The sequence below is a fragment of the Beijerinckia sp. 28-YEA-48 genome, from assembly GCF_900104955.1.
Taxonomy (GTDB): Bacteria; Pseudomonadota; Alphaproteobacteria; order Rhizobiales; family Beijerinckiaceae; genus Terripilifer.
On the sequence record NZ_FNSI01000001.1, the window covers coordinates 5811650 to 5868793 of the forward strand.

The 57144-nt window shown below is 62.1% G+C and carries 51 protein-coding genes (2 of these 51 only partly in view); 24 read left to right on the forward strand and 27 right to left on the reverse strand.

Going from position 1 to position 57144, the window contains the following annotated elements:
• Positions 1-722 carry the 3' portion of a TerC family protein gene (locus tag BLW50_RS27280; RefSeq protein WP_090708233.1) on the forward strand. 1 nt of this gene lie to the left of the window's left edge, so 722 of the gene's 723 nt are visible here — the last part of the coding sequence; its start codon straddles the left edge of the window (only 2 of its three bases are visible, at positions 1-2); its stop codon occupies positions 720-722.
• Between the two features lie 28 nt (positions 723-750).
• Positions 751-1524, forward strand: coding sequence for a glutathione S-transferase family protein (locus BLW50_RS27285; RefSeq protein ID WP_170850373.1), 774 nt, complete (start codon positions 751-753; stop codon positions 1522-1524).
• Between the two features lie 5 nt (positions 1525-1529).
• Here the strand turns inward: BLW50_RS27285 and BLW50_RS27290 are convergent, their stop codons facing one another.
• The 9 genes from BLW50_RS27290 to BLW50_RS27330 all read right to left on the reverse strand — a co-directional run bounded on the left by BLW50_RS27290 (position 1530) and on the right by BLW50_RS27330 (position 12168).
• Positions 1530-2579 (reverse strand): Bug family tripartite tricarboxylate transporter substrate binding protein, encoded by a 1050-nt coding sequence (locus BLW50_RS27290; protein WP_139267766.1) that lies wholly within the window; start codon positions 2577-2579, stop codon positions 1530-1532.
• A gap of 111 nt (positions 2580-2690) precedes the next feature.
• Positions 2691-3743: an aminopeptidase P family N-terminal domain-containing protein gene (locus tag BLW50_RS27295; RefSeq protein ID WP_139267767.1), complete on the reverse strand. Its 1053-nt coding sequence runs from the start codon at positions 3741-3743 to the stop codon at positions 2691-2693.
• A gap of 7 nt (positions 3744-3750) precedes the next feature.
• Positions 3751-4854, reverse strand: coding sequence for a M24 family metallopeptidase (locus BLW50_RS27300; protein WP_090708249.1), 1104 nt, complete (start codon positions 4852-4854; stop codon positions 3751-3753).
• 5 nt (positions 4855-4859) lie between these two features.
• Complete coding sequence (locus BLW50_RS27305) at positions 4860-6563, reverse strand: hydantoinase B/oxoprolinase family protein (RefSeq protein WP_139267768.1); 1704 nt, start codon at positions 6561-6563, stop codon at positions 4860-4862.
• A gap of 5 nt (positions 6564-6568) precedes the next feature.
• Positions 6569-8629, reverse strand: a complete 2061-nt coding sequence (locus BLW50_RS27310) for a hydantoinase/oxoprolinase family protein (protein WP_090708252.1) — start codon at positions 8627-8629, stop codon at positions 6569-6571.
• A complete protein-coding gene (locus BLW50_RS27315) occupies positions 8626-9474 on the reverse strand; it encodes an ABC transporter permease (protein WP_090708253.1) in 849 nt (282 codons plus the stop codon). Before BLW50_RS27315 ends, BLW50_RS27310 begins: the two co-directional genes overlap by 4 nt.
• A gap of 6 nt (positions 9475-9480) precedes the next feature.
• Positions 9481-10233, reverse strand: coding sequence for an ABC transporter permease (locus tag BLW50_RS27320; RefSeq protein WP_170850374.1), 753 nt, complete (start codon positions 10231-10233; stop codon positions 9481-9483).
• A 1-nt stretch (position 10234) separates the two neighbouring features.
• Positions 10235-11068, reverse strand: coding sequence for an ABC transporter ATP-binding protein (locus tag BLW50_RS27325; RefSeq protein WP_090708255.1), 834 nt, complete (start codon positions 11066-11068; stop codon positions 10235-10237).
• Positions 11069-11160: 92 nt separating this feature from the next.
• Positions 11161-12168, reverse strand: a complete 1008-nt coding sequence (locus BLW50_RS27330) for an ABC transporter substrate-binding protein (RefSeq protein WP_170850375.1) — start codon at positions 12166-12168, stop codon at positions 11161-11163.
• 152 nt (positions 12169-12320) lie between these two features.
• Between BLW50_RS27330 and BLW50_RS27335 the strand changes: the two genes are divergently transcribed.
• Genes BLW50_RS27335 through BLW50_RS27345 form a run of 3 tightly spaced genes read left to right on the forward strand, consistent with a single transcriptional unit; the run spans position 12321 to position 15651 of the window.
• Positions 12321-13223, forward strand: coding sequence for a LysR family transcriptional regulator (locus BLW50_RS27335; protein ID WP_090708263.1), 903 nt, complete (start codon positions 12321-12323; stop codon positions 13221-13223).
• A gap of 57 nt (positions 13224-13280) precedes the next feature.
• The gene (locus BLW50_RS27340; RefSeq protein ID WP_090708265.1) at positions 13281-14261 is read left to right on the forward strand and encodes a Bug family tripartite tricarboxylate transporter substrate binding protein; all 981 of its coding nucleotides are present in this window, start codon (positions 13281-13283) and stop codon (positions 14259-14261) included.
• Between the two features lie 40 nt (positions 14262-14301).
• Positions 14302-15651 carry a class-II fumarase/aspartase family protein gene (locus BLW50_RS27345; RefSeq protein ID WP_090708267.1) on the forward strand — a complete coding sequence of 450 codons (1350 nt, stop codon included), beginning with the start codon at positions 14302-14304 and terminating at the stop codon, positions 15649-15651.
• A gap of 13 nt (positions 15652-15664) precedes the next feature.
• Here BLW50_RS27345 and BLW50_RS27350 read toward each other — a convergent pair whose 3' ends face one another.
• The 3 genes from BLW50_RS27350 to BLW50_RS27360 all read right to left on the reverse strand — a co-directional run bounded on the left by BLW50_RS27350 (position 15665) and on the right by BLW50_RS27360 (position 18150).
• Positions 15665-16477, reverse strand: a complete 813-nt coding sequence (locus BLW50_RS27350) for a class II aldolase/adducin family protein (RefSeq protein WP_090708269.1) — start codon at positions 16475-16477, stop codon at positions 15665-15667.
• Positions 16478-16617: 140 nt separating this feature from the next.
• Positions 16618-16947, reverse strand: coding sequence for an HU family DNA-binding protein (locus BLW50_RS27355; RefSeq protein WP_090708270.1), 330 nt, complete (start codon positions 16945-16947; stop codon positions 16618-16620).
• Positions 16948-17187: 240 nt separating this feature from the next.
• Complete coding sequence (locus tag BLW50_RS27360; protein ID WP_090708271.1) at positions 17188-18150, reverse strand: D-2-hydroxyacid dehydrogenase family protein; 963 nt, start codon at positions 18148-18150, stop codon at positions 17188-17190.
• Positions 18151-18272: 122 nt separating this feature from the next.
• Between BLW50_RS27360 and BLW50_RS27365 the strand changes: the two genes are divergently transcribed.
• Positions 18273-18986 carry a class II aldolase/adducin family protein gene (locus BLW50_RS27365; protein ID WP_090708272.1) on the forward strand — a complete coding sequence of 238 codons (714 nt, stop codon included), beginning with the start codon at positions 18273-18275 and terminating at the stop codon, positions 18984-18986.
• Here BLW50_RS27365 and BLW50_RS27370 read toward each other — a convergent pair.
• Entirely contained in the window at positions 18983-19825 is an 843-nt protein-coding gene (locus BLW50_RS27370) for a shikimate dehydrogenase (protein WP_090709821.1), read from the reverse strand. The two genes, BLW50_RS27365 and BLW50_RS27370, sit on opposite strands and share 4 nt — an antisense overlap.
• A 165-nt stretch (positions 19826-19990) precedes the next feature.
• Here BLW50_RS27370 and BLW50_RS27375 point away from each other — a divergent pair, with 165 nt between their 5' ends.
• The 10 genes from BLW50_RS27375 to BLW50_RS27420 all read left to right on the forward strand — a co-directional run bounded on the left by BLW50_RS27375 (position 19991) and on the right by BLW50_RS27420 (position 31717).
• The gene (locus BLW50_RS27375; RefSeq protein WP_244544417.1) at positions 19991-21301 is read left to right on the forward strand and encodes an aromatic ring-hydroxylating dioxygenase subunit alpha; all 1311 of its coding nucleotides are present in this window, start codon (positions 19991-19993) and stop codon (positions 21299-21301) included.
• 1 nt (position 21302) lies between these two features.
• Positions 21303-22415, forward strand: a complete 1113-nt coding sequence (locus tag BLW50_RS27380; protein ID WP_090708277.1) for a zinc-dependent alcohol dehydrogenase — start codon at positions 21303-21305, stop codon at positions 22413-22415.
• A 167-nt stretch (positions 22416-22582) separates the two neighbouring features.
• Positions 22583-23032, forward strand: coding sequence for a tripartite tricarboxylate transporter TctB family protein (locus BLW50_RS27385; protein WP_090708280.1), 450 nt, complete (start codon positions 22583-22585; stop codon positions 23030-23032).
• Between the two features lie 6 nt (positions 23033-23038).
• A complete protein-coding gene (locus BLW50_RS27390; protein ID WP_090708282.1) occupies positions 23039-24547 on the forward strand; it encodes a tripartite tricarboxylate transporter permease in 1509 nt (502 codons plus the stop codon).
• 118 nt (positions 24548-24665) lie between these two features.
• Complete coding sequence (locus tag BLW50_RS27395) at positions 24666-25643, forward strand: Bug family tripartite tricarboxylate transporter substrate binding protein (protein WP_170850376.1); 978 nt, start codon at positions 24666-24668, stop codon at positions 25641-25643.
• Between the two features lie 93 nt (positions 25644-25736).
• A complete protein-coding gene (locus BLW50_RS27400) occupies positions 25737-26723 on the forward strand; it encodes a Bug family tripartite tricarboxylate transporter substrate binding protein (RefSeq protein ID WP_090708285.1) in 987 nt (328 codons plus the stop codon).
• A 46-nt stretch (positions 26724-26769) separates the two neighbouring features.
• A complete protein-coding gene (locus BLW50_RS27405) occupies positions 26770-27759 on the forward strand; it encodes a Bug family tripartite tricarboxylate transporter substrate binding protein (protein ID WP_090708287.1) in 990 nt (329 codons plus the stop codon).
• Between the two features lie 3 nt (positions 27760-27762).
• Entirely contained in the window at positions 27763-28728 is a 966-nt protein-coding gene (locus tag BLW50_RS27410; protein WP_348272873.1) for an alpha/beta hydrolase, read from the forward strand.
• Positions 28729-28842: 114 nt separating this feature from the next.
• The gene (locus BLW50_RS27415; RefSeq protein WP_090708289.1) at positions 28843-29931 is read left to right on the forward strand and encodes an LLM class flavin-dependent oxidoreductase; all 1089 of its coding nucleotides are present in this window, start codon (positions 28843-28845) and stop codon (positions 29929-29931) included.
• 232 nt (positions 29932-30163) lie between these two features.
• A complete protein-coding gene (locus tag BLW50_RS27420) occupies positions 30164-31717 on the forward strand; it encodes a UbiD family decarboxylase (protein WP_090709828.1) in 1554 nt (517 codons plus the stop codon).
• A 53-nt stretch (positions 31718-31770) separates the two neighbouring features.
• Here BLW50_RS27420 and BLW50_RS27425 read toward each other — a convergent pair whose 3' ends face one another.
• The 6 genes from BLW50_RS27425 to BLW50_RS27450 form a co-directional block, all read right to left on the reverse strand.
• Positions 31771-34008, reverse strand: coding sequence for a xanthine dehydrogenase family protein molybdopterin-binding subunit (locus tag BLW50_RS27425; protein ID WP_210186138.1), 2238 nt, complete (start codon positions 34006-34008; stop codon positions 31771-31773).
• The gene (locus BLW50_RS27430) at positions 33989-34432 is read right to left on the reverse strand and encodes a (2Fe-2S)-binding protein (protein WP_090708291.1); all 444 of its coding nucleotides are present in this window, start codon (positions 34430-34432) and stop codon (positions 33989-33991) included. Before BLW50_RS27430 ends, BLW50_RS27425 begins: the two co-directional genes overlap by 20 nt.
• A 131-nt stretch (positions 34433-34563) precedes the next feature.
• Entirely contained in the window at positions 34564-35478 is a 915-nt protein-coding gene (locus BLW50_RS27435; protein ID WP_090708292.1) for a LysR family transcriptional regulator, read from the reverse strand.
• Positions 35479-35605: 127 nt separating this feature from the next.
• Positions 35606-36373, reverse strand: a complete 768-nt coding sequence (locus BLW50_RS27440; RefSeq protein WP_090708293.1) for a class II aldolase/adducin family protein — start codon at positions 36371-36373, stop codon at positions 35606-35608.
• A 117-nt stretch (positions 36374-36490) separates the two neighbouring features.
• On the reverse strand, positions 36491-37090 hold the full coding sequence (pth, locus tag BLW50_RS27445; protein ID WP_090708295.1) for an aminoacyl-tRNA hydrolase: 600 nt from the start codon (positions 37088-37090) through the stop codon (positions 36491-36493).
• Between the two features lie 177 nt (positions 37091-37267).
• Positions 37268-37936 carry a 50S ribosomal protein L25/general stress protein Ctc gene (locus tag BLW50_RS27450; RefSeq protein ID WP_090708296.1) on the reverse strand — a complete coding sequence of 223 codons (669 nt, stop codon included), beginning with the start codon at positions 37934-37936 and terminating at the stop codon, positions 37268-37270.
• A gap of 349 nt (positions 37937-38285) precedes the next feature.
• Here BLW50_RS27450 and BLW50_RS27455 point away from each other — a divergent pair, with 349 nt between their 5' ends.
• The 3 genes from BLW50_RS27455 to BLW50_RS27465 all read left to right on the forward strand — a co-directional run bounded on the left by BLW50_RS27455 (position 38286) and on the right by BLW50_RS27465 (position 41455).
• Complete coding sequence (locus tag BLW50_RS27455) at positions 38286-39266, forward strand: Bug family tripartite tricarboxylate transporter substrate binding protein (RefSeq protein ID WP_170850377.1); 981 nt, start codon at positions 38286-38288, stop codon at positions 39264-39266.
• A 460-nt stretch (positions 39267-39726) separates the two neighbouring features.
• A complete protein-coding gene (locus tag BLW50_RS27460; protein WP_090708298.1) occupies positions 39727-40764 on the forward strand; it encodes a TIM44-like domain-containing protein in 1038 nt (345 codons plus the stop codon).
• 136 nt (positions 40765-40900) lie between these two features.
• Complete coding sequence (locus BLW50_RS27465) at positions 40901-41455, forward strand: NADPH-dependent FMN reductase (protein WP_090708300.1); 555 nt, start codon at positions 40901-40903, stop codon at positions 41453-41455.
• 60 nt (positions 41456-41515) lie between these two features.
• Here BLW50_RS27465 and BLW50_RS27470 read toward each other — a convergent pair whose 3' ends face one another.
• Positions 41516-42496, reverse strand: a complete 981-nt coding sequence (locus BLW50_RS27470) for a Bug family tripartite tricarboxylate transporter substrate binding protein (protein ID WP_170850378.1) — start codon at positions 42494-42496, stop codon at positions 41516-41518.
• 81 nt (positions 42497-42577) lie between these two features.
• Positions 42578-46231, reverse strand: a complete 3654-nt coding sequence (locus BLW50_RS27475) for a hydantoinase B/oxoprolinase family protein (RefSeq protein WP_090708305.1) — start codon at positions 46229-46231, stop codon at positions 42578-42580.
• Between the two features lie 91 nt (positions 46232-46322).
• Here BLW50_RS27475 and BLW50_RS27480 point away from each other — a divergent pair, with 91 nt between their 5' ends.
• A complete protein-coding gene (locus BLW50_RS27480) occupies positions 46323-47027 on the forward strand; it encodes a hypothetical protein (RefSeq protein WP_090708308.1) in 705 nt (234 codons plus the stop codon).
• Here BLW50_RS27480 and BLW50_RS27485 read toward each other — a convergent pair.
• Positions 47024-47908, reverse strand: coding sequence for a metallophosphoesterase family protein (locus BLW50_RS27485; RefSeq protein WP_090708311.1), 885 nt, complete (start codon positions 47906-47908; stop codon positions 47024-47026). The two genes, BLW50_RS27480 and BLW50_RS27485, sit on opposite strands and share 4 nt — an antisense overlap.
• A gap of 138 nt (positions 47909-48046) precedes the next feature.
• Here BLW50_RS27485 and BLW50_RS27490 point away from each other — a divergent pair, with 138 nt between their 5' ends.
• Positions 48047-49726, forward strand: coding sequence for a glutamine--tRNA ligase/YqeY domain fusion protein (locus BLW50_RS27490; RefSeq protein ID WP_090708313.1), 1680 nt, complete (start codon positions 48047-48049; stop codon positions 49724-49726).
• Positions 49727-49839: 113 nt separating this feature from the next.
• Here the strand turns inward: BLW50_RS27490 and BLW50_RS27495 are convergent, their stop codons facing one another.
• The 3 genes from BLW50_RS27495 to petA all read right to left on the reverse strand — a co-directional run bounded on the left by BLW50_RS27495 (position 49840) and on the right by petA (position 52519).
• The gene (locus BLW50_RS27495) at positions 49840-50649 is read right to left on the reverse strand and encodes a cytochrome c1 (RefSeq protein WP_090709830.1); all 810 of its coding nucleotides are present in this window, start codon (positions 50647-50649) and stop codon (positions 49840-49842) included.
• Positions 50650-50671: 22 nt separating this feature from the next.
• Positions 50672-51925 carry a cytochrome b gene (locus BLW50_RS27500; protein WP_090708316.1) on the reverse strand — a complete coding sequence of 418 codons (1254 nt, stop codon included), beginning with the start codon at positions 51923-51925 and terminating at the stop codon, positions 50672-50674.
• 66 nt (positions 51926-51991) lie between these two features.
• Positions 51992-52519: a ubiquinol-cytochrome c reductase iron-sulfur subunit gene (gene petA, locus BLW50_RS27505; protein WP_090708319.1), complete on the reverse strand. Its 528-nt coding sequence runs from the start codon at positions 52517-52519 to the stop codon at positions 51992-51994.
• Between the two features lie 300 nt (positions 52520-52819).
• Between petA and BLW50_RS27510 the strand changes: the two genes are divergently transcribed.
• Both BLW50_RS27510 and hemF read left to right on the forward strand, forming a co-directional pair.
• Positions 52820-53290: a tRNA (cytidine(34)-2'-O)-methyltransferase gene (locus BLW50_RS27510; protein ID WP_170850379.1), complete on the forward strand. Its 471-nt coding sequence runs from the start codon at positions 52820-52822 to the stop codon at positions 53288-53290.
• A 102-nt stretch (positions 53291-53392) separates the two neighbouring features.
• On the forward strand, positions 53393-54307 hold the full coding sequence (hemF, locus tag BLW50_RS27515) for an oxygen-dependent coproporphyrinogen oxidase (RefSeq protein WP_090708321.1): 915 nt from the start codon (positions 53393-53395) through the stop codon (positions 54305-54307).
• 1 nt (position 54308) lies between these two features.
• Here hemF and BLW50_RS27520 read toward each other — a convergent pair whose 3' ends face one another.
• Both BLW50_RS27520 and BLW50_RS27525 read right to left on the reverse strand, forming a co-directional pair.
• Positions 54309-54695, reverse strand: coding sequence for a GtrA family protein (locus BLW50_RS27520; RefSeq protein WP_090709834.1), 387 nt, complete (start codon positions 54693-54695; stop codon positions 54309-54311).
• A gap of 48 nt (positions 54696-54743) precedes the next feature.
• Positions 54744-56855 (reverse strand): TonB-dependent receptor, encoded by a 2112-nt coding sequence (locus BLW50_RS27525; protein ID WP_090708324.1) that lies wholly within the window; start codon positions 56853-56855, stop codon positions 54744-54746.
• 157 nt (positions 56856-57012) lie between these two features.
• On the opposite strand from BLW50_RS27525, the gene BLW50_RS27530 reads away from it, so the two are divergent.
• On the forward strand, positions 57013-57144 hold the 5' portion of the coding sequence (locus BLW50_RS27530) for a LemA family protein (protein ID WP_090708327.1). The gene runs 468 nt beyond the window's last position; only the first 132 of its 600 coding nucleotides appear in the window; the start codon lies at positions 57013-57015; its stop codon lies beyond the right edge, outside the window.

Genomic DNA, 57144 nt, shown 5'->3' on the forward strand with positions numbered 1-57144 from the left:
TGGCCGTGCTCTCCGACCCCGCCATGTGGGCGGCGCTCCTGACGCTGACCGCTCTGGAGATCGTGCTCGGCATCGATAATTTGATTTTTCTGTCGATCACGGCCGATCGGTTGCCGGTGCATCAACAGGCTTTCGCCCGACGTCTTGGCCTGTCGCTCGCTCTGATCATGCGGCTCGGGTTGCTCGCGTCCATCGCCTGGATCGCCGGACTGGTGGCGCCGGTGTTTGAAGTGTTCGGCAAAGCGTTTTCCTGGCGCGACCTGATCTTGATCGGCGGCGGTCTGTTCCTGCTCTACAAGGGCACGATCGAAATCCACGAGCAGATCGAGGGGAAACATGAGGATGCGTCCGCTGCGGCAGTGGTGCGCACGACTTTCACCAGCGCGATCCTGTCCATCGTCGTGCTCGACATCGTTTTCTCGCTCGACAGCGTCATCACCGCCGTTGGCATGGTCGATAATTTCTGGGTGATGGCAACAGCGATCGTCATCGCGGTCTTGGTGATGCTGGTGGCCAACGGGCCGGTCTCGGCCTTCATCAACAAACATCCGACCGTCAAAATGCTGGCCTTATCGTTCCTGATCCTGATCGGCATGGTGCTGGTGGCGGATGGGTTCGGCATGCATGTGCCGAAGGGCTTCGTCTATGCGGCGATCGGCTTCTCCATCCTGGTGGAGGCGCTCAATATGGCGGCGAGGCGGAAACCCAAAGGCAAAAGCTAGATATCGCCAGGCAGCAGGGAGGCCGCCTATGATCGAGCTATATCACTTTTGGAGTTCCGTCTGCTCGGTGCGGTGCCGGATGGCGCTTGAGGAGAAGGGCGTGGCGTGGACAAGTCGCTATGTCGACCTGTTCAACTTCGATCAGATGAAGCCGGAATATCTCGCCATCAATCCCGATGGCGTGGTGCCGACCTTGGTGCATGCCGGCCAGCCGGTGCACGAATCGACGATCATCAACGAATATATCGACGCGGCTTTTGATGGGCCGCAACTGGTGCCGAGCGATCCGCTTCTTGCGGCGCGCATGCGTGAATTCGTTCGCAAATGCGAGGACGGCTTTGGCGCCATCGTCAAACTGACGGCGGTCAAATATCTGTTGCCGAAGTTGCGCAATCGCTGGAGCGATGAAGAACTTGCCAGGCAGGTAGAGCGCCGACCCGTGAAGTTTTACCGGGATGTGCACGGCCGGGCGTTGCGTGGCGAGATCGACGAAGCGGAGCTGGCCGAAGAGCGGAAGACGATCGAGGGTATTCTCGATGCCTTGGAGGCGCGGCTAGATCCCGGTCCCTGGGTCATCGGCGATCACTTCACGCTCGCGGATATCACCGTGGCGCCTTACATGTATCGCCTGTGGGCGATGGGGGCCGATCAATTCTGGTCGGCTTCGCGCCGGCCCCGCATTCATGGCTGGTACAAGCGGATCGAAGAGCGGCCGGCGTTCAAGATCGCGGTGTCTTGGCCCGACGAGACCGGCGGCGGCTATGAGGAAGTCGGCCTCGGCGACAAGCTGGCGCGCAGCTAATCTGTTTATTTGCGACCGCCGAGATCGCGATAGCGGGTGATGAGGTCGGGCGTGATGCTCGCGGCCAGCGCCTTCATATCGGCTTCGAGAATTTCGCCCGATAGCGCTTCGCCTGGGGAGAGATCGGCGCGGGCCATGTCGCCGAGGAATTCCCGGTCGTCGGACATGGCCATGAAGGCTTCGCGTAGATTCGTGACTTGCTCTGTGGGGATGCCAGGCGGGCCCACCAGCATCAGGCCGAAACTGTCGAGCGCGATCGTCAACGCCAGCAGATCCTGGTGTGATTGCGGAACCACGTCCTGCAGCAGCGGCAGGCCGGCGATGATCGGACGGGTTTGCAGCAGGGGAATGATGACGCCCTTGCGCTGTAGATCGGCGCGGCGCGTCACCGAATCTTCAGTGAGGAAAAATCCAGCAGCCTCGCCTGATTCCACCGCGATCAACATGCGCGCCGTCGAGCCATAGCCCAAGACGGGTTCCACCGGCACGCCGATCTGTGCCAGAAGCCGTGGCACCATGGCGGTGGAGGTGCCGGCGGCGATGGCGGCCAGCGGCAGCGGCTTGGGACTGCGCTTCAGATCTTCAAAGGTCTTGATGCCGCTGTCGGTGCGCACGAACAGGAAGGCCGGGGCGACGCCGCTCGAACCGATGAAGGTGAGGCGGGCAGGGTCGAATGTGACGCCCGGGCTTTTGACGATGCCCTCGACGAACCAGCTTCGTCCCGGCAAAGCCAGGGTCAGTCCGTCCGGCGGCACCCGCTTGTCGAGGTAATTGGCGGCGATGATGCCACCGGCCCCTTCCATGCTCTGGATGATAATTTCCGGCCAGCCTGGGACGAATCGCCAGAGATGGCGCTGGATGATGCGTGCTGTGGCATCGACGCCGCCGCCGGCTCCAAAGCCGGAAATGAGCGTGATGGTCTTGCCCTTGTAGAACGGGTCGGTGTGCGCAACCGACGTCGTTCCCAGCATTATCAGGGACATAAGAATATAGGGCCATGCCCGTCGTGGCGCGCGCCAGGATGGCGAAAGAATGCCTGGCCAAAACCTCCGCATGCGTTTCTCTCGTGACGCCGTCGGCCTATCCGGCCGGTCTTATGGCACCATGATAACGCCAAGCCAACGTTTGAGGCCAGAGGCAGCGCCATAAGGTTGTGCGCGAGCGTTTTAACCGACGAGACGGGCGCCGAGCCAGCGGTGGCCAGCAAGCGACAGTTCGACATTGAGGACGAACGGGGCCTGCCGCTGCCAGCCCTCTTGCCGGCTCTCTTGGGCGCCAAACGAGCTAGCGACGCCGGTTAGCGGGCTGCTACCGGCGGTCTGTTCGGCGAGCCAGCTTTCCACGTGCAGGTCCGGCCCGGCGAAATGGCTGGCGATGGCCTGGGAAAGCGGGCCTTCCGCCGGGGCGCGGAATGTCGCCAGCAGATCGTCGGCGGCGGCGAAGCGCGGCGCGAGCCCGGCATCTTGGGTGAAGGAGCGGGCGCGGCGCACCCAGGTGGCTTTGTAGGCGAGCGAGGAGCGCACGGCGAAGCTCTGTCCCAAGGGGCCCACCGTATCGGTGCGCTGGAAGCGGCCCGATACCCGCAGGTCGGGCGCGATGGTGGCGAAACATTCTTCGGCGCCGCCGAGGCGCGCGTGTTCGTCGCAAGGCGCGAGCGCCTGCTGCGCTGTCGTGGCTTTCGCGTCGATCGCCGCCAGCCCGGCCTTGGCGAGGTGATCGGCATGGGCAAGGAGACCGCGCTCAGCGGCATCGACATGGGCGCGGGCCGAGGCGAAGGCGCCTGTGCCGTCGACGAGCTCGACGCCCTTGATCGTCTCGAGGAACGTCTTGGCGTGGCCGGCGGGAAAATCGTCGAGCTCGAGAATGGCGATGCGCTTGCCACCGCTTACAGCAATGCGCTGCGCGATCAGCAGCGCCGGCTTCGGCGTCGTCTGCACTTCGCCGATGGGCATGACCGAGCTGATCCATTCGGCGACGCGCTTCGACAGTGCAGTGGCGAACAGTGGCGTGCCGCTGGCTGGCACATAGAACAGGCCTTCGTTCCAATAGGGCTGAAAGCCGCTGAGCCAGGCGACGGCGGCGCCCTTGGCGATATTGGTATAGGCGACGAAGCCGTCGCAGCTGATCGCCTGCACGGCCTGCCGTAGCAGCGCCACGCGTGTTTCGAGCGCCGCGCGCGGCAGCTCCTGTTCATCCCATGCCATTAGGCCGCGACGCATATTGTCCTCAATGTACGGAGAAAAGCTGGCGCGGCGTGCCGCACAGGAGTTCGTGGCCCTGGTCGCGCACGATCAGGGAATCGCCGAGGACGAAATAGCCGACCGCGGGATGATAGGTGTTGGGGTGGACGATGATCGTCATGCCCGTTTCCAGCGGAATCTGCACGTCTTCGAGAATATGCGGCTTCTGGTCGGGAAACAGGCCCATGCCGTGGCCGCGCACGCGCGTATATTCGCTGGTGACATAATCGCCGAGGCCGTATTTGCGGAAGACATCGTTCTCGGCCTTGGCGACTTGCGCGGCGGTGATGCCAGCGGCAACAGTGGCTATGCCAGCTTCCATCGCTTCGAGATAAACGGCGAAGGCCTGCTTCTGCGCTTCATTGGCTTCACCAACGACGAGCGTGCGGCAGATCTGCGCGTAATAGCCGTCGACGCAGGGGGTGAGTTCTGTCGTCACCATGTCGCCCTGCTTCAACACCTTGCCGCCGGGGGGCGCCATGCCGCGTACTTCCTGGCCACCGACGCCGATGATCATGAAATTCTCCGGCACGCCCTTGGCGCGGAAAAAGGTCTCGATCTCGGCGATGAGTTCGTAATCCTTGCGGCCGGGGCGGGCAGCGTCGCGGAAGATGGCATAGCCCTCGTCGGCGAGTTTGGCGGCGCGACGCACCGCGTCCATCTCTACTTCGAGCTTGGTCATCAGCAGGCGTTCGATGACCTTGGTGCCATCAGCGACGCGCAAATCCTTTTCGCCGTGTAGCAGGCCGTAGGGCAGAAGGTGGAAGGGCGCGGCACCGATACGCCGGTTGCCTTCGCGCGCCAGCAGCTGGCGCGCCTCCTTCACCAGCGAGGGCGCATAGACGATCTCGCTGATCGCGGCTTCCGCGCGGGCGCGCTCGGCCTCGGCCGGATCATCGAGGATAAGCGTCGTGGTGCCGTCGGCACGCACCAAGGCAATGCCCTGGCCCTCCTGGATGCCGAAGTCGGTAGCATAGCGCAGGTGATCGGCATGCCAATTATTGCCAAAGAGCACGAGGACATCGGTGCCCTCGGCCGCCATGGAGGCGGAGAGCGCTTTCAGGCGGGCGGGATGGGTGGTGGTCGCCATGAGGATCAGGCGCTCCGCACTTTTGGTGCGACCGTCTTGGTCCAGCCGTAGAACTCACCCGCCTTCTCAACGCTGACGAAGCCTTCCGCTACGTCATGGCTGATCGCTTCGCGGGCGCGGTCGTGCGGATTGCCATAGCCGCCGCCACCGGCGGTGAGGAAGGTGACGCGATCGCCAGCCGCGAGCGGGATTTCCGTGCCTTTGAAGACGATCCGTTCCGGATCATCTTCTGACCTGATGATAGCGGCGTTGTGCGCGCCATTGCCACCACCGGCGAGGCCCCAGGGCGGCATGCGGGTGCGCTCGCAATTGATCGTCACTTTGCAGGGCACCAGCGTGCGATAGGTGATGCGCACACCGAGGCCGCCGCGGAATTTTCCGGGGCCGCCCGAATCATCGCGTAGCGCATGTTCATCCACCATGATGGGATAGCGAATCTCCTGCAGTTCGACGGGCGAGTTACGCACGTCGCCTTGGCAAACGGAGACGCTGGCGTCCTCGCCATCCTCGGAGGGACGGCCACCCCAGCCGCCGCCAAAAATATTGAGCAGCAGGAAGCGCGTGCCATCCGGCTTGAAGCCATAGAAAGAACAGCCACCCATGTCGCCCTTGTGAGCGGCGGGGATCATGTGCGGCAGGGCTGGCGCCAGCGCCTTCAAGATCGTATCGATCGTCGTCGGCAGCGCGATGCTCCACAGGCCGATGGCGGTGCCGGGCCTGGCGCTGACGATGGTGCCTTCGGGGATATTCACATCAAGGGCGCGGAAGCAGCCCTCGTTGACATCGAGATCGGGCGAGGTGATCGCCTTGAAGGCGACGCGCGCAGCGGCGATACCACCCGATTTGCCGGAGTTCAGCGGCGAATGGGTCTGCGGGTTCATCTCGCTGAAATCGACGCTCATCACCGAGCCCTTGATCTCCACCGTCACCTTGATGCGGATCGGTTGATCGAGGCTGCGGCCGTCGTTGTCGAGGGTGCTTTCGGCTTGATAGACGCCATCGGGAATTTTCTCGATGACATTGCGCACGGCGCGATCGGCCTGGTCCCAGATACGTTCGATACAGGCTTCCACCGTGGCACGGCCGTAGCGCTTGATCAGTTCGCCATAGCGTCGCGCACCGAGCTGGCACGAGGCCACCTGGGCTCTGAGGTCGCCGAGGCTGGCGTCGGGAAAGCGGACGTTGTCGTGGATGATCTGCCAAAGCGTCTCGTTACGCTTGCCCTCTTCGTAGATCTTGAGCGAGCGCAGTTGCAGGCCCTCGGCATAGATCTCGGTCGTCAGTGACGAGCCGAAGCCGATGCGCATGCCGCCGATATCGACCCAATGGGCACGGTTGGCGGCAAAGCCGACGAGTTCGCCATCGACGAAACAGGGGGCGTAGATGACGACGTTGTTGAGATGCTGGCCACAGACTTCATGATTCATGATCATGATGTCGCCCGGCTTGAAGCCATCAAGGCCCCAGCGCTTGATGCCGTCCTCGACGGCAACGCCGAGGTCGGCCAGGAAGATCGGCAGGCCGCCTCGGTTCTGCGAGATCATGCGGCCTTTGGTGTCGATGAGGCCACAGCAGAAGTCGCGGACCTCATAGATCATCATATTATAAGCGGCTTTGCACAGCGCATTGCCCATCTCGTCAGCGTAAGCGACGATGGAGTTGCGAACGACTTCGACCGTGATCGGGTGGGCATCGACGTTCTTGGTCATGATGCTCAAGCCTCCTTGCCGGCGAGATCGACGATGAGATGGCCAGCGTCCGTCACGGTCACTTTGTCTCCCGGATGAATGAGAATGGTGGAATTGGGCTCCTCGATGACCGCCGGGCCTGTGAAGGTGAATCCGGCAGGCAGTGAAGGGCGCCACAGGATGCGCGTTTGCAGTGGTTTTTCCGGGTCATCGAAGATGACGTCGCGGGATGTCTCCGCGACCGAGTCCGTCGGCGTCCAAGCCTGGGTCAACCAGGCTTCAGCTATGGTGTCGCTGCGCGCGGCGGTCAGCACCAGGCGCAGGTTGACGACTTCGAGATGTTCTTCCAGCGCCGACTGGCCGTAGCGCAGATCGTGTTCGACATTGAACAGTCCGCGCACCGTGCTCATATCGCCGGTGAGCATGGCTGGAGACGTAATCGGAATCGGCAGAGCGTGTTCCTGGCCGACATAGCGCAGATCGGCGAAGAAACGGAAGTCGGTGATATCGTCGGCAATGCCGTCGCGCTGCATCTGCGCCTTGCCGCTGTCCGCCAATTCCTTGAACACGCGCTCGACCAGCGCCGTGTCGAGCGCGCCGAGACGGCCGACAAGGGTGCGGACGAAATCCTGACGCCAGGAGGCCATCAGCATGCCAAGCGCCGAGAAGGTGCCCGGCAGTTTCGGGATGACGACGCGCGGAATGAAGATTTCACGGGCAATGGCGATGGCGTGCAGCGGGCCTGCGCCACCGAAAGCGATCATCGCGGTGTCGCGCGGGTCTACACCCTTGTTGACGGAGACGGCACGCACGGAGAGCGACATGTTATTGTCGGCGATGGTGGCGATGCCGAGCGCCGCTTCCTTGGTGCCAAGACCCAGCGGCTTGCCGACCGTCTCATCGACGGCCCGTTCGGCCGCCGCCATATCGAGCGACATGTTGCCGCCCAGAAATCGGTCGCCATTGATGCGGCCAAGAACTAGATCGGCATCGGTGACGACCGGATCCATCGAGCCCTTGCCGTAGCAGGCAGGTCCCGGATCGGCACCAGCGCTGCGGGGACCAACATGCAGGCCGCCGGTGCCATCGACCCAAGCGATCGAGCCACCGCCATTGCCGACCTCGACGATGTCGACAACCGGCAATTGCATCGGTTGGCCCGAGGCGTGATCGCCGATGACATAGCCTTCTTCGATGGCGGGGCGGCCGTTGGTGATCAGCGAGGATTTGGCGGTGGTGCCGCCCATGTCGAAGCCGATGCATTTCTCAAGGCCGAGATGCAGGGCGAGCCGGCCGGCGCCGATCATACCGGCGACAGGGCCGGATTCCATCATGGAGACCGGCTGGGCCTTGGCTTGATCGAGCGACATGACGCCGCCATTTGAGCGCATCAGATGCAGCTTGCCGGCAAAGTTCTCACCGCGCAGATAGCTGTCGAGCGTGCCGAGATAATTGCTGACGCGCGGCCCGACGAAGGCATTGAGCACGGTGGTGGACGTGCGCTCATATTCGCGGAATTCGCGCAGGATTTCATGGCTCAGCGTCACGAACAGGCCGGGGTTGAGCCGGCGCAGCACGTCGCCGATGGCGCGTTCATGATCGGGATTGGCATAGGAGTGCAGCAGACAGACGGCGACGGCCTCGATCTTCTGATCCTTGATCTCCTTCGCGATGGCCTCGACCTCTTCGAGGGCGAGCGGAATCATCGCGTCACCGGCGGCATTGACGCGTTCGGTGACTTCGAACGTCAGGCGACGTTCGACCAAGGGCTTGGGCCGATGGAACCACAGGTTGAAAGCCTCGATGCGATTGCCGCGGCCGATGGCATAGACATCGCGAAAACCACGAGTGGTGATCAAAGCCGTATGGGCGCCTTTACGTTCTAACACCGTGTTGATGGCGATGGTGGAGCCGTGCAGCACCTCGTTCAACTGCGGCAGATCGCACTGCGCTTCACGCAGGGTGTCGGCGACGCCACGGGTCGGATCGGCCGGAGTGGTGGAGCATTTGGCCGTGACGATCTGGCCGTCGATACAACCGACGAGGTCGGTAAACGTGCCGCCAATATCTACGCCTACAATATTCATTTTTGCACCGATTTGGACTGAACTCGCGGCGCGCGGCGTTTGCCGGGCGTCAGATAATTTTCCGCGATGCGGACGATCTCGTTGAAGCAGATGGCGATCACCGCCAGGGAGGTGATCAGCGCGAAGAGCGGCGCTGGATTGTAGTTCTCGGCGAAGACGCGGGTGTAATAGCCAACACCGCCGGTCGAAACATAGAGCTCGGCCAGGATGACGCCGAGCAGGGTCAAGGTCATGCCGAGGCGTAGGCCCGTGAACAGGCTTGGCACCATATTCGGCAGAACGACGTGGCGGATGATGTCGGTGCGAGACGCGCCCATGGAGCGCGCGCCGCGCAGATGCAGCTCTTTCACATCGCGCATGCCGGCGACGACATTGACGATGATCGGGAAGATGCCGTGGGTGAAGCCGAAAGCGATTTTCGCCGCTGGTCCCAGTCCGAAGATCAAGATGACCAGCGGCATGAAGGAGACCTGTGGAATGGCAAACAGCAGCAGGATGATGGGAAACAGCGCGGCGCGGCTGAATTTGGTGGCACCGACGATAAGGCCGATGGCGATGCCGAAGACCACCGACATGCCATAGGCAATGGCGATCTCGGTGACGCACAGCCACAGGGCGGCGACGATCTTTGGTTCGGAGATGACCGAGGAGAAGAAGGCTTCGACCACGGCGCTGGGTGGCCGCATGAAAGCGGGATCAGCGTGGAAGCGACCGTAATATTCGAGCAGGATCAGGATGGTCGCGATTAGCGCCATCCGCAGCCAGAACGGGCTGCGGGCGAGCCGGCTCCAGAGCGGCGGCGCGGCGGGCAGGGGCGAAGGCGGGGCCGAGGTGAGCGATGCCATGGGTGCTTACCTCGACCTGATGCGGTTTTCGAAACTGAAGGCCAGCAGGTTCAACACCACCGACATGCAGACGACGAAGCTGATCCAGGCGAACATGCGGCCAGGCTCCATCAGTTCGGCGGTCAGCGCGATGTTGCGGCCGACGCCGGCGACCGAGGAGATGGTTTCACCACCGAGGACAGAGGCGAGGCAGATGAAAAAGCCGATGCGCAGGCCGGTGAACAGAACCGGCAGGGCGCCGGGCATCAGCACATAACGGAAGATCTGCCAGCGGTTGCCGCCCATGGATTGCGCGGCGAGCAGATAACGCTGCTCCATCTTGGCGAAGGCGGCGATGGTGTTGAGTGCAATCGGGAAGAAGGCATAGGTCGCGCCATAGGCGACCTTCGATCCCGTACCGACGCCGAAGAACAGGATGAACATCGGAAAGAACAGGGTGATGGGAATGGTGAACAGGCCGGAGATCACCGGCTCGATGGTGGCGACCGCCAGTTTCGAGCGGCTGACCAGATAGCCGGCGAGAATGCCAGCGATCAAGGCGAGGATATAGGCTTTGGCGACGGTCGTAGCGGTGACGAGAACTGCCGACCAGAAGGCGCTGGTCTGCACGAGGGCGACGAGCGCGGTCCCGACTTCGCGCGGTGGCGGCAGGAACAAGCGGCTGACGCTGCCGGTTTCCGTTGCCACATACCAGGCGGCGGCGGCGAGTGCCAGAAAGGCCCATTGGACGGAGCGGGAGGAGAGCGAAGCGCGGTCCATATCAGGCTCCGACAGCCTGTGGATCGCGCTGCAAAGCCATGGTGGCGCGGATTTCGTCGCGCAGCAGCGCATAGCATTCGTTGCGCAATTCGCTGAACTTCGGCTCCAACATAAAGTCGGGCGAGCGCGGATGCGGCGTGTCGACGTTGATGATCGTCTTGATCTTGCCCGGGCGGGCGGTGAACACGGCGATGCGATCGGACAGGAAGACGGCTTCGGCCAGCGAATGGGTGACGAAGACGATCGTCTTGCCGGTTTCGGCGAGAAGCTGCGACAGATCTTCACCCAGCACCATGCGGGTCTGTTCGTCTAGCGCGGCGAAAGGCTCGTCCATCAGCAAGATATCTGTCTTCACGCAGATGCCGCGCGCCATGTTGACGCGTTGGCGCATGCCGACGGAGAGCTGATCGGGATAGTGGCGGGCGAAGGAGGCCATGCCGACAGCGCGCAGCGCCGCCATGGCGCGGTCGTCCCATTCCGCTTTGGGAATGCCCTGGAATTTAAGGGCGATGTGGAAGTTTTCGATCACCGTGTACCAGGGAAACAGAGTGCTTTCCTGAAACACGAAGGCGATCTTGTCGGGATGAGGTTTGCCGTCGACCAGGCGGCCATCCACCGTGGTCGTGCCACTTGTCGGCTTGAATAGGCCGCCGATGACATTCAGCAACGTGCTCTTGCCGCAGCCCGAGGGGCCGAGCAGGCAGACGAATTCGCCCTTCTTGATGTCGAGCGAAACATTGTCGAGGGCAAGCACGCTGTCGGCATCGCCGGCATCGCCGAAGCGTTGCGTCACGTTCTTGATCGAGATCGCGATATTATCCTGATTATTTTGCATGCTCGCGACGCGCTCCCGGCTTCAGCCGATCGGTTCGATGACGAAGGGCCGGGCGATGGCGCCCGGCGTTCTTGTGCGTGGGTATCGGTTGGTTACAGTTTCACCGGCGCGAAGCCCGGCATGAACAGCTCCTTCGCCTCGGGGATGCGATCGAGCACGCCCAGATCCTTCAGCGAATAGCGGATGGTTTCGATGGCCTTTGGATTGAAGGCGCCGTCCATCGACAGCATTTTCAATTCGTAGTCGTAGCTCTCGTCGATGACCTTCTCGCTGATCTTCATGGTCGAGGCGATGAACTTCACCGTGTCGGCGCGGTTGTCGCGCATGTAATGCGCGGTCTTGAACCAACCGCGCAGGAAGCGGCGGACGAGTTCGGGATTCTTCTCGATCAGATTGCGATGGGCGAAAATGACATGGGTGTGGAAGTCGGGAACGGCTTCCGCGAAGGTTGCGAGCAGCCGGCCCTGGCCCTGTTCGACCAGGTTCCAGGTTTCCTGAATCGAATTGACGCTGCCGACCAGTTCGCCGGATTTCATCGCGGCGAGGCGCGTGCGCATCTCACCCATGGGAATGATCTCGATGCCGTGCGGCCCCCAGCCTTTGCCGTCGGAGAGCTTGCGCGTCAGCCAGTCGGTGAGCGAGCCGGCGGTGGTGACGCCGATGCGCTTGCCCTTGAGATCGTCGACCGATTTGATCGGTCCATCCTTCATGACGACAAGCGACATGTTGCGCGGCTCGCCGGCGAGCGCGGCGACGGCAATGCCGGGCACGCCTTTCACCGCATAACCCATGCCGGGGCCAGAGCCGAGGCCGATGTCGATGGCGCCGGCGGCCATGGCCTGCTGCATCTGGCCATCGCCGCGGAATACCGAAACTTCAGCATCGATGCCTTCCGAGGCGAAGATGCCCTTAGCGAGGCCGAGATCAGCGCCGGTGAAGGGAAAAGAGGTGCCGACCGATTTGCCGATGCGCAGCTTGTCGGCGGCGAAGGCGGTGCGTGATGAAAGAATGAGGGGCGCGGCGGCTGCCAGCGCCAGCGCGCTGCGTCGCGATATTCCCAGTCGTGATATCCGCGTCCCGTCTCGCGTGGAGCCGTCCATGTGCGTTTCCTCCCTAGCCGTTCCCGGCGCACTGCGTGGCTGCTTGCTGCGGCCATCGCGTTCGTGCGGGTGCAATCGAATGCCTTCGGAAGAGGCAAAGCAAGCCATGGCGGGGCTTGGTTAAATATAGTGTTTAGACTATAACTATAGGTATGATAGCTTTCACCCTCCGCCGCCTGCAGGTGTTCGTCGCCATCGTCGAGACCGGCTCCTTCGCCGCGGCGGCGCGGCGGCTTGGCATCGCCCAGCCGTCGATCAGCGCTCATGTGATGGCGCTGGAGAAGGAGCTTGGCCGGCTTTTCGAGCGCCAGAGTGGCCGCCAGGCGGTGCTCACCGAAGTTGGCCGCAATTTTCTCGGCCATGCGCGTGAACTTTTGGCCCGGGCGCAGAAGCTCGATGCGGACATGTCGTCGCGTGCGTCGGCCGAGCAGAATGTCGCTCTGGCCTGTCAGCGCTCCTTGTCGAACACGGTGATGGGGGGCGCGCTGGGGCATTTCGCCAAGGACAATCGCGACATTCGCCTGTCGGTGCGTATCGCCTTTCAGGAAGAGGTGATCGCGGCGGTGCGTATGGGCGCCGCCGATGTCGGCTGTCTGTTGTCGGACGGAGAGCCGGCAGGCTTTCCCACGACCTTGATCGGGCGCATGCGCTTCGTGGTTTTCGCGACGCCCGATCATTCGCTCGCCGGGCGCAAGCGTGTGCCGCCCGCCGAAGTGGCGCAGCATGATTTCGTTGGCCCCGTCGCGACATCGCTGTTCGGTCAGACGCAGCAGCGCTTGTTGCAGGGCATCGGCGTTGATCGCATGCATATTATCGCCGAAGGCACGGAATTCAGCGTCGTGCGCGAAATGGGCGCGGCGGGGCTTGGCCTGTGCTGTTCGCTCCAGGCGTCGGTGCAGCCAGACATCGATGCTGGCCGCTTCGTGCTGATCGATATCGACGGGCCGGACCTGTTTCTTGACATTCGCATGCTGGTCAATCCGCAACGCCGCGCGGCGCGGCCGGTGCGGCAGCTGGTCGATTATCTGCGCGAGGAAAGCGCCAACTGGCGATAGTTGGCGCCATTGTGCCGGGTCGTGCGCTCAGCCAGAATGGCTGTGGGAGGAACGACCATGCATAAGATCACGCGGTTTTGCCGAACGATTTTGTTTGGAGCGGCTTCGGTCTTTCTGGTTCTGCCTGCGTCAGCGCAATCCTATCCGGAGCGGCCGGTCAGGCTGATCGTGCCTTATGCGGCGGGCGGCGGCACCGATGCGATCGCGCGCCTCGTCGCCCAGGCGGTTGCGGAAAAACTTGGCCAGTCCGTGATCGTTGAGAACAATGGCACGGCCGGCGGCAATGTCGCCTCGCAGATCGCTGCCGCTGCGCCGGCCGATGGCTATACGGTGCTGATGGCCAACCAGGGGCCGATGGTGGTCAATCCGCATCTGTTCAAGTCGTTGAAGCTCGATCCGCTGCAGGTGTTCGATCCGGTGACGTTGATCACCTCGGCGCCGCTCGTTCTTGTCGTCTCGACGAAATCGCGCTTCGCCGATGTCGGCGAACTGTTGGCCTATGCCAGGGCGCACCCGGGCAAGCTCAGTTACAGCAGCGCCGGCAATGGCTCGGCCAGTCATCTGGCTGTCGTCTTGCTGGCTCAGGTAGCAGGGCTCGACGTGGCGCATGTGCCCTATCGTGGCGCCAGCCCGGCGCTCAACGATCTCATCAGTGGGCAGGTGGATTTCATGATCACAACCCTGCCGTCGGTCACCGGTCAGATTGACGGCAAGATCGTGCGGACCCTGGCGGTGACATCGAAAACCCGCACCAAGCGCCTGCCGGATGTGCCGACCTTCGTGGAGAGTGGCTTTCCCGAATATGAAATCGGCGCCTGGTACGGCTTTGTCGTGCCGCGCGGCACGCCGGCACCGATCATCGCCACCTTGCGCAAGGCGACGGTCGCGGCGATCAACAGCGATGCGGTGCGGGCGCGCTTCGCCAGTGAGGGCGCCGAGCCGATCGGTGCAAGCCCGGAAGAATTTGCGGCTATGATGCGGGCAGAATCAAAACGCTGGCAGGACGTGCTCAGTCGCACACGCATCGAGCTCAACTGACAGAACAAGACGTCACCGGTCGCGGCCGGACGGAGGAAATATGGCGGCAACGATTGTTGATTCCCAGGTGCTGGGCGATATTTTCAGTGCGGCCGATATGCGCGCTATTTTCTCCGACGAGGGACGCACGCAATACTATCTCGATATCGAAGCGGCTCTGGCGAAAGTGCAGGCGCGTCTCGGCATCATTCCGCAGGAAGCCTGCGATGAAATCGTCAGCCATTGCGATGTCTCGCAGATCGATTTCGTGAAGCTGAAGAGCCAGACGGAGCGGATAGGCTATCCGGTCCTCGGCGTTGTGCAGCAATTGGTCGGCCTGTGCCGCGATGGCTTGGGTGAATGGTGCCATTGGGGCGCGACGACGCAGGACATTACCGACACGGCGAATATTCTGCAGATCCGCGCCGGGCTCGATCTGGTCGAGCGAGACCTGACGGCGATCTCCTCTGCGCTCGCCGATCTGGCGCGGCGCTATCGCGATACGCCGATCGCCGCGCGCAGCAATCTGCAACAGGCGGTGCCGGTGACCTTCGGGTACAAGATGGCGGTGCTGCTCGCCGGCTTCCAGCGCCATCTCGAGCGGTTGCGAGAGCTGCGACCGCGCGTGTTGGTCGGCGAATTCGGGGGCGCGGCCGGCAATCTGTCGTCGCTCGCTGGGCGTGGCCTGGAGGTGCAGGCGGCGCTCTGCGCCGAGCTCGGTCTCGGCCAGCCCGACATCGCCTGGCATACGATGCGCGATCGCATCGCCGAAGCCGGCTGCTTCCTCGGGCTCGTCTGCGGCACGCTTGGCAAGATCGCCATGGATGTGAAGCTGATGATGCAGAGCGAAGTGGAAGAGGTGATGGAGCCGTTCTACGAGGGGCGGGGCTCATCAAGCACCATGCCGCAGAAGCGCAATCCGATCTCGTCGGCCTATATCCATGGCCTTGCCTCTTCCGTGCGCTATCATGTGGCGGCGCTGCTCGATGCCAATATCGCCGATTTTGAACGCTCCACCGGGCCGTGGCAGATCGAATGGATCTCGCTGCCGGAAATCTTCTGCCTGGCATCGGGCGCGCTGATGCATGCCAAGACGCTCACTGCCGGTCTGCAGGTGAACGAGACGGCCATGCGGCGGAATCTCGATCTCAGCGGCGGGCTGATCGTCTCTGAAGCGGTGATGATGGGCCTAGGACCTTATCTCGGTCGCCAGCGGGCGCATGATCTCGTCTATGACATTTGCCTTGAGGTGGTGCGCTCCAAGCGGCCCTTCCTCGATCTGCTGGTGGAGAACGCCGAAATCTCAGCGCATCTCGACAGGGCGGCGCTGGCGCGCCTGGTGGACCCCGCCAACTATCTCGGCCAGTGCGGCGAGATGGTTGACCGGGTGCTGGCGCGCCAGACGTCTTAATTCAGCAACCTGGTCAGGCGGCGCCGACGCGGCGCTTCCACAGGTCCCAGGCGCGGCTGGCGGCGCCGAGATTGACGGCGTCGGCGAGCGCGCCTTCCTCCTTGCTCAGCGCGGCGATATGGCCACCGCCGCCGATCAGCATGGCGGCGGTCTGCATGCGGGCGCTCACCTCCGTATAAACGGCACGGAACACGGCGGTTTGCAGGCTCGGGCCGACAGCGACACTGCCATGGGCGCGCATCAGCACGACGGGCTTGTCGCCCAGCACGCTGGCCAGTTCGACACCCTTGTCGTTGTTGCCGACGAGCATGTCGGTGGCGCCGAACTTCTTGGATATGTCGAAGACCGGCACGCCTTCGGCCAGGAAGGCGGCATTGTGGAACATGGCGCGCAGGGGCGTGTCGACGAGGCCGTAGGGGATTACCGACTGCGAATGGCTGTGGACAACTGCCATCACGTCCGGTCGAGCCTTGAAAATCTGGCCGTGAATGAAGCGTTCGAGGAAGCCGCTGCGCCCTTTGTTCTCGCAAGCGACCGAGTCGAGATCGAACTCCATGATGTCGTCGGCGGTCACCAGGGCGGGGGCGAGAGCGCGCGCCATCAGGAAGCGATCGGGCGCATGGGGGTGGCGCAGGGTGACATGGCCGAAGGCGTCGACGACGCCTTGGTCGGCGAGGATGCGGCTGGCGGCGGCGAATTCTTCAAGCACTTTGCGATCGAGCGGGCCGCCGGATTTCGGGATCGGCGCGCCGGCGCCGGTCTCGGACGGGCTGGCGGCGAAGCTGCCGGCAAAGGCGGCGCAGCAGGGGCAGGTATTCAGGCGCATGTTTCCTCCAGGGTGGTCTTTAAGATTGCCCCTTACATAGCCGGTCTTGCTGCCAAGCCGGAAGTGCCTGATACGCAAAGCCAAAGAAAAAAGCCCCGCTCGCAAGCGGGGCTTCGGAATGTCTTGAATTCAGGCAGCGATTAGATCGCTTCCTTGAGTTCCTTGGCGGCGCGGAAGGCAACCTTCTTGCTCGCCTTGATCTTGATCGCTTCGCCGGTGGCCGGGTTACGGCCCATACGGGCGGCGCGCTTGCGAACCTGCAGGATGCCGAGGCCGACGATGCGGATGCGGCTGCCCTTCTTGAGGTTCTTGACGATCAGATCGATCATGTCCGTCAGGACGGTCTCGGTCTGCTTCTTCGACAGTTCATGCTCAACCGACAGTGTAGCTGCCAGATGCTTCAGGGTGACAGTGGAAGCCGCTGCCGTCGCCTTACCAGCCGGCTTCGCGGCTGCTGCTTTCTTTGCCATTGGTAGTCTCCCGGATCGAATCAACATGGTTCGAATCAACGGCGAGATATTAGCTAATCAGGCCTTGACGCCAAGCGCCGATTCAAAAAACCCATATCCCGTCGCTGTTTTACGCCGATCTATTCACAAAAATACTGGGGCACAGCCGGATTGGGGCCCTTGTGTTCTGAAACGAATCAACAGAAGCGAACCTTGGCAAAGGCGGAAAGGCCTATGGAATGGGCCTTTGAGCCCCCTGCCTCAGTCGCTTTCGATGACGCGGGGCACCGGATTACCAGCCCGCCAGGCGGCAATGGCCTCGATCGTGTCGGCGTAATAGGTCTTGTAATTGACCTGGGTCGCATAGCCCATGTGCGGGCTGAGGACGGCATTGTCGAAGCTGCGCAGGATGTGATTGGAGGGCAGCGGCTCTGTATTATAGACGTCGAGCCCAATGGCATGAATGCGTTTTGTTTTCAGCGCTTCGATCATCGCCTCTTCGTTGATGATCGGGCCGCGTGATGTGTTCACCACAATGGCCGTCGGCTTCATCAGGCCGAATTCGCGGGCGCCGATCAGGTCGCGGCTGCGATCGCTGAGGACGAGATGGATGCTCATCACGTCGGCTTGCGACAGGAGCTCTTCCTTGCTGACCAGCCGGGCGCCACCGGCGGCGGCCTTTTCCTCGGTCAGATTCTGGCTCCAGGCGATGATGTCCATGCCGAAGGCCTTGCCGACCGCGGCGACCCGCTTGCCAAGATTGCCGAAGCCGATGAGGCCCAGGGTCCGTCCAGCGACCGAGAAGCCAAGCTTTTCCTGCCAGCCGCCGGCGCGCATATGGCGCTCTTCCCGGTGCAGGTTGCGGGCGGCCGACAAGATCAGCCACCAGGCGACATCGACCGTGGGGGCGGGGTCGGCGCTGCGTGTGCCGCACACGATTATGCCCCGTTCCTGGCAGGCGGCGACATCGATGGAGCGGTTGCGGCCGCCGGTTGTGATGACCAGTTTGAGATTGGGCAGTTTCTCGATGAGTGCGCGCGACAGGGGCATGCGTTCGCGCATCAGGCTCAGCACTTCGAAAGGCTGGAGTTGGCGGGCGGCATCTTCAACGGACGCGAGGTTCTGGCGGAAAAACGACACCTGGCAATCGCGACCGAGGCTGGCCCAGTCGCCATAATTCTTGACGACGTCCAGATAGTCGTCGAGCACCGCAATCCGTGTCATTTATTCCTCCAATCAGGCTTCTGAGTGGAACCATGGCACGGATCGGCGGGGCGGCTCAATGCTATGGTTGACTTGTACTTGCGGCTCCAGCAACGTGCCGCCGGATTTTTGGGGGAAATGTTATGTCCCAGGGTATTGTGCAGTCGCTTGAGCGGCCGGGGGTGAAGCCCTTCGCGCGCGAGCGCCAGCAACTCGTCGATTGTATCCGCATGCTGGAAAAGGCCGAGATCATCGATTTCAACGGCCATTGCAGCATCCGCGTCAGCGATGATCGCATTCTTATTAACCAGGGCAATTGCCAGCGCAGCCAGCTGACCGTCGACGATATCGTGACGATCGACATGGACGGCAAGCTGGTCGAAGGCAGCGCCAATCCGCCGCTGGAATTCCATCTGCACACGGGTGTTTATCGGGCGCGGGCCGACGTGCGCGCGGTCGTTCATGCGCATCCGAAATGGTCGACCTATCTGACCATGACGGGCCATGCCTATCAGCCGGTTTTCGCGCAGGGCGTGCTGCCAGGCGAGGCGCCGGTGCTCGATACGCCGGCCTCGATCAACACACCGGCCATGGCCGATACCCTGGCGCAAGTGCTCGGCGAGCGGTCAAGCGCGCTGATGAAATCCCATGGCGCTGTAACCGTCGGCAAGGATATCGTCGAAGCGTTCGTGCTGGCCGTCTATCTCGAAGAGAACGCGCAGCGTCAATATATGGCGTTGCAGATCGGCAAGCCCTACGTCTTCACTGCGGAAGAACAGCAGGCAGCGATGGAGAAGCTCTGGACCGCCAGCCTGTTCCGGCGGACCTGGGATCATTATCGGGCGAAGCTGATTTAAAGCGTCGCCTCGATCATCCGGCGTAATTCCGGCGTCACTTTCGGATCGATGTTGAACCAGGCCTGCCAAGCGGGTCGCGCCTGGTGCAACAACATGCCGAGGCCATCGACGGTGGGATTGCCGTGCGCCTTCGCCGCTTTGAGCAGCGGTGTCTCCAAGGGCGCATAGACGATATCGGTCACCAGCGCGGTGCGCGGCAGTTTCGACAGATCGATGTCGAGAGGCTCCATGCCGACCATGCCTTGGCTCGTCGTATTGACGAGCAGGGCGCAGCCTTCGAGAGCGCCGTTACGTTCGCTCCAATCGACCGCTTTCACGGGGGCGCCAAATTCACGGGCGATCTCTTCGGCCCGGGCGCGGGTGCGGTTGATCAGGCGGATTTCAGGAACGCCGCGCTGCGCCAGCCCCCAGGCGACGGCGCGTGCGCCACCGCCAGCGCCCAGCACCACGGCCGGGCCGGCCTCGAAGCGGGTCTGCGGCGCGCCTTCGACGATATTTTCGATGAAGCCGTAGCAATCATTGTTGGCGCCGAACAACGAGCCGTCCGGCCGCACGACAACGCAGGAGATCGCCCCCATGGTGCGCGCCAACGGATCGATCTCATCGACGATGGCGAGCGCCGCCTGCTTGTGCGGGATCGTCAGGTTGCAGCCGGCAAAGCCAAGTGGATGCAGAGACTTCAACGCCTTGGCCAGACCCTCTGGGGCAATTTCCAGCGGGATATAGGTGCCAGCGAGCCCACGCTCGCGCAGCCAGTAATTGTGCAGCATCGGCGATTTCGAATGCATCACCGGCCAGCCTATCACACCTGCCAGCAGGAAGCGTTCGCCATGCGCCATCGCCTTCATCCTTTTCCTAAAATCCGCTTTTTGAGGGTGCCCGTCTTTAAGGCGTTGCACCGCAGCTGTCACCTGTGATGTCAGGCGGCGCCGCCCGTTGCCATTGCGCCCGACGTCCGCGCGCGTTATTGCCCTAGGCCAAGGTGCTGCCGCGGAACGACCGGCGTGAAAAAGCATCAGATCGAGGAACGCACCATGCTGTCGAGCGAAGACAATGCTCTCGTCACCCGCACTGGCCCCGGCACGCCGATGGGCGAATTGTTGCGTCGCTATTGGGTGCCGATTCTCCATTCCGAGGAATTGCCGGAACCTGATTGTCCGCCGGTCCGCGTCAAAGTGCTGGGTGAACGGCTGATCGCCATTCGCGATACATCGGGCCGGATCGGCATGATGGATGAGTACTGTGCCCATCGCGGTGTGTCGCTCTGGTTCGGCCGCAATGAGGAAGGCGGATTGCGCTGTCCTTATCACGGCTGGAAATATGATGTGACTGGACAGTGCATCGAAGTGCCGTCCGAGCCAATGGAAAGCGGTTACTGCCAGAAGATCAAGCTGAAAGCCTATCCTTGTATCGAGAAGGCCGGCGTCATCTGGGTTTATATGGGTGCGCCGGAGAAACAGCCGGACTTCCCCGCCTTCGAATGGCTCGATCTGCCGGCTTCGCATCGCTACATCGCCAAGCGTTGGCAGGAGTGCAATTGGCTGCAAGCGATGGAAGGCGGTATCGATTCAAGCCATGTTTCCTGGTTGCACAGCGGCGAACTGCACACCGATCCCTTACACCGCGCGACCAAGGGCGCCGTCTATAATGGTGACCGCACGCCGCGCTTCGAAGTTGTCGATTCACCCTCGGGCATGTTGATCGGCGCGCGCCGCAACGCCGAGCCTGGTGAATATTACTGGCGCATCACCCAATGGATCATGCCCTGGTACACGATGATTCCGCCCTATGGCGAGAATGCGTTGAATGGCCATGCCTGGGTGCCGATGGATGACGAGACCTGTATCACCTGGTCGTTTACCTGGCATCCAACGCGACCGTTGAGCGAGCATGAACTGGCGACCATGCGCAGCGGCGGTGGCATGCATGTGGAGGTGGTGCCGGGCACCTATCGGCCAGTGATCAACAAGGACAACGATTATATGATGGACCGGGCACTGCAGAAGAGCGGCCGCTACTACAGTGGCGTTGCCGGCATCGCCATGCAGGATGCTTCCTTGCAGGAAAGCATGGGGCCGGTGGTCGATCGGGCGAAGGAAAATTTGGTTTCGACCGACAATGCGATCATCATGGCGCGTAGTCTGCTCAAGAAAGCGGCATTGGGCCTGCCCAAGGGAACAGAGCCGCGCGGGCTGAAGGCGGAAACGCATCGGGTGCGGTCGGCCTCCTTCATCCTGCCAGCCGACAAGCCCTTCGCAAAAGCGAAGGCGGAGGATCTGGTGGCGCGGCCCGGCATTATTCATACGGGCGTTTGAGATGGCGGGCGTTGCAGCAGCGGTTTCATTCGCCGTCCGACAGACTGAAGTGCGAGAGATCGCCTTCCCATCCATCGCTGAGGATGCCGGCCTGCTCAAAGTCGAGCTGTGCGGCATCTGTGGCAGCGACTGGCCGCACTACAATAATTATCCGCGCTCCAAGGGGCCGCTGATCCTCGGCCACGAGACGGTGGGCGTGGTGGATCAGCTCGGGCGTCTCGCGTCCTCTCGCTTCGGCGTCAAGGAAGGCGACCGGGTGGCGCTCGAGGAATATTTGCCGTGCGGTCATTGCAGCTATTGCCGCACCGGCGATTTTCGCCTGTGCGATGAGACCGATACGCTCAACCTATCGAACACGATCCGCTTCGGGTCGACCCCGGTTTCCGTCGCGCCCTCGTTGTGGGGTGGCTACGCGCATTATCAATATCTGCATCCCAATTCGGTATTTCACCGCCTGCCGGCTCACGTGCCTGCCAAGCTTGCCACTCTGGCTTTGCCGCTTGGCAATGGTGTTGAATGGGCCTGCTTACAGGGCGGTCTCAAGATCGGCGAAGCGGTTGTCATTCAAGGGCCTGGCCAGCAAGGCTTGGCCTGTACACTGGCGGCGCGCCAGGCGGGCGCTGGCCTCATCATTGTCACCGGCAAATCCTCACCCTCCGACAAAGCCAGGCTGGTTCTGGCCAAGGATTTCGGCGCCACACACACGATCAACATTGATGAAGAGGATCTGCTTGAAACGGTGGCCGATATCACCGGCGGCATGATGGCGGATCTGGTGATGGACTGTTCGTCTGGTGGACCGGCGGCGGCGATCTCCGCCATTCAGCTTGCGCGCAAACGTGGCCGGGTTATCCTTGGTGGTCGCAGTCCCGATCGTAAGGCTGAATTCGACACGGATATTCTGGTGAAGAAATTCCTCACCGTGAAGGGCGTGCGCGGGCATAGCTATGAAGCGGTCGAGCTTGCGATCCAGATCATTGCTGGTGGCCGCTTCCCACTGGAGCGGATGTGCACCCATGTGTTTGGCTTGGGCGATGCCCACGAAGCATTGATGACCGTGGGCGGCGAGGGACGGCCTGGTGCGATTCATTGCGCGATCGATCCGTGGGTTTGAGACGGGGCATAAGGGGACCATTTCCACAGATCGCGGTCGCACGAACGGCATAACGCGCGGCTTGTCGTGCAAATTGCTGGCGGTCTCGTGACCACTGTTATAGTTATAGGTAACATAGCTACAGGTAATCGTTCGGCGCAGCGTCGCCGACGGGGGAGGAAATCTGCATGCTGCGAATTAAGAGCCCGCAAGATTTTGCTGCGGGGCTCGTCTTTATCGCTATCGGCGTGGCGGGCGTTTATTTCGGTCGTGAACTGACTTACGGATCTTCGGCTCGCATGGGTCCGGGATATTTTCCGATCATCTTGAGCTATGTGACGATCCTCATCGGCTTGATCATCGGCGGGCGCGGCTTGGCCACGGATGGGCCGCCGATCCAAGGCATTCCGCTGCGGCCAATCACCTCCGTGATCCTGGCCATTCTCGCGTTCGGCTTCCTCATTGAACGAATTGGCCTGGCGCTGACCTGTATCGCCGTGACCTTTATCGCCAGCGCGGGGCGCGAGAAGTTCAATCTGAAAGAGACGGCGATCCTGGGGATCGTTCTCGCGCTGATGTGCGTCGGTGTTTTCGTCTACGGGCTCTCGCAGCCGATGCCAGCCTGGTGGGGAAGGTAATTTACCATGGACGCCTTTTCCAATCTCGCCACTGGCTTCGCCGCCGCCGCAAGTTTTCAAAACCTCGGCTTCGCGCTGATCGGCTGTCTGCTCGGCACGCTCATCGGCGTTCTGCCTGGCATCGGTCCGATCCCGACCATCGCCATGCTGCTGCCGATCACGTTCGGCCTCGATCCGTTGTCGTCGCTCATCATGCTCGCCGGCATCTATTACGGCGCGCAATACGGCGGTTCGACGACCTCCATCCTGGTCAATATGCCGGGTGAGGCCTCATCGGTCGTCACCTGTATGGATGGCTATCAAATGGCCCGGCAGGGTCGAGCCGGCGCGGCGCTCTCTGTCGCGGCGCTTGGCTCCTTCTTCGCCGGTTGCGTCGGTACGCTGTTCATCGCGGCCTTCGGTCCACCTTTGGCGGCGCTGGCGCAGCAGTTCAATTCGCCCGACTATTTCTCGCTGATGCTGCTCGGCCTCTTGATGGCCGTGGTGCTGGCGCATGGCTCGGTCATTAAGGCGATTGCCATGGTGGTGGTGGGCCTGCTGCTGGGCCTGGTCGGCACCGACGTGAACAGTGGCGCCGTGCGCTATACGTTTGGTGTGTCCGAGCTGTGGGATGGCATCGACTTCCTGCCGATGGTCATCGGCATGTTCGGTGTCGTCGAGATCATCCGCAATCTTGAAGAGAAAGAGATCGACCGCACGGCGATCAGCACCAAGTTCCGCGACCTGTGGCCGAGCTCCAGCGAGTTCGCGCAATCGTGGAAGCCGGCGCTGCGTGGCACGGTCGTTGGTTCGATCCTCGGCATTCTGCCTGGCGGCGGCGCGGTTCTGGCGTCTTTCGCCTCCTACACGGTGGAAAAGAAAGTCGCCAAAGATCCGAGCCGATTTGGCAAGGGCGCGATCGAAGGTGTCGCCGGGCCGGAAACGGCGAATAATGCGGCGGCCCAGACGTCCTTCATTCCGTTGCTGACTCTCGGTCTGCCGTCGAACCCGATCATGGCGCTGATGATGGGCGCGATGATGATCCAGGGCATCCAGCCCGGCGCGGCTGTCATGACCAGCCGTCCAGACCTGTTCTGGGGCATGGTCGCCAGCATGTGGATCGGCAATCTGATGCTGGTCGTCATCAATCTGCCGATGATTGGCATCTGGGTGAAACTGCTGTCGATCCCTTATCGCTTTCTCTTTCCGGCCATCCTGTTGTTCTGCGTTATCGGCGTCTACGGCACCAATGCCAGCGCGACGATGATGATCATGACGGCGGCCTTCGCGGTGTTCGGCTATGTCATGGTGCGGTTCGGCTGCGAACCGGCGCCGATGATCCTGGGCTTCTTGCTCGGGCCACTGATGGAGGAAAATCTGCGTCGTTCGCTGGTGCTGTCGCGCGGCGACCCGATGATCTTCTTGCAGCGGCCGATTTCGCTGACGCTGCTGGTCTGCGCGATTCTCGTGCTTCTGATGATCGTGCTGCCGAACGTCCGCAAATCGCGCGAAATGGCGTTCCAAGAAGGCAGCTAATCGTCAGCGTTCGGCGCGGCCTTGGAGGGGGCCGCGCCGAACGACAGCCCGGCGGCGCCGAGGAGGTTTGGCCGGAGGAAGTTTGAACGTCATCTGTTTCATCGGGGGGGGGATGGACATGCAGTACACGCGACGTAGGGCAACCGCGATCATCGGCGCTGGGTTGGGCGCTCCTGCTCTTATCGGTTCGGCCCATGCCCAAGCCTATCCATCGCAGGACGTGCGCGTGGTCTGCGCTTTTGCGGCAGGCAGCGGCGCCGACGTGCTGGCCCGTTCGGTTGTCGAACGGCTGCGGCCATTGATGAACCGGACCATCATCGTCGAGAACAAACCGGGCGCCAACGGCAATATCGCCTGCGAATATGTGGCTCGGTCGAAGCCCGATGGTCACACCATTCTGCTGCATGCGGCCAGCGCCACCGCCAGCAATATGTATCTCTATAAGAAGCCGCCCTTCGATGCGGTGCGTGATTTTCAGCTTGCCGCCACGATCAACCGGCAGCCCTATATGGTCGTCATCGCTGCCAACCGGCCGTGGAAAAACCTGGAAGAACTGACGGCGCATCTGAAGGAACGCTCCGACAAGGCGAGTTATGGCATCGCCAATCCGATGACGGCGGTACTCGGCGAAACCTACAAGAAGGCCTTCGATCTCAAGGCGGTGCAGGTGAGCTATCGCTCGGGGCCGGACGGGCTCAACGACCTGGCCAGTGGCAATCTCGATTTCATGACACTCGATCCGGTGTTGGCGATGGCGCAGGCGCGTGAAGGCCGCGTCCGCATTCTCGCGGCCAGCACCAGAGAGCGCCTGTCGGTGGTGCCCGATGTGCCGACCCTGCATGAGCTCGGCGCCAAGGATGTGAATATCGTTGGCTGGTGGGCCGCGCATGTGCCGTCGGCAACGCCGCGCCCGGTTGTCGATCAACTGGGCAAATGGGTCACGCAGGTGATCGAGATGCCTGAGATGCGCGAATTCTTCGCCAAGATCGGCGGCGAGCCCTTCGTCAATTCTCCCGAAGATTCACAACGCCTGTTCGTCAAGGAAGTGGATGTCTGGAAGGACTATGTGCGCGTGGCGCAGATCGAGCCGCAATAACATCACTTCGTTGATGTGACGGAGGCGCCGTTAGGAAGACCGGCCACGCCTTGGCGCGTGTGGCCGGAACGAAGAAAATGAGGGAGAAACGCCATGACATCGATCAACCGTCGTCAACTCAACACCGCTTTGGCGGCTGGCTCGGGCGCGTTGGCGCTGGGCATCAACGGAGCGCGGGCGCAGTCTTTCCCGAACCAGGACATTCGCTTCGTCTGCGCTTTTCCGCCGGGCAGCGGTTCCGATGTCGTGGTTCGCTACTATGCAGATAAAATCAGGCCTCTGGCCGGCCGCACGATCATCGTCGACAACAAGCCGGGCGCAGGCGGCAATATCGCGACCGAATTCGTCGCTCGTTCCAAGCCGGATGGCTACACCATCTATGTGCACACGGGCTCGTCGGTCTCGGCCAATATGCATACGTTCAAGAAGCCGGCTGTCGATGCGGGCAAGGCGCTGCAGGTGGCGGCGACGATCAACAAGCAAGCGTTCATGATCGTCGTCCATCCCGATAGCCCGCACAAAACCCTGCAACAGCTGACGGCCCATCTGAAGGAGAAAGGCGAGAAGGCGAGCTATGCCGTCTCGGCGACGTCGGGCAAGGTTTTGGCCGAACTCTACAAGAGCATCGCCGGCCTCAAGGCGGTGGAGGTGAATTATCGGATGGCGCAGGATTCGTTGAGCGATCTGGCCTCCGGCGCTGCCGATTTCGGCGCGCATGATCCGCAATTCGCGCTCGCCCAGGTCGGGCAGGGGCGCTTGCGCGTTCTCGCCGTCGCCAGCGCCGAACGGCTGCTGTCGCAACCCGATCTGCCGACCATGGCGGAGGGCGGTGTGCCCGGCATTGATCTCGTCGGCTGGTTCGCCGCCATCGTGCCGGCAGGTACGCCACGGCCGGTGGTCGATCAGATCGCCGGTTGGTTCAACACCGTGACGGGCTCCGCCGAAGGCAAGGAGTTCCTCAATAAGTTCGGCGGCGACCCCTATATCACCACGCCCGAGCAAGGGCAGGAACGGTTGCTGAAGGATATCGACGCCTGGGGCAATTACGTGCGGATAGCCAAGATCGAACCGCAAGGCTGAGAGCGGCACGCACACCCCTGCGCATGCATTCTGGAGGGAGGCTGGGATGAGCAACGGTTTTAAGATGACGCGGCGTGCCGTCGTTTACGGCGGTGCGGCGGCAGGATCTATCGCCTTGGCCGGGGGCGGTCAGGCGCAGGACTATCCCGCTCAGGACTTACGCTTGATCTGCGCCTTCCCGCCGGGCAGCGGCGCCGATGTGATCGTACGTTATTATTCGGAGCGGTTGCGGCCGATCGTCGGGCGGGCGGTCATCGTGGAAAACCGGGCTGGTGCCGGCGGCAATATCGCGGCCGAATATGCGGCCCGGGCCAAGCCGGATGGCTATACGGTCTATGTTCATTCGGGCAGCGCGCTGGCTGGCAATATGTCGCTGTTCAAGAAGCCGCCGGTCGATGTGGGCAAAGCCTTTCAGGTGGTGGCGACGATCAACCGGCAGCCGTTCATGCTGGTGGTGGATGCGAAGAAGCCGTGGAAGACGGTGGCGGAACTCACGGCGCATCTGAAAGAGAAGGGCGAAAAGGCTTCCTATGCCAGCGCCGCGCCAACGGGCACGGTGATGGGTGAAATGTACAAGGTGATTTCCGGCGTCAAGGCGCTGGAGGTCAACTACAAGAACGCCATCGATTCCCTGAACGACATGGGGACCGACGTGGTCGATTACGGCATGCACGATCCGGTGTTCTCGCTGGCGCAGGCGCGCGAGGGGCGTCTGCGTATCCTGGCCGTCAGCACCGGCCAGCGACTGGAGGCCAATCCGCAATTGCCGACCATGAATGAAGCCGGCGTCAAAGGCATGGACATTACCGGATGGTGGTCGGCGCAGGTGCCGGCGGGGACGCCGCGCCCGGTGGTCGATCAGCTCGCCAAATGGTTCAACCAGGTCACGTCAAGCGAAGAGACGCGGAAGTTTCTCAATGGCTTTGGCGGTGATCCGTTGATCGAGACGCCGGAGCAGGCGCAGGCGCGTCTTGTCAAAGACATAGAGGCCTGGAAAGAATATGTCCGCGTGGCCAAGATCGAGCCGCAAGGATAAAGCATGACGGATGTGAAAACGGTGCCGCAGATCGATCCGGATGCGGAGCGGCTGCTGATGGCCATTCGCGCCGCCAACCGGCCGGCGTTGGACGAGCTGACGCCTGCGGAAGGCCGGGCCGCCTGGCTCGCCATGCGCAAGGCAATGAACCAGTTCGTGCCGCCGATGGCCGAAGTGCAGGCGCTGGCGGCGCCAGGGCCGGGCGGACCGATCCCGCTGCGTCTCTATCGCAGCGAGGCGGTGGCGCAAGATCGTCGCAGCCCCGTGGTGGTTTATTTCCATGGCGGCGGCTGGGTGGTCGGCGATCTCGAAACCCACGATGTGCTGGCGCGTCATCTGGCCAATGCGCTGCAAGCCGTCGTCATCGCCGTCGATTATCGCCTGGCGCCGGAGCATAAATTTCCAGCCGCCGCGGAAGATGCGATCGCGGCGACCCAGTGGGTGGCGGCGCAGGCCTCAGCGCTTGGTGTCGATGCCGGGCGTATGGCGGTGGTCGGTGACAGTGCTGGTGGCAATCTTGCCGCCGTGGTGGCGTTGCAGGCGGCGCGCGATGGCCATCCGCGCCTGCGGGCACAGGCGATGATCTATCCGGTGATCGATCTGCACTGCAATTCACCGGCCTACATGCGCGTCGGCAGCGGCTACACGCTGACGGCGGCTTCGATGCAGTGGTTCCGCAATCACTATTTGCGTAGCGAGGCTGACATTCAGGACTGGCGTGCTTCGCCGATTTTCGCCAACAACCTTGCGCAAACGCCGCCCGCCTATATCGCCACGGGTGGGCTCGATCCCCTTTGTGACGAGGGCGAGGCCTATGCCAAGGCGCTGGAAAGCGCTGGTGTGAGCGTGGTTTACAGCACTTTCCCCGGCCAGATGCATGGCTTTGCCGGGCAGTTTGGGCTGATTGGAGCGGCCGACAAGGTTGTGGCGGAAATTGGCGCCTTTATCCGCCAACGTTGGGCCAGTTGAAGCCACAATATCGGACGTGTTGACACACCCTTTGCCGCCAAGTGAAGCTTCGCGCCGCCGTCCACCGGCGGCGCTTTGCTGTCAGGCGCCGGAAAGCGGAACAAGGAGATAAGAATGGAATTCGGGATTTGGTCGAACGGGTTCAGGCCGCATACGTCGGCGGCGCGCACGTATGAGGAAGACCTGTTCGAAATCGTGCTGGCCGATCAGCTCGGATTCCGCGACGCCTATATCAGCGAGCATCATGGCGAATCGGTTTATCTCGACAAAGTCGATATTCTGCCGGCGCCGGAGCTGTTGATGTGCAAGGCGGCTGCGCTCACCAAGCACATCCGCATGGGCGCTGCGATCAAGATCGCGCATTTGCAACACCCGGTTGATGTGGCGATCCAGGCGGCGGTGACGGAACATCTGCTCGGCCAGGGACGCTTCATCTTCGGCTTCGGCTCGGGCGTGCCGGCGGCGGTGTTCAGCGAGGAGCGCGGCCTCACCTATGAAGACAGGCATGAGCGCCTGCAAGAATCCCTCGAATTCATTCTCAAATGCTGGACCAGCACCGAGCCGTTCGACTGGAACGGCAAGCATTGGAAGGGCAAGGGCGTCGTCGCCTGGCCGCGCCCGGCTTCGCAGCCGCATATGCCCATGGCGACGGCGACGGATTCCGATGGCATGCTGAAATATTGCGGCGAGAACGGCCACACGCTGCTGTCGGCCTTCCTTGAGCCGGCCGATCGCCTGAAGGCCAAGGCCGAGAAATATTGCGCGGCGGCCCAGGCTGCGGGGCGACCGAACCCGCGGCGCAACATTTCCGTCTCGCGCTATATCTACATCGCCGACAGCAAAAAGCAGGCGATGGATGAATTGCGGGAATCGGCGAATTTCGAATTGAGCTTCCAGGCCAAGCGCGGCCTGCTGCACTTCGCACGCAACGTCTACAAATTGCCGATCCAAGGCGACACCATCACCATCGAGGATATGGTGGAAGGCGGCTGCTACACGATCGGCTCGGTGGATGATGTGACCGAGCAGGTTTTGAAGCACTACGAGAACAGCGGTGGCTTCGGCACGTTGCTTTTGATCGCAGGCAAAGAATGGGCCGATCGCGAGAAGCGGGCGAAATCGATGCGGTTGTTCATGGAACAGGTGGCGCCGCGCCTGCGACATCTCGATCCCGTGGATGCTGAGGTCCTTTCGACGGCTTAGCCTCAGTGTCATCCCCGACAGCCGCGCAGCGGCTGAGCGGGGATCCAGAGCAAGCGGGAGAATGCTGATTGGGGCACAGTCTCAGGTGATGCGCGGCTCGAATGCTGCGCTTTGCCACCTGCCCCTGAATTCCCGTTCGCGGCTTCGCCGCGTTGGGAATGACAACCGCGAGCTTCTTCAGCGACCGGGCCGAAACAACAAGCGCGACGACGCGCATAGGGAGGAGAAAACTATGAACACCGTAGCCGACAAGGGCCGCACGGACGATGCCACGCCGCTCGACTTCGATCGCTTTCGCCTGCGCACATTCATGCAGGAGATTGCGGCGCAAGGCGAAGTCGAGATCATCGAGAACAAGACCGATCTTGCCGTTGTGGCTGCGATCGTTGCCAACACCAGCAAGGCGGTCTGGTTCAAAAAGGTCGGGCCGGAGGAGCAGGAGCTTGTCGCCAGTGTAGCGGGCTGGCGCTCGCGCCTGGCCAAGGCTTTTGGCGTGTCGGAGCGCCAATTGCTCGGCGAATTGATGCGGCGGTTGGAAACCAAACATCCGGTCGTCGAGGTGACGCGGGCGCAGGCGCCGTGCCAGCAGGTCGTGCAGACCGGCGACGACGTCGATGTCACCGCCTTGCCGGTGCATTTGCAGCATGGGCTTGACGGCGCGCCCTATATTTCCTCGGCGATCGATTTCAGCATCGATCCGAAGACCGGTTGGACCAATGTGGGTCTGCGTCGCCTGATGTTGCGCAACCGTACCGAGACGGGCGTCGATCTCAACGCGCCGAGCGATCTGCGCGTCATCTATATGGAAGCAGCGGCTGCTGGAAAGCCGGTGCCCGTCGCCTATGTCATCGGCTCGCATCCGGTCGATATGGTCGCCGCGACCATGTCGATCCGCACCGATGAATTGAGCTTGATGGCCAGCTTGCGCGATGCGCCGATGCCGGTGGTCAAATGTATCACCAATGATCTGCGAGTGCCGGCGGACGCGGAATATGTGATCGAGGGCTGGCTCGATCCGCATGGCTATGTCGAGCCCGAGGGGCCATACGGCGAATATATGGGCTATTACGGTGGCCTAAAGAAGAACCCGGTTTTTCATGTGACGGCGATTACGCGCCGGTCCGATGCGCTGTTTCAGACGATCTCGATCAGCGGCAAACATCTGGCGCGGACCGACACGTCGCAGCTCGAGAACCTGCGTACCGAACTTAATGTTTGGCGCGCCCTGAAAATGGCGGTGCGCGAGCCGCTCGCTGTCTATGCGCCTGTGGCGGCCGCCGGGGCGCAGAACGTGCGCGTGCAATTGCGCCAGCGCGTACCGGGCGAAGCGCGTTCGGCGATCATGGCGGTGCTGGGCGCCTGCGGCGTCAAGAACATGTTCGTCGTCGATCCGGATATCGACATCTTCAACGACGAGGAGATGGAATGGGCTTTAGGCACGCGCTTCCAGCCGGCGAAAGATCTGATCGTCGTTGATAATCTGCGCACGAGCCCGCTCGACCCCTCGCTCGATGGCGCGCGCATGGGTAGCAAGGCCGGCTATGATCTGACCTGGCCATTTGGCAAAAGCGGCATGGACACGATCATCCCGGCAGCGCCGGCCTATGCCGGCAAGCGTTTCGCCTCGCTCGAAGCGGCGCTCGTTGACGGACCGAAATATTTCGAGGATCTGATGGCCGCTGTCGGCAGCCGCGATGGCCGCGAGATCGTGCGCGAACTCGACGTGTTGAAGGCAAAAGGCAAGGCGGGGCGCGATGCTCAGGGGCGCTGGACGAACGGCGCCTGATTTCCCTCTTATGAAAATGCCCGGCGCGAGCCGGGCATTTTATGTTTTGCGCTTCAGTCTGTCCGCAGCTCTTTGGCGGCGTTTTCGAACGGCATCGCGCGTATGCGCTTGTTGGTGGCTCGATAGATCGCTTGAGCGACAGCCGGGGCAACAGGGGCCAGGGCTACCTCGCCGCAGCCTTGCGGCGGCCGATCGCTGTCGATGAGGATGACCTCGATCTTCGGCATTTCCGCCAGGGTGAGCAGCGGGTAGGCGTCGAAATTGCCTTGCTCGACCACGCCTTTGGCGAAGGTGATTTCGCTCTTGAACGTGTTGGTCAGCGCAAAGCCGATGCCGCCTTCGACATTGGCACGCACCAGGCCGGGGTTGACGACTGTGCCGACATCGGCGGCGCAGACGACACGGCGCACGGCGGCGCGGCCTTTCACCATTTCCACTTCCACCACGTGGGCGACATAGCTTTCGAAAGCGCCGCCGCGGCCGGTGTAGAGGTTGAAGGCAATGCCGCGATGGATGCCGGCGGGTGCCGGTTTGCTCCATCCAGCAGCCTCTGTCACGCGATCGAGCACGGCGACGGCTCTGGGATCATGTGCTAGAAGGTGCTTTCGATAGAGATAGGGATCGATCTTGGCGGCATCGGCGAGTTCGTTGATGAAGCTCTCCAGGAAGAAGACTGACGAGGTACTGCCGACGGTGCGCATGAAGCTCACCGGTATCGGCTGTTTCACATCGACATTGTCGACCGTCAGATTGGGCATGGCATAGATGAGATCGTAGAGCGCATCGACCATGGTCTCGTCCCAGCCACCGGCGGCTTGCATCGCCTTCGGTTTGATCATCGCATAGAGCGACTCGCCGACGACGCGGGCATGCATGGCGGTTGGATAGCCATCCGGGCCGAGCACAGCGCGCATGCGCGCCGAGGCGCAGGGACGATAATAGCTGTGGCGCATATCGTCCTCGCGCGAGCGGATCACCTTCACCGGCCGGCCAACGGCCTTGGAGGCGACGGCGGCATGGAGCACGAAATCGGGCACATATTTGCGGCCGAAACTGCCGCCGAGGAAGGTGGTGTGAACGATGACTTTATTGGCCGGTACGCCGAAGTTCTTGGCGAGCGTCCAGCGCACCATGTCCTGGCCCTGGATCGGCCCCCACACTTCGATCTCACCGTCGCGCACATGGACGGTGGCGACCACCGGCTCCATGGTGGCATGGGTGAGATAGGGCGTATGATAGCGCGCCTCGATGATTTTTCCGGGCGCGGCACTGAAGGCTTTCTCCACGTCGCCGATGCGGGTGGCGACGACCGCCTTGTCCGAATCCAAAGCGGCGACGCGATCCTTCATGATCTTATCGCTGCCGAGTGTGGCGGAGACGCCGGGATCGAAGTCGACGACCAAGGCATCCGTGGCCTGTTTAGCGATCCAGTAGCTCTCCGCCACGACGATCACAGTGTTGTGGATCGGCATCGGCCAGAACGGTGCCGTCACCACGGCCTTGACGCCGGGACGCGCCAGAATTTCGGCTTCGTTCTTGATGGCGATCACTTTGCCTGTCTGCGTCGGCGTCATCCAGATAGCGCCAAACAGCATGTCGGGCACGCGCACGTCGATGCCGAAAACAGCGCTGCCATCGACTTTGGCTGGCGTATCGAGACGCTTGAGGTTCTTGCCGATCAGGCGGCGCTCGGAGGGTGATTTCAGTTTCGGATGTGGATTGAGCGAGAGTTTGGATGCGTCTTCGGCAACCTCGCCGAAAGAGAGTGACTGGCCTGTCGGCGTATAAATGATGCGACCGAGCTTCGCCTCGCATTGGGTGGCGCGCACGCGCCAGCGGTTGGCCGCGGCCTGGATCAAAGCTTCGCGGGCTTGCGCCCCGGCTATGCGGAGCCGGTCATGGAAAACCGTTGTCGATGTGGACGCGCCGACGAATTGCTGCAGCTCTTCATTCGCGGCGGCCATGCGATAGGCGTCGCGACCGGTGACGAATTCGATGCTGACATTGGCCCAGTCCGCATCCAGCTCGTCGGCGACGATCTGCGGCAGGCCGGTATAGACGCCTTGGCCGACCTCGCATTGGGACAGGCCTATGATCGTGCGGCCATCGCGTTCGATGCGAATCCAGTCTGTGATCTCGTAGACATTCTCGGCGGCGTCGGCTGGTCGACTGACGGCGAGGGGAACCATCAGGGCGCCAGTTGCCAGCGAAAGGCCTTTGAGAAAGCCGCGCCGGTCGATACCGGTGGCGGAGAGGGCACGGGGGGCTGGATCAAACATTGGCTGCGGCATGGATGGCCTCCCGAATCCGATGATAGGTGGCGCAGCGACAGAGATTGGTCATCGCGTCGTCGATCTGGGTGTCGGTTGGCTTGGGAATCTGCTGCAGCAGCGCCGAAGCCGCCATGATCATACCGGACTGGCAATAGCCACACTGCGGCACGTCTTTCTCGATCCAGGCTTTCTGCACGGGATGAGAGCGGTCTTTCGACAATCCCTCAATGGTCGTGATCTGGCGGTTCTCGACTGCTTCGACCGGCAGGACGCAGGAGCGTGTCGCGGCGCCATCGACATGCACCGTGCAAGCGCCGCATTGGGCGATACCGCAGCCATATTTGGTTCCCGTCAGTTGCGCCCAGTCTCGGATCACCCAGAGCAGCGGGGTTTGTTTGTCGCCGTCGAAATCGACCGGTCGACCATTGAGATGGAATTGCATGTGTCCTCCGTGGCTAGGGACCGCAACGGCCCAAAGGTTCGGAGGCGCGATGGTAGAGAGCCGCGGACAGGCGACAATATCGCGACCTGGACAGACTGAGCCGTCAAATCGGGGATAATCGCCAGAGCGGATTATGTCGTCAGATTGTCCCAGGGCGGCTTCGGCTTGAAGCGGGCGCTGAGGAGGTCAATAAAACTGCGAAGCTTGGCGGAAGGATGGCGGCCTTGCGCATGTACCGCGTAAACGCTGAATTCAGGCACAGCGAATTCTTCGAGCACCGGGACGACGCGGCCGGCGGCCAGATCTTCGGCGATCGTGTAGACGGGGCCTTGCATGATGCCGGCGCCACGCACCACGGCGGTTCGCAAGGCCAAGGTGGCCGAGGCGAGGCGCGGTTGCAGTTGCACGACGAGGGGCTCGCCGTCTGGTGTCAGAAATCGCCACTCATGTGGGGTCCAGAGGAAGCCGGTATATTGCAGGCAGTCGTGATGGCGCAGGTCTGAAGGATGCTGCGGTGTGCCGCGTCGCTCAAGATAGCTGGGAGCGGCGCAGGTGACGAAACGGATCGGCGCCAGGCGACGCGCTGTCAGGGTCGAATCCGGCAGATGCCCGACAATGACCGCTAGGTCATAGCCTTCGCCGAGAATATCGACATAGCGATCGTTGAGATCGAGTTGAACGCTGATGTCGGGATTCTGCGCCATGAAGTCGACGATCGCTGGCGCGACCTGCAGGCTGCCGAAGGCGCCAGGTGCGCTGATGCGGAGTTTGCCACGCAGCGTGGTCTGCAGTTCGCCGGCGGCGCCCGTTGCCGCATCTATCTCGGAGAGGACGCGCGTGCAGCGTTCGAGGAAGGCTTCGCCTGCTTCCGTCAAGGCGATGCGGCGCGTCGAGCGGTTGAACAGGCGCACGCCAAGCCACTTCTCCAGCGACTGAACATGCTTGCTGACGACCGTGGGAGACAATTGCGCGCGCCGGGCGGCGCCAGCGAAACTGCCGCTGGCGACGATTTTTGCGAACACGTCCATGCTCGTCAGCCGGTCCATACCGTCACCCTCCTGGGGAGTGATACAGACTAATGCGGAGATGGGCAGCGGATAAACATGAAATCGCAGGCATCCCGGCTGTCTCCGGGAATGCCTGCGATGGCAGATGTTTGCTTACTTATCGGTCTTACTTGTCGGTTTTGGAGAAGCCGGGGCCCATTTCCCAGTTTTGTGGGTAATAGGGCCGGCCGATGAGGCGGCACCAGTTTTCCCAACCGCGTTCATAGGTGAAACCGGCGCGGCCGCGGGTGTTGGCGGCGACTTCCTCGTCGCTCATCGGCACGATGTCGCCATCGCCGAGCTGATAAGCCTTGATCAGCATTTCGGCGTTGATTTCCATGTAGATCGAAGTGAACACCACATCGCGCAGCGACTTGCCCGCGACGGTGCTGCCATGGCCGCGCATCAAGGTGACCGTGCGGTCCCCGAGCGTTTTGGCGAGATCGCGGCCCATGTCCATATTGGTGACGAGCAGATTGGTGGCGCCGAACTTATGCGAAATGTCCCAGGTCGGGATGTCGGTGCCGATGGGCGCACACATATGCATGATCGGGCGCATTTTACGGCGTGACTGCACGGTGAAGGGCACGACATTCGGGCTGTGGTTGTGCACCACCGCCATCACGTCGGGACGAGCTTCGTAAACGGCGCCGTGAATGAAGCGCTCGGAATAGGGCTTGCCCGGCTCATGGCCGATGGTTTTGCCATCCAGCGTGAATTCCATGATGTCGCCGACTTCAACGCAATTGGGCGCGCGCGCGCGTGACAGCAGGAAGTGCTCAGGCTTCTCCGGATGACGGATGGAAACGTGGCCGAAGGAATCGACCACGTGATGATAGGCGAGAATGCGATTGGCGGTGACGAGATCGTCTTTAATTTGGCTGATGTCAGTCATGTTTCCTCCTTGGAAGTTTCTTGCTGGGAAGTTTCTTCTATTGAACCGCGGTCGGTTGGGGCGCAGCGTCGCGGCGGTTCGCGTTCCTCTGCGCAAGTCGGGCTGTGTCTTACGTGGTCATTTGGCTGGTCCGCTGTCGCCAAAGCCTGCGTCTTCCATGGCGCGATGAACGCGGTTCTGGAACTCGGCGTCGTTGCCCGCGGTCACCAGCGCGACGTGGTCGGCCACGGCATCGCAGAGAGCATCGACCCAGGGCTGTTCTGCGCGGGCGAAGTCGCTGAGCACGTGGCCGTGCACGAGTTCCTTCACGCCGGGATGGCCGATGCCGAGGCGCACGCGGCGATAGTCATTGCCGATATGGGCGGTGATCGAGCGCAGGCCATTGTGGCCGGCATTGCCGCCACCCTTCTTGATGCGCAGCTTGCCGGCGGCGAGGTCGAGCTCGTCATGGAAGACGATGACATCGGATGTCGAAATTTTATGGAAGCGGGCGGCTTCCGCGACCGCACGGCCGCTTTCGTTCATAAAGGTCTGGGGTTCGAGCAGGATGACACGCTGGGTGCCGATCGTGCCCTCGGTGGCGAGGCCCTGGAAGCGCCTGCGCATGATCGGGAAGCCATGGGCGCGCGTAATCGCGTCGACGCACATGAAGCCGATATTGTGCCGGTTGCCGGCGTATTTGCTGCCTGGATTGCCGAGGCCAACGAGGAGAAGCATGGTTTCTGGCTATTATCGCGTTTCTGCATCTGATGGAATCATCAATGCTAGGAAGACGCGTCCAAACAAGAGATCCCAGGCAAATGGCGTTTCTATTTGCTCTGGATCGACGTGCGGATGTGCAAACAAAAACGCCCGCGCTTTGCGGCGCGGGCGTTCTGGTGAGCCAATGCCAAATTACTTCTTGGCAGCCGGCTTGGCGGCAGCGGCCGGAGCAGCGCCAGCCGCGGGAGCGGCAGCGGTTGCAGCGGCGGCGGCAGCCGGCGTTTCCTCGGCCTTCGCCGGGGGGGCGATGGTCGCGATGGTGAAGTCGCGATCGGCGGTCAGCGGCTTGCAGCCTTCCGGCAGGGCGATCGCCGAAAAATGCAGCGATTCATTGATGCCCATGGCGCTGACGTCAGCGACCAGAGCTTCCGGAATGTTGTCAGCCGGAACGCGCATCTCGATCGAGTGGAGCACGATGTTGAGCGAACCGCCCTGCTTGATGCCGGGGCTGGTTTCCTGGCCGATGAAGTGCACCGGCAGGCTGACGCGCAGGGACGAACCCGGCTTCAGACGCAGGAAGTCGACATGCATCGGCGTGTCGCGAACGACATCGAGCTGGTAGTCGCGCGGAATGACGCGCTCTTTGCGGCCACCGATCTCGACTTCGAAAATCGTGGTCAGGAAGTGACCGGCGTAGATGAGCTGGTTCAGGTTCTTGTAGTCCAGGCTGATCGCCTGCGGGGCATCGCCACCGCCATAGATCACACCGGGTACCTTGCCATCACGACGAACGCTGCGGGCGGCCCCCTTGCCGGTCCCGTCGCGGACCGTGGCGGCCAACTGCTTGATCGCTGTTGCCATAACGTGTCCTTTATCAATGGAAAACGCGCCTTCGCCTCCAGGGGTGTCGGAAACTGGCGCGCGCCGGGCTTATAGGGGAGGCTGCGATCCAACGCAACCTGGGCGGCCTGTCCGGCAAGAGCGTTGCAAGAGTGTTGTTTGGGCGGGCGCATGGGCCGCTTGGTGGGCAAATCCCACGGAATACAGTCGTTTAACGACTATTTTGTCCGACTTTGCCTTTTCCGGAAAGCCATCTAACCTCCTGATGTCAGGGTAGCTGTGAAGCGCCAAGTCTGAGGCGTCTAACGTTCAAGTATAAGCTTGGCTAATAAGCAGCGAACGCCTGGTGATGAGAGGGAGGGAGAGGGGCATGTTCACACGTCGTCAGTTTGTCGCGGCGGGGGCCGGAGCGGCCACCATACCGCTTGCGAGCGGCGCTTTCGCGCAGAGCGATTATCCGGCCGGGCCGCTGCGGGCGATCTGTATGTTTCCGCCCGGTACCGGCGCGGACGTGCTGGTGCGCTTTTATGCCAACAAGCTGTCGCAGCTCTCGCAACGTACCGTGATCGTCGAGAACAAGCCGGGCGCCTTCGGCAATATCGCCACCGAATATGTGGCGCGTGCCAAGCCTGATGGGTTGACCATCTATATTGCGCCGGGAAGTTCGGTGCTCGCGGCCGCGCCGCATTTGTTCAAGAAACTGTCGTTCGATCCGATCAACGATTTCGAACATGTGACGACACTCTCGAAACTGGCGTTCATTCTGTGCGTGCCGGCGAGCAAGCCTTGGAAGACCGTTGCCGACCTCACGGCCTACTTGAAAGAGCAGGGCGACAAGGCTTCCTATGGTTCCGTCGCCAATACGGGCCTTGTTTCGAGCGAAATCTATAAGGCGCAGTTCGGCCTCAAGGCCGTCGAGGTGAAATACAAAGAAGCCACTGCGATGTATAACGATCTCATCAACGAACAGCTGGCCTTCTTTCATATCGATCCCGTCGGCATCAAAGGCTTGATCGATCAAGGTAAGGTCCGACCGTTGGCGCTTGGCGCGGCCGAACGCATGAAAGCGCTGCCGGATATTCCTGGTGCGCGCGAAGCAGGCATTCCCAACAGCAATCTGATCGCCTGGTGGTCGGTGCATATGCCCGCGAAGACGCCGAAGCCGCTGCTCGACAAGCTCGAAGTCTGGTTCAATCAGATCGCCATTGATCCCGAGACGGTGAAATTCTTGTCCAACATTGGCACCGATCCCTTCCCGGGAAATTCCACCATGCTGAAGGAATTGCTCCTCGCCGACACCAAGGCCTGGGGCGACTATGTCAAACTGGCTAAGATCGATCTTCTTGGTTGAAAGTCGGCCAAATCGATAAAGAGGTGGCGTCGGGCGTAGCCTGGCGCCATCTCTTTCTCGAGTGTCGTCTATCGACCTGAATTGGCGCGGCAATCGAACGGCTGTGGACAGAGTTCTCCCCAGTTTTAGGCACGCGACCAGAAGGCGCTGGCGCTTTTTTTTGCTGACCGCTAAAATCGCTGCTCGGTTCCGACTTGGGAGGCATGCGTGGCGAATGCTCAGAAAGTCGATCTGTTGGCCCTTGTTGCGGCCTTTGCTTTCATCGGCGCGATCATTTTCGGCTTCGTTTAGCGCGCCGAAACCCACTCCTTAACTGCGTGATCTAACACCGTAATCGCGCTCAGGTATTATTACAGTAGTAATTGCGCACTTGTGGTGCGCCCTTGCTCTCACGATATTTGCTGTGTCGTCCGCACGAACCGCATCGGTTCGCGACGACTGAAGGGATCTGGAGACACCAATGTCATCGATCAAGATTGGCCGTTCCGGCCGTCTTCTGGCTGTCGCGACGGTTTTGGCCCTCGCGTTCGCGCCTATGTTTGCGCATGCTCGCGCGGGCTCGGGCGGCAGCATGGGCAGCCGGGGATCGTTTACGAATAGTGCGCCACGTGCGACGCCGACCGCGCCTAACGCGGGCCAGCCGATGCAGCGTACGCAATCGCCGCAGACGCAACCGCAGCAGACGTTCAACCGTCCGGCGACCCCGGCGGCGGGCGGCGGCATGTTCTCGTCGCCGTTGGCGCGCGGCATCATGGGCGGCCTGATCGGCGCGGGCATTTTTGGCCTGCTTTCCGGCAGCGGCTTGTTCAGCGGGCTCGGTTCGCTCGCCGGCATGTTCGGCTTCCTGCTGCAGATCGCGCTGATCGCTGGCATCGCCATGCTGGCGCTCAACTGGTGGCGTCGTCGCCAGCAGCCGGCGATGGCCACGGGCGCCCCGCGCACCGCTGGCCTGCAGGGTGGCGCGCAGCAGCCGAATGATTATGCGCGCACCGGCAACGAACAGCCGGCCAACACGGCGGCGTCTGGCTTCGGCTCGATGGTCGGCGGTGGCGCCAACGCCAACACGCAGCCGGAGACACGGCCGCTGAAGGTGGAAGGCGAAGACTATCCCGCGTTCGAGCGCCTGCTTGCTGATGTCCAGACCGCTTATGCGGCCGAAGACACGGTGACTTTGCGCCGAATCGTTACGCCGGAACTGGCTGGCTATTTCGAGGACGATCTCGAAGCCATGAAGAAGCGTGGCCAGGCGACGAAGGCGGACAACGTCAAGCTGCTGCAGGGCGACCTGTCGGAAGCCTGGAGCGAGCCTGACTATGAATATGCCACCGTGGCGATGCGCTTCTCGCTCATCGACGCCGTGGTCGACCGGGTTACGGGCAAGCTGCTTGAGGGCGACCTCACCAAGCCGAACGAAGTCACCGAGATCTGGACCTTCGTGCGCCCGACCGGCGGCAAGCCGCAAGACTGGAAGCTTTCGGCGATCCAGCAGGTGGCCTAGGCCGAACAGTTCAATCAACGCGAAAGGCCGGGCATTGCCCGGCCTTTTTGCTTTCTAAGCGTTTTGCTTTGGGCCCCGGATATGGCACCTCTGCTCATGGCCTCTAGGCCGGACTTTCTTTCGATCGGGATCAGTCATGAGCGGATTTAAGGTACTCGCAATCTCGGGGAGCTTGCGTAAGGGATCATTCAATACAATGACGCTGCATGCCATGCAGGACGTGGCTCCAGCGGGCATGGAATTCTCCTTTGCGGAGATCGGGGATATTCCCCTCTACAACGACGACGTTCGCTTGGCGGGCTATCCGGCCCAGGCCCAACGTTTTCGGTCTCAGGTTGCGGCCGCCGACGGCATTTTGATCGCGACGCCTGAGTATAATTATTCGGTTTCCTCGGCCTTGAAGAACGCGCTCGACTGGGCCTCGCGTCCGCCAGAGCAACCGTTCAACAACAAGCCTTGCGCCTTGATCAGCGCCTCAGGAGGGCCGACCGGCGGCATTCGTGCTCAGTTTCACCTGCGGCATATTCTGGTCGCGCTCAACGCCTTCCCGGTGAACAATCCGCATGTCATCGTCGCGGGTGCGCCGGATAAGTTCGATGCCAATGGCAAGTTCACGGATCCGGTGGGTAAGGACCTGATGCGGCAGTTGCTCGACAATCTGATGAAATGGGCGAAGGTGCTGAAGGCCTGAGCGGTCTCCGTGCCATGAATCAACAAAGGCCGCGGCGGTGTCCGCGGCCTTTCTGTTTGGTCAATCGAGACGCACGCCCGCCTTGCGCACCACGTCGGTCCAGCGCGCGGTCTCGCGCCGAATCACTTCCGCCGATTGCTGGGGATCGAGCCCCCAGGGCACGATGCCGACCTGTTCGATGCGGGTGCGAATATCTGGCGAGAAGATGATCTCGCGGAGCGCCATCGCATATTTCTGACGGATCGGCAGCGGCGTGCCGGGTGGCGCCGTGAAAGCGGTCCAGGTGTCGGAGAGAAGCTCCGGCAGGCCGACCGCTGCTATGGTCGGCAATTCCGGTGCGACCGGTGAGGGGTCTTTGGTCAGGGTCGCCAGCATGCGCAGCTTGCCGTCCTGCGCCAGTGGCAGAACGGTGCCGATATCGGCGATCATGAAATCGATATGGCCGGCGATGATGTCGTTTAAGGCCGGGGCGGCGCCGCCATAGGGCACGTGCAATTGCTTGGTGCCGAGCAATTGTTCCAGCAAAGCGCCGGTGAGATGCCCGGTGGTGCCCATGCCTTGCGAGGCATAGCTCAACTTGCCGGGATTAGCTTTGGCGAAGTCGAGAAAATCTTGCGCTGTCTTGAAGCGGGAGTTGCCGCCAACCAGAAGCACGTTGGGAATGTAGGAGGTGATGGAGACGGCTTCGATCTTGGTCGGGTCGAAGCGCAAATCCTTGAACAAGGCCACGTTCACCGTGAGTGAGGCGGGGGGCGAGACCAGAAGCGTGTAACCATCAGGCGGCGACTTATAGACATATTCCGTCGCGATATTGTTGCCAGCGCCTGTTCTATTTTCGACGATGACGCTCTGGCCCCATTTTGCTTGCAGGCGTTCAGCAACGAGACGCGCGATCATGTCGTTGCCGCCACCAGCCGCAGCGGAAACGACCAGTTTGATACTGGCTTTGGGAAAATCAGGTGCGGGATCCTGCTGTGCCGCAGCTGTTACAATCATCGTCGCCAATGCGGCGCAAGCCATCGACAGGCTGAGAACTTTCAATCTTCCCTCCCCAGGTGAAGTTTTTATAGAGCGCAGCATATACGCCGGCCTCGCTTCAGCAAGCCGGCGCACCAGAAAGGTTTATTTCCCGCGTGGGACCGGTCCCCACCCGCCGCCCGTCGGCGTGACGATGGTGATCGCTTCGCCGGCACTGAGCTGTGTTTGGTCGCAGCCCGCGAGGATTTCGATCGTGCCGTCGAGACGTCGCACGCTGTTCATGCCGCGCCTGCCTTTCTCGCCGCCGGCTGAGCCGAAAGACTGCACACGGCGCCGGCCCGAGAGAATGGCGAGATCCATTGCTTCGAGAAAGCGGATGGTGCGATGGGTGCCATCGCCGGCATTCCATCGGCCGCGCCCGCCCGAGCCGCGCACGATATGAAAATCTTCGAGCAGAACCGGAAAGCGCAGTTCTAATATCTCAGGGTCCGTGAGGCGTGAATTGGTCATGTGAGTGTGGACGGCGGCAGCGCCATCGAAACCATCGCCTGCCGGGGCACCGGAACAGAGAGTCTCGTAATATTGATAACGGGCATTGCCGAAGGTCAGATTGTTCATCGTGCCTTGCGCCGAGCCAAGCGCCGATAGCGCACCGAAGAGACAATCGGTGACGGTCTGGCTCGTCTCGACATTGCCGGCGACAACGGCGGCTGGATAGCGCGGGCGCAACATCGATCCCGCGGGAATGATGATCTTGAGCGGGCGCAGGCAACCGGCATTCATCGGAATGTCGCTGTCGACCATCACGCGGAAGACATACAGACAGGCGGCGCGTGTTACGGGCTCCGGTGCATTGAAATTGTCGCCTTGCTGCGGCGACGTGCCGGAGAAATCGATGGTGGCTTCGCGCTTGCGCTTGTTGACTGTGATTTTGACGGCGATCTGCGTGCCCTGATCGAGTTCCACCACGAAATTCGAATCGGAGAGGCGCGCGATCACCCGGCGCACGCTTTCCTCCGCATTGTCCTGGACGTGGCCCATATAGGCATCGACCGTGCGGCGGGTGAATTCGGCGATCATCTGGCTCAGCAGTTCGACGCCCTTGGTATTGGCGGCGATCTGCGCTTTGAGATCGCCAATGTTCTGCGCCACGTTGCGCGCCGGATAGCGCGCGCCGGTGAAACGTGCGGTGACATCCCGTTCCAGAAAGCGGCCACGATCGACGATCTTGAGATTATCGAGATAGACGCCTTCCTCATCGATATGGGTGGCGCGCGGCGACATGGAGCCAGGCGTCAGGCCGCCGACATCGGCATGGTGGCCGCGCGAGGCCACCCAGAAGGCGATCTTATTGGTGCCTTTGGCGAAGACCGGCGTGCAGACGGTGATGTCGGGCAGATGGGTGCCGCCATTATAGGGCGCGTTAAGCGCATAGATGTCGCCCGGCCGGATCTTGCCGGCATTCTCGCGGATAATGGTTTCGACCGAGCGATCCATCGAGCCCAGATGCACCGGCATATGCGGCGCATTGGCGACAAGGCGACCATCGGCATCGAAAATGGCACAGGAGAAATCGAGCCGCTCCTTGATGTTCACGGAGCTCGCCGTGTTCTGCAAGGTTACGCCCATCTGCTCGGCAATCGACATGAAGCGATTGTTGAAGACTTCGAGCAGAACCGGATCGGCCTTGGTGCCGACCGCATGGCGCTTGGGTAGCGCCTTCACCCGCTGCAAGAGCACATGATCGCGCGCGGTGATCTCTGCCTGCCAGCCGTCTTCGATGACGATGGTCTGGTGCGGCTCGATCAGCAGCGCCGGTCCGTTCATGCGCATGCCGCGTTCAAGATCGGCGCGCAGATAGACCTGGGCCTTGCGCCACTGGCCTTGCGAATAGAAGCGCGTTGTCTTGGCCGGCTTCGCTTTGCGGCGATGGGTTTTCTTCGCCGGCTCCTTGAAGCTGGCGCCGCCGCCGATGGCCTCAACGAGTGCTGCTTCTATGATCAGCGGGCGTGAGCGATCGACAAAACCGAAGCGGGCTTTATGCACCTTTTGGAATTCGCGGCGCAGGGCCGCGCGCAGCTGGCCGATAGAGGCCAAGGCCGTCAGCGTCAGATTGATTTCAAGGGCGGCGTCGGTGCCGGCATAGCGCAGGTGGGCGCGATACTCGCTGGCGATGTCGCGGCGAGGGACGCCCTGGGCGGCGACCTCTTTGACGGCTTCTTTTTGCAAGCGCGCCAGGGCCCGCTTGAGGTGCGCGCAACCTTTGTCATCGGCCTGTTCCTCGATCGCCGCGTTGCGGACGGAGCGGATGTCGGCCAGGCCCATGCCGTAGGCGGAGAGCAGGGAGGACAGCGGGTGCACCAGCACGCTCTTCATCGACAGCGCGTCCGCGACCAGGCAGGCATGCTGGCCGCCAGCGCCGCCGAAGCAGTTCAGCAAATAGCGCGAGATATTGTAGCCACGGGCCACGGAAATTTTCTTCACCGCCTCGGCCATGTTGGCGACAGCGATTTCGATAAAACCATCGGCGACCGCTTCTGGCGAACGGCCGTCATGGGTTTGCACGGCGAATTCAGCGAAGGCCTGGCGCACCGCGCCGTCATCGAGCGGTTGGTCTTGGTGGGGGCCGAAAATCTTCGGGAAAAAGTCCGGCATCAGCTTGCCGGTCATGACATTGGCGTCGGTGACGGTCAGCGGGCCATCGCGGCGATAGGATTTAGGGCCGGGATTGGCGCCCGCCGAATCCGGGCCGACGCGAAAGCGCGAACCGTCGAAATGCAGGACCGAGCCGCCACCGGCAGCGACCGTGTGGATGAGCATCATCGGCGCCCGCAGCCGCACGCCGGCGACCTGAGTTTCGAAGGCGCGTTCGAACATGCCGTCGAAATGGGCGACGTCGGTCGACGTGCCGCCCATGTCGAAGCCGATGACCTTGCCGAAGCCGGCCGATTTCGCCGTGCGCGCCATGGCGACGACACCGCCGGCAGGGCCTGACAGGATCGCATCCTTGCCGGCGAAGCGGTCGGCGGCGGTGAGGCCGCCCGACGACATCATGAACATCAGGCGTGGGCCTTGGCCGTTTTCGGCGCCAAGCTCGCGGCCCACGAGATCGACATAGCGGCGCAGAACCGGTGTCAGATAGGCATCGGCGACGGTGGTGTCGCCACGTCCGATGAATTTGATCAGCGGCGAGGTTTCGTGGCTGGTGGAAATCTGCGCGAAGCCGACTTCGCGCGCGATAGCGGCGGCGATCTTCTCGTGTTCCGGATAACGCCAGGCGTGCATGAAGACGATGGCCAGCGCGGCGCAACCTTGCTTCTTCGCTTCGATGAGTTGCGCGCGTACGGTGGTCGTGTCGAGCGGCTGTTCGATCGTTCCGTCGGCGCGCACGCGCTCCTTGGCTTCGAGCACGGTCGCATAAAGCTGTTCCGGCTTGAGGATGCGCTTGGCGAAAATATCGGCGCGCGCCTGATTGCCGATTTCCAGGGCGTCGCGAAACCCGGCGGTGGTCAGCAGCGCGGTCTTTTCGCCCTTGCGTTCGAGCAGCGCGTTGGTGGCAACCGTCGTGCCCATTTTGACCGTGGCGATGCGGGCCGCCGGCACCGGTTCATCGGCGGTGAGGCCGAGGATATCGCGAATGCCGGCCACGGCGGCGTCGGCATAGGCGCCAGGATTTTCCGAGAGCAATTTGCGGATGGCGAGAGGACCATCGGGCGCGCGGCCGATGACATCGGTGAACGTGCCGCCGCGATCGATCCAGAAATCCCAGCCTTTCGACCGCTTTACCGTGGAAGCCATGCTTTAAACCATCACATTTCGGGGAGATTCGTCATCGTTCTTTCACGACGCTATAGTGAACAGAAGGTTAAGTCAGCGTCTGGAATGCGTGATGAGTGAAGACGATCGCGGTGTTGGCGGGCGGAACTCGCGCCAAGATTTGCGTGTCGCGCCGCCGAGCCTGAAGGCGGCTGTACGTCGGGCGCGGGTCGAGCAGGCGGAGCAATCCTGCGTGGTGGCGGAACTGCGCGGCGCCGAAATGGCCCGGCTCGAAATGCTGCGCGACACGCTGGAGCCGGTGCTGGCGCAGGTGCCGGCGGATGTCGATCTGTTCGATGCCGGGCTGGTGCCTGGAGAACGGCCGCGTCTGTTTCTCGACATGATCGCCTATGTGGAAATGGCGCCGGATCGGCGGGTCTATCGCTTCGTACAGGACACGCGTCACGGCCGCATCACCCTGGCGGAAAGCGAGCGGATCGATCCGATCGTCGATGCCTGCACCGACTACATCGCCCGCCGGCTGGTGGAGCGCGAAAAGGCCTTGGCGTCCGACGGTCTATCGCAGCCGCAAGCGCCAGCGAGGTCGGTGGCCGCACCGCCGGCGCGGGCTGATAAGATTGCTGGCAAGGTTTCTGTCGCCGAAGTTGCGCCGGTAGCACCCGTGCAGCGCGCGCGGGTGCGTGGCTGGTTCGCCCACACGCTCATGTTCCTGATCGAATTTTTGGGCAGTATCGCACTGCTCATTCTGGCAGCGGGCGCGGGCTATTTCCTGTGGACGCTCATTGAGGCGTGGTGGATCGCCCAATACGGTCGCTAGAGCGGCACCGCACCGAGATCGCTGACACGCCGCTCGCCGGACTGCAGACCGCGAATGCGCCCTTCAATGGACCAGGCATTGCCGCGTTTCTCGATCGTATAGAGATGCCAGGCGGCACGATGGTGCGGCGTGCCCGGCACAGCAGAGGCCGAGGCAACGCCAATGCTCGGGATGGCGCCGCCCGGGGCTGTGATTTTCTTCACCATCAGCCGGTGGTTGTGGCCATGCAGAATCAGTTCGGCGCCACAATGCGCAATGGTCCGCTCGAAGGCGCGGGCATCGGTGAGGCCACGGCCGAAGCTGGCGCCCGATTGCCACGGCGGATGGTGGATCATGACCACCCGGAACAGGCCACGCTTGCCGGTTTCCTCCAGCAGGCTGGCGAAGGCGCGCATCTGCGCTTCGCCGACGCGGCCGGAGGCGAGCAGCGGCAGGGTCGGCACGCCCGAGGACAGGCCGATCAGGGCGATATCGCCGCGCACCCGCAGATAGGGAAAATGGGTCTTAGTGTCGCCGTCGTTCGAGCACCAGGGGCCGAAGGTATCGGCGATCCAGGGCAGGGATCCCCGGACATAGGCGTCGTGGTTGCCGGGAACGAAGCTGACGTCGTTGGGGTCGCCCAGGGTCTCCAGCCAGCGGCGGGCGAGGCGGAACTCTTCCGGCAGGCCGATGTTGAGAATATCGCCGGTCATGGCCACATGATCGGGTGTATGCGCCCGAATATCGGCCACGATTTCGCCCAGGACCTCCATATTGTGGATATGCGATCGGCGGCGCCAATTGACGTAGCCGGTGAAACGCTTGTTCAGCAATTCCCGGATCATGGGCCGCGGCAGCGGGCCGATATGTGCGTCTGAGAGATGGGCGATACGGAAGCTCACGATCCGTCTGTGCCGTGTCGCGCTCGCAGGGTCAAGTTGGTTGATTTGTCGCGGTTTCGGCGTCGTGCCAAGCTGTGATAGGCAGGCGGCGTCGCGCTCTGCATGTGCGGTATTTTTGCTACGTAGGAACCAGGGTCAATGTCTTCGGTCGAGACGGTCAAGGAAGCCGGTAAAGATTTCATTCGCGAGATCGTCGAGAACGATCTCAAGTCCGGCAAGCACCAGACAGTCGTGACCCGGTTTCCGCCGGAGCCCAACGGCTATCTGCATATTGGCCATGCCAAGTCGATCTGCCTGAACTTTGGGCTGGCCGAGGAATATGGCGGGCGCTGCAATCTGCGCTTCGATGACACCAATCCGGCCAAGGAAGAGCAGGAATATATCGACGCCATCGAACGCGACGTGCGCTGGCTCGGCTTCGATTGGGCCAACAACCTGCATCATGCGTCCGATTATTTCGATCAGCTCTACGCCTGGGCCGAACATCTGATCTCGAGCGGCAAGGCCTATGTGGACGACCAGTCGCCCGACGAGATGCGGACCAATCGCGGCACGTTGACCGAGCCCGGCCGCAACAGCCCGTTCCGCGATCGCAGCGTCGAGGAAAACCTCGCCCTGTTCCGGGGCATGCGCGATGGGCAGGCGAAGCCTGGCCAGCGTGTGCTGCGCGCCAAGATCGACATGGCGTCGGGCAATATCAACCTGCGCGACCCCACTCTCTATCGCATCGTCGAGGCGAATCATCCGCGCACCGGCGACAAATGGCGCATCTATCCGAGCTATGACTTCGCCCACGGCCAGTCGGATGCGCTCGAAGGCGTGACCCATTCGATCTGCACGCTGGAATTCGAGGATCATCGGCCGCTCTACGACTGGTTCCTCGACAATCTGCCGGTGCCGGCACGGCCGCGCCAGTATGAGTTCGCGCGCCTCAACCTCACCTATACGCTGCTGTCGAAGCGCATCCTCAACCGGTTGGTGCACGAGAACATCGTCAACGGCTGGGACGATCCGCGCATGCCGACGCTCGCGGCACTGCGCCGCAAGGGCGTGCCGCCGCAGTCCGTGCGCGATTTCATCAAGCGCGTCGGCGTCGCCAAGGCCAACAGCATCGTCGATTACGGCATGCTCGACTTTTCGATCCGCGAATATCTCAATGCGCGGGCGCAGCGCCGCATGGCCGTGCTGCGGCCGCTGAAAGTGGTGATCGAGAACTTCCCCGAAGGACATTTCGAGGAACTCGAGGCGGTCAATCATCCGGACGATCCGGCGGCGGGCACGCGCAAGATCCGCTTCGGCCGCGAGCTCTATATCGAGAGCGACGATTTCATGGAGAATCCGCCGAAGAAATTCTTCCGTTTGTCACCGGGCGCGGAAGTGCGGTTGCGCTATGCCTATTTCCTCACCTGCCGGGAGGCGATCAAGGACGCTTCAGGCGAGGTGATCGAGCTGCGCTGCACCTATGATCCCGCGACCCGTGGCGGCAATGCGCCTGACGGCCGCAAGGTGAAAGCGACCTTGCATTGGGTCGAGGCGAGCGAGGCGCTCGATGCCGAGGTACGGCTCTACGAACATCTGTTCGCCAAGCCCGATCCCTCGGCCAGCGATTTCCAAGCCGATCTCAATCCTACCTCGCTGACGGTGCTCAAGGGCTGCAAGCTCGAGCCATCGCTGGCCAGCAGCGAAGTCGGCGTGCCGGTGCAGTTCGAGCGGCAGGGCTATTTCTGCACCGATATCGACAGCACAGCGGAGCGGCCGGTGTTCAACCGCACCGTCGGATTGCGCGACACCTGGGCGAAGGCGCAGGCGGCGGGATAGCAGTCTCTTCATCCCGGATCGCCTGCTGCGCAGTCGTCCGGGGTGACACCAAGGTTCAGGCAATAAAAAACCCCGCGTCGCCGCGGGGTTTTGTTTGGGGAGGAAGACGGCGCTTAGTGCGCGTCCTTCCAGATCCGTTTTTTGGTGAAGTAGAGCAGGCCGGCGAAGATCGCCAGGAAGATGAGGGCATTGAAGCCGGCCTTCTTGCGCTCTTCGAGCTTCGGTTCGGCCGCCCACATCAAGAAAGCGGAGACGTCGTGCGAATACTGCTGCACGGTCTTGGGCGCATTGTCGGGGAATTCCACCTGGCCGTCGCTCAGCGGCTTCGGCATGGCGATCTGGTGACCCGGGAAGAATTCGTTCCAGTGGTCTTCGCCCGTCTTGGTATAGCCGTTCAGCAGCGCGACGATGTAGTCGGGGCCATGCTCCTGATAGGCGAAGCCCGGCACCATATCGAGGAGGAACAGCGGGAAGCCGCGCGAATAGGAGCGGGCCTTGGCGATGACCGAGAGATCCGGCGGCGCCACGCCGTGAACGGCGGCGGCGGCATCGGCATTGACGAAGAGCTTCGGGAAGCGGTCGGACGGACGGCCCGGACGCTCGATGGCTTCGCCCTTATCGTTGAAGTCCTTGATCTGATATTCGGCGGCGAGCGCCTTGACCTGGGCTTCGGAGAACTGCGGACCACCAGGATCGGCGAGGTTGCCGAAGCGCAGCAGGTTCAGCGAGTGGCAGGCCTGACAGACTTCCCGATAGACCTTGAAACCACGCTGTAGCTGAGCGCGATCGTATTTGCCGAAGAAGCCGCCGAAGGTCCACTCTTGCCGCGGCGGCGCCGGGGCATGTTCTTCCTGCGCCAGGGCGCCGGTGAGAGCTACCGCCGAGATCGCGAAAGCCAAGCTGATCGATTTGAAGGAGATCATGATGTTTTCCTTAGCTCCCTGATCATTCCGCCGGCTGGGCCGCTGCGCCGCCATTTCTGGCGAGCACCGCATCGGCAATCGATGCGGGGACAGGCTTGGGCGTTTCAAAGATGCCGAGAAGCGGCAGGATGATGAGGAAGAAGCCGAAGTAGTAGGTCGTCAGCAGGCGGGCCGCGATGACATAGCCACCTTCCGCCGGCATCGAGCCGAGATAGCCCAGGCCAATGCAGCACAGCATGAAGGCCCAGAAGAAGATCTTGAACATCGGCCGATACTTGCCTGAACGCACGCGGGACGTGTCGAGCCAGGGCAGGAAGGCGAGGATCGCGATCGAACCGAACATGGCGATAACGCCGCCGAGCTTGGAAGGAATGGCGCGCAGGATCGCGTAGAACGGCAGGTAATACCATTCCGGAACGATGTGAGCCGGCGTCGAGAGCGGGTTCGCCTCGATATAGTTGTCGGCGTGGCCAAGGTAGTTCGGCACCTGGAAGATGAACCAGGCGTAGAGGATCAGGAAGCAGACGATCGCGAAGCTGTCCTTGATCGTCGCGTAGGGGGTGAAAGCCACCGCGTCACGCTTGACGTTCTTGATCTCGACGCCATCGGGGTTGTTCTGGCCGACCACATGCAGCGCCCATACGTGCAGCACGACAACGCCGGCGATCATGAAGGGCAGCAGGTAGTGCAGGGCGAAGAAGCGGTTCAGGGTCGGGTTGCCAACCGAATAGCCACCCCAGAGCCAGGTGGTGATCGCCTCGCCGACCAGCGGGATGGCGGTGAAGAAGTTGGTGATGACGGTGGCGCCCCAGAAGCTCATCTGGCCCCACGGCAGGGTGTAGCCCAGGAAGCCGGTGGCCATCATCAGGAGATAGATGATGACGCCGAGGATCCACAGCACCTCACGCGGCGCCTTGTAGGACCCGTAGTACACGCCACGGAACATGTGGATGTAAACGGCGACGAAGAACATCGAAGCGCCGTTGGAATGGGCGTAGCGCAGGAACCAGCCCCAGTTCACGTCGCGCATGATCGACTCGACCGAAGCGAAGGCCATGTCGACGTGCGGCGTGTAGTGCATGGTCAGCACGATGCCGGTGATGATCTGCGCCACCAGCATGAAGCTGAGGATGCCGCCGAACGTCCACCAGTAGTTGAGGTTACGCGGCGTCGGATAGGCGATGAAGGAGCCATGGATCAGCCCGGCGACGGGCAGACGGCTCTCGAACCAGCGGCCGAGTGCGCTTTTGGGGACGTAGGTGGAGGGTCCGCTCATGTGACTGGTCTCTATTTGGCGAGCACGGATGCGAAAAATCGACGGCAAGAAGCGTAGAAGGCTGGATCAGCCGATCTTGAGCTTCGTGTCGGTGAGAAAGCTGTAGCTGGGAATCTCGAGGTTCTTCGGCGCGGGACCACGACGAATGCGCCCGGAGGTGTCGTACTGCGAGCCGTGGCAGGGGCAGAACCAGCCATCGTAATCGCCGCGCGAACCGGCCTGGCCGATCGGCACGCAACCGAGATGCGTGCAGATGCCGACGACGACAAGCCATTCCGGCTTCTGGACGCGCTGCTTGTCGGTTTCCGGATCGGGCAGCTCGGCCAGCGGGACGCTGACGGCTTCCTGAATTTCTTTCGGTGTCCGGTGACGGACGAAAACCGGCTTGCCGCGCCACTTGACCGTCATGATCGCGCCGAGAGGAACCGCACCGATATCGACTTCGATCGAGGCCATGGCCAGGGTCGAAGCATCGGGATTCATCTGGCTGATCAGGGGCCATGCGACAGCGCCAACACCCACCGCACCTGCGGCGCCTGTCGCGATGAACAGGAAATCCCTGCGGGTCGGTTCGACGGTCGAAGAAGTAGCCACTATAACCCCCTTGCTGCACCGAATTGGCGACAGCGGCGCGCCATACGGTGGTCAAACGAGGCTCCTCAGGAGGAGCTGTCGTTCCACTAGGTCCAACATCCGTCAGCGGCAATGCGACGCATCGCCACCATTCGGGCTTTTTTGGAGTGCTCTGGCCCCGCCCCGTTGGGACCGGAAATCCGAGCGTTAGCGGCGCTATCTCGCATCGTTCTAACGGGTTGTCCATAGCCCCGGGGATGCGGTCCACTGCCTGCGGGACCAGCTTCCCGTCCGGTTCCGCCCAAGCTATAGGCCGTAGCCATGACCGTGCTGACTCTCGCGCTATTTCAGCCTGATATTCCACAAAACTGCGGCACCATGCTGCGCACCTGCGCCTGCCTGGGCGCCGATGCCGCCATTATCGAACCGGCGGGTTTTCCGGTCTCGGACCGGCATTTTCGCCGTTCCAGCATGGATTATTTGGACCATGTGGCCATCGAGCGACACGTTTCCTGGACCGCTTTCGAGGCTTGGCGGGCGGAAAAGGGCCGCCGATTGGTCCTGCTGACCACCCGGGCGGCGGTTTCCTACACGGATTTCACGTTTTCGCCCGGGGATATTCTTCTGGTCGGGCGCGAATCATTGGGCGTGCCGGACGAGGTCCACCAGGCCGCGGACGCCGCCGTGCTGATCCCGGTGCGGCCGGGCATGCGCTCCCTCAATGTCGCCGTCAGCGCCGCGATGGTCCTGGGCGAGGCGCTGCGGCAGCTGGAAGGTGGCCGGAGGCTTTGACGCCACTGGCATTTCTCCGCGGCGCTTGACCACATTGTGACGCCGGAGGACAGGGTTAATCCAACGCAGCCGTCGCGATCAGGCGGTATCAGGAGAGGATCCATGGCGGCAGAGTTCGATATCGAGGCGCGCAAGCAGACGGCCCGAGCATGGTTCGAATCGCTGCAGGATCGCCTCCTCCACAGTTTCGAGACCCTGGAGAGCGAGTGCGCCGGGCCCTTCGCGCCGGAAGCCGCCACACCGGGCCGCGCCACGCGCAAATCCTGGCAGCGCACCAATCATGATGGCGCGCCAGGCGGCGGTGGCACGATGGCGATCCTCAAGGGCCGTGTGTTCGAGAAGGCCGGCGTGCATGTGTCGACGGTGTTTGGCACGTTTGCACCGGAATTCGCGGCGCAGATTCCCGGCGCCGCCGAGGATCCCCGTTTCTGGGCCTCGGGCATTTCCCTGATCGTTCATCCGTGGAATCCGAATGTGCCCGCGGTGCATATGAACACGCGCTTTGTCGTCACCTCGAAACATTGGTTCGGCGGTGGCGCCGATCTGACGCCTGTGCTCGACGCGCGCCGCACCCAGGATGATCCCGATACGGTGGATTTCCATGGCGCCCTGCGCGGCGCCTGCGATCGACACGCGGCCGTTGCGCCTTACGATAAGTTCAAAGCCTGGTGCGACGACTACTTCTTCCTCAAGCATCGCAACGAACCGCGCGGTGTCGGTGGGATCTTCTATGATTATCTCAACAGCGCCGGCGATGCGGCGAACAGCGCCTGGGAGGCCGATCTCGCCTTCACGCGCGATGTCGGCGAAAGTTTTCTTGGGATCTATCCGCAACTGGTTCGGCGCAATTTCCAGAAGCCATGGACGCAAGCGCAGCGTGAAGAGCAGCTGGTGCGGCGCGGCCGCTATGTCGAGTTCAACCTGATCTATGATCGCGGCACGATCTTCGGGTTGAAGACGGGTGGTAACGTCGATTCGATTCTGTCGTCGCTGCCGCCGAGCGTGAAGTGGCCGTGAACTAGGCCCGCGGCTCGCCGAAGGTGAACCATTTGTGGGCGAGAAAGCTCCAGGCCATGACGATGGCCGTGGTGATGAGCTGGGCGACGAGATATTGAATGCCGAGCCGATCGTGCAGGGCATACATGAACAGCCAGGTCAGACCGAAGCCGACGGCCGCGACCAGAGCGAAACGCCAGCCTGCCTCTTCATGCGGTCGATCGCTCTGATAGGTGTGCCGGCGGTTCAGCAGATAGGAAACGATGCCGCCGCAGATATAGCCGATGAGGGTGGCGGGGACAGGCTGCCAGCCGGCGCCTTCGACAAGGCTGATGAGCGCGCCGTAATGGGCGATCATGGCGGCGACGCCGACGGCGACGAACATCGTGAACTGGCGCGAAAAAGACATGCCGCCGGACATAAACCGCCGGCGGCACGGTGTCACCTAATCTGAGTTTTAGAACTTCAAGGCGGCGAAAACCTTCACCGTGCGGCCCGGCATCAGGACCTCGTCCTTCAGGATCGAGGTGCTGTTGCGGATATTGGCGTTCAAGAGGTTGTTGCCGGAAATGCCAAAGGTGAGTTCGAGCGGCTGGCCCGCGTCCCGGAATTTGTAGGTGTAGGCCAGGTCGGCGCGCAGCAGATTATAGCCTTTGGTCGGCGTCTCCTGGGTCGGGTCGATCTGGCGATGGGCAAAGGCATGCAGCCAGTTCACGCGCGCATACCAGTCGGCGGAACGATAGAAGATGCCGCCGCCCAACCTTACCGGCGGAATGCGCGCGATACTGCTGCCATTGGTGAAGCGGGCGCGCACCACGTCGAACTGACCTTCGAAACCGACCATGCCGTTGCCGGCTTCGAAGGCATCATATTGGGCTGAGAGTTCGGCGCCGGTGAAGGTCGCGTCGCGCTGGGTGTAGACGAGTTGTTTGAGCTCGCTGTCGACACCGCAGGTGTCGAATTCATCGCCGCAGAGCGTACCTGTCAGGCGCTTCGAGATATAGCCCTGATAGCGCGTGTGATAGGCGGTGAAGTCGAAGCGCAGCGGACCTTTGGAGCGTCGCAGGCCGAATTCGATCGACGTCGCCGCTTCCTTGCGGAGATTGGGATTGCCGATCTCGAAAGTGGCCGTGGCATCGTGAGCGCCATGGGCGAAGAGCTCGAGCGCATCGGGCGCGCGTTGCACATATTGCGCGGTCACGCTGGCGACGATGTCATGGGGCAGATCGTAGAGCGCGCCCAGGCTGATGCTGCCGGGTATGAACTGACGCGTCTTCCGTGCTTGCACCAATGACGAGCCATCGGGAAGATAGTCGCTCGGGAACAGCGTCTGAATGCCGTTGAAATTCACGTGCTCGATGCGCGCGGCCGCTTGGAAGCGCAGCTTCTGCGTCGCTTGCAATTCATTGAAGATATAAGCGGCGGCGCGGTTGCCACGGGTCGGATCGAGCAGGCCGCCGGCTTCGCCGGCCGTGCCGATGCGCTGGGTGCCATATTGCACGCCAACCGCCGTGGTCAGGCGCCCGAATGCTGTCTCCATGGGCATCAGTTGGGCTTCGACGCGGCCCTCATATTCGCGGTTCTTGAAGGTGGCGCGAATGGAATCCATGCCGCTGTCGGGATCAAGGCCGCGTTCGAAGTGGCGATATTGCGAGCCGCCGAACCAGAAGCGGACCGTATCGATGAAGGCCGTGCCCACCTGGAATTCGCCTTTGGCATTGATCTTGGTCTGTTCGAGATCGATGCGCGTGTTGCTGGCGGTGCCGGCGATGCCAGGCACATGGTAGAGCGAGTTGAACTGGGTGATCGACACGCCGACATAGCCGCGATCGAAAATATAGGAGCCGCCGAGCGAGCCGCCTTGCATATTGAGGGCGGAGTTCGGTTGGCGTCCGTGCGGCGTCTGATAGTCGCCGGCGCTGCGCTGGAAGTAATCGCCATGCATGGCGAAATTGCCTTGCCGCATGTCGAAGAGGGCCGAGCCTTCACCGCCACGGTCGACCGATGTCAGGGCGCCACGCAAGGTGCCGTGCAGACCCTGGGGCGTATCCGGCCCTGGAATGCGGTTGTTGTCGGCATTGACGACGCCGCCGATGGCCTGGGAGCCCCAGCGCAGGCTGGCGGGGCCGCGGATGACTTCGACCTTTTGGGCTGCCAGCGGATCGATCGGCACGCCGTGATCCTCGCCGATGGTCGAAACGTCCATGGAGCCGATGCCGTTTTCCTGGACGCGGACACGGGAATTATCGAGGCCGCGAATGATGGGGCGGCTGGCGCCTGGCGCATAGGAGGAGCTGGACAGGCCAGGCTTGTTGGCGAGCATATCGCCCAAGGTGGCGCCGGACGTGCGTTGCAACTCGCTGTCGGTGACGACGGTGATCGGCGCGAAGGCGCGATCGGCGACCGGGAGAAGCCCGGTCGGGGTGGCTGGTTGGGGCGCCTGCCGCCAGGGTTCCTGGATCGGGCTCGGGGCCGTGACCACGATATCGGGGAGAAGTACCTGCGCGGTAGCGGCTTTCGCCGAGATGAGTACATAACCGGCTGAAAGAACAAGATTTCGACGTTTCATAAAGCAGCCCAGCCCGACCTTTGTGTGTTATAGTATAACGTTTCTTAGCCGAGCTGCTGGTGGGATGCAATAGTATAACATTCGAGAGGCGATCTAATGGGCTCTTTCCCCTGTCATGAGTTGCTTCTATGTTTTCCATCTTGGACGGAGGCTGACCATGTTCTTTTCAAAGCAGCGGATTTCGCGATTTCTGATTGTCCTGTGCTTGGCTTCGGCCGTGGCCGGTTGCGGCTACAACACCATTCCGACCCTGGAAGAGCAGGCGAAAGCCAAGTGGGGCGACGTCCAG

What these genes read in the sequence shown, in the direction of transcription:
- BLW50_RS27285 (WP_170850373.1), top strand. Translation starts at nt 751, where the DNA reads ATGATCGAGCTATATCACTTTTGGAGTTCCGTCTGCTCGGTGCGGTGC.
- BLW50_RS27290 (WP_139267766.1), bottom strand. Translation starts at nt 2,579, where the DNA reads ATGCGGAGGTTTTGGCCAGGCATTCTTTCGCCATCCTGGCGCGCGCCA.
- BLW50_RS27295 (WP_139267767.1), bottom strand. Translation starts at nt 3,743, where the DNA reads ATGCGTCGCGGCCTAATGGCATGGGATGAACAGGAGCTGCCGCGCGCG.
- BLW50_RS27300 (WP_090708249.1), bottom strand. Translation starts at nt 4,854, where the DNA reads ATGGCGACCACCACCCATCCCGCCCGCCTGAAAGCGCTCTCCGCCTCC.
- BLW50_RS27305 (WP_139267768.1), bottom strand. Translation starts at nt 6,563, where the DNA reads ATGACCAAGAACGTCGATGCCCACCCGATCACGGTCGAAGTCGTTCGC.
- BLW50_RS27310 (WP_090708252.1), bottom strand. Translation starts at nt 8,629, where the DNA reads ATGAATATTGTAGGCGTAGATATTGGCGGCACGTTTACCGACCTCGTC.
- BLW50_RS27315 (WP_090708253.1), bottom strand. Translation starts at nt 9,474, where the DNA reads ATGGCATCGCTCACCTCGGCCCCGCCTTCGCCCCTGCCCGCCGCGCCG.
- BLW50_RS27320 (WP_170850374.1), bottom strand. Translation starts at nt 10,233, where the DNA reads ATGGACCGCGCTTCGCTCTCCTCCCGCTCCGTCCAATGGGCCTTTCTG.
- BLW50_RS27325 (WP_090708255.1), bottom strand. Translation starts at nt 11,068, where the DNA reads ATGCAAAATAATCAGGATAATATCGCGATCTCGATCAAGAACGTGACG.
- BLW50_RS27330 (WP_170850375.1), bottom strand. Translation starts at nt 12,168, where the DNA reads ATGGACGGCTCCACGCGAGACGGGACGCGGATATCACGACTGGGAATA.
- BLW50_RS27335 (WP_090708263.1), top strand. Translation starts at nt 12,321, where the DNA reads ATGATAGCTTTCACCCTCCGCCGCCTGCAGGTGTTCGTCGCCATCGTC.
- BLW50_RS27340 (WP_090708265.1), top strand. Translation starts at nt 13,281, where the DNA reads ATGCATAAGATCACGCGGTTTTGCCGAACGATTTTGTTTGGAGCGGCT.
- BLW50_RS27345 (WP_090708267.1), top strand. Translation starts at nt 14,302, where the DNA reads ATGGCGGCAACGATTGTTGATTCCCAGGTGCTGGGCGATATTTTCAGT.
- BLW50_RS27350 (WP_090708269.1), bottom strand. Translation starts at nt 16,477, where the DNA reads ATGCGCCTGAATACCTGCCCCTGCTGCGCCGCCTTTGCCGGCAGCTTC.
- BLW50_RS27355 (WP_090708270.1), bottom strand. Translation starts at nt 16,947, where the DNA reads ATGGCAAAGAAAGCAGCAGCCGCGAAGCCGGCTGGTAAGGCGACGGCA.
- BLW50_RS27360 (WP_090708271.1), bottom strand. Translation starts at nt 18,150, where the DNA reads ATGACACGGATTGCGGTGCTCGACGACTATCTGGACGTCGTCAAGAAT.
- BLW50_RS27365 (WP_090708272.1), top strand. Translation starts at nt 18,273, where the DNA reads ATGTCCCAGGGTATTGTGCAGTCGCTTGAGCGGCCGGGGGTGAAGCCC.
- BLW50_RS27370 (WP_090709821.1), bottom strand. Translation starts at nt 19,825, where the DNA reads ATGGCGCATGGCGAACGCTTCCTGCTGGCAGGTGTGATAGGCTGGCCG.
- BLW50_RS27380 (WP_090708277.1), top strand. Translation starts at nt 21,303, where the DNA reads ATGGCGGGCGTTGCAGCAGCGGTTTCATTCGCCGTCCGACAGACTGAA.
- BLW50_RS27385 (WP_090708280.1), top strand. Translation starts at nt 22,583, where the DNA reads ATGCTGCGAATTAAGAGCCCGCAAGATTTTGCTGCGGGGCTCGTCTTT.
- BLW50_RS27390 (WP_090708282.1), top strand. Translation starts at nt 23,039, where the DNA reads ATGGACGCCTTTTCCAATCTCGCCACTGGCTTCGCCGCCGCCGCAAGT.
- BLW50_RS27395 (WP_170850376.1), top strand. Translation starts at nt 24,666, where the DNA reads ATGCAGTACACGCGACGTAGGGCAACCGCGATCATCGGCGCTGGGTTG.
- BLW50_RS27400 (WP_090708285.1), top strand. Translation starts at nt 25,737, where the DNA reads ATGACATCGATCAACCGTCGTCAACTCAACACCGCTTTGGCGGCTGGC.
- BLW50_RS27405 (WP_090708287.1), top strand. Translation starts at nt 26,770, where the DNA reads ATGAGCAACGGTTTTAAGATGACGCGGCGTGCCGTCGTTTACGGCGGT.
- BLW50_RS27410 (WP_348272873.1), top strand. Translation starts at nt 27,763, where the DNA reads ATGACGGATGTGAAAACGGTGCCGCAGATCGATCCGGATGCGGAGCGG.
- BLW50_RS27415 (WP_090708289.1), top strand. Translation starts at nt 28,843, where the DNA reads ATGGAATTCGGGATTTGGTCGAACGGGTTCAGGCCGCATACGTCGGCG.
- BLW50_RS27420 (WP_090709828.1), top strand. Translation starts at nt 30,164, where the DNA reads ATGAACACCGTAGCCGACAAGGGCCGCACGGACGATGCCACGCCGCTC.
- BLW50_RS27425 (WP_210186138.1), bottom strand. Translation starts at nt 34,008, where the DNA reads ATGCCGCAGCCAATGTTTGATCCAGCCCCCCGTGCCCTCTCCGCCACC.
- BLW50_RS27430 (WP_090708291.1), bottom strand. Translation starts at nt 34,432, where the DNA reads ATGCAATTCCATCTCAATGGTCGACCGGTCGATTTCGACGGCGACAAA.
- BLW50_RS27435 (WP_090708292.1), bottom strand. Translation starts at nt 35,478, where the DNA reads ATGGACCGGCTGACGAGCATGGACGTGTTCGCAAAAATCGTCGCCAGC.
- BLW50_RS27440 (WP_090708293.1), bottom strand. Translation starts at nt 36,373, where the DNA reads ATGACTGACATCAGCCAAATTAAAGACGATCTCGTCACCGCCAATCGC.
- pth (WP_090708295.1), bottom strand. Translation starts at nt 37,090, where the DNA reads ATGCTTCTCCTCGTTGGCCTCGGCAATCCAGGCAGCAAATACGCCGGC.
- BLW50_RS27450 (WP_090708296.1), bottom strand. Translation starts at nt 37,936, where the DNA reads ATGGCAACAGCGATCAAGCAGTTGGCCGCCACGGTCCGCGACGGGACC.
- BLW50_RS27455 (WP_170850377.1), top strand. Translation starts at nt 38,286, where the DNA reads ATGTTCACACGTCGTCAGTTTGTCGCGGCGGGGGCCGGAGCGGCCACC.
- BLW50_RS27460 (WP_090708298.1), top strand. Translation starts at nt 39,727, where the DNA reads ATGTCATCGATCAAGATTGGCCGTTCCGGCCGTCTTCTGGCTGTCGCG.
- BLW50_RS27465 (WP_090708300.1), top strand. Translation starts at nt 40,901, where the DNA reads ATGAGCGGATTTAAGGTACTCGCAATCTCGGGGAGCTTGCGTAAGGGA.
- BLW50_RS27475 (WP_090708305.1), bottom strand. Translation starts at nt 46,231, where the DNA reads ATGGCTTCCACGGTAAAGCGGTCGAAAGGCTGGGATTTCTGGATCGAT.
- BLW50_RS27480 (WP_090708308.1), top strand. Translation starts at nt 46,323, where the DNA reads ATGAGTGAAGACGATCGCGGTGTTGGCGGGCGGAACTCGCGCCAAGAT.
- BLW50_RS27490 (WP_090708313.1), top strand. Translation starts at nt 48,047, where the DNA reads ATGTCTTCGGTCGAGACGGTCAAGGAAGCCGGTAAAGATTTCATTCGC.
- BLW50_RS27495 (WP_090709830.1), bottom strand. Translation starts at nt 50,649, where the DNA reads ATGATCTCCTTCAAATCGATCAGCTTGGCTTTCGCGATCTCGGCGGTA.
- BLW50_RS27500 (WP_090708316.1), bottom strand. Translation starts at nt 51,925, where the DNA reads ATGAGCGGACCCTCCACCTACGTCCCCAAAAGCGCACTCGGCCGCTGG.
- BLW50_RS27510 (WP_170850379.1), top strand. Translation starts at nt 52,820, where the DNA reads ATGACCGTGCTGACTCTCGCGCTATTTCAGCCTGATATTCCACAAAAC.
- hemF (WP_090708321.1), top strand. Translation starts at nt 53,393, where the DNA reads ATGGCGGCAGAGTTCGATATCGAGGCGCGCAAGCAGACGGCCCGAGCA.
- BLW50_RS27520 (WP_090709834.1), bottom strand. Translation starts at nt 54,695, where the DNA reads ATGTCTTTTTCGCGCCAGTTCACGATGTTCGTCGCCGTCGGCGTCGCC.
- BLW50_RS27525 (WP_090708324.1), bottom strand. Translation starts at nt 56,855, where the DNA reads ATGAAACGTCGAAATCTTGTTCTTTCAGCCGGTTATGTACTCATCTCG.